The following is a 57671-nucleotide window of genomic DNA, read 5'->3' on the forward strand; positions in this document are numbered from 1 at the left end:
AATCCTGACGCATGGTAAAAAAACGGCCGTTTCCGAGAATTGTTCCCAACATATTTTTGCCTTCTTTTAACTGTGAAGTCACATCAAAAACATTGTATTTTACATTCTTCGTATAATCCGTAGGAACGGGCGCCAAAACCTGATTGCCGATTTTATTTCCGTTAATGTACAATTCATACATTCCTAAACCCATTAAATATACTTTCGCACTTTTAACTTGTTTTTTAAGATCAATTTCTTTTCGTAAATATCTTGCTGATAATCTCGAAAACTGCGAAATGCTATCTCCAGCCGAAGCTTTTTCATAACCAATCCAACGCGTAGATTTCCAATCCGCATAATTCAAAATTCCCATGCTGAAAAATGTCTTTTCTTCAGATTGAAATTCGCCTTTATTAGTCCAGATTTTTACTTTCCAAAATGCATTTTGTCTGTTTTCTAATATTTTCCCGTTGTAAATAATATTGACAGATTCGTTGCTTGCTACTTTTCCGCTGTCCCATAAATCAGCAGTATTTGCATTTAAATTCTCCTCTGTAGAAGCAACAATAATTTGGTAAGCTGTTTGTTTTACATCGCTTACATTTGCATTTATCTGCCAGCTCAATCGCGGTTGCAACACATCAATTCCTTCGGGATTGTTCAGCATTTCGCATTGCAGATTGTTTACACTGATTTTGTTTTGGGCTTTCGCCGAAAATGTAAACAATGTGATGATTAATGTAAGGTGTAAAAAAAACTTTTTCATGGTATTATTTTATTGTTTCTCGCAGATTTTGCAGATTTAGGAGATTTTTTAAATTGAAAAAAATAATCTGCTCAATCTGCAAAATCTGCGAGAGTAATTTTTTATTTCAACGTTAAGAATAGCTATTCAGAAATCACACGCTCCAATTTCTCAGAAAACGCAATTTCTTTTCCGTTTTTAAAGATTCTGAAACCTTTTCCTTTATGATATTTTTCTCCGGTTTTATCCCAAAGAATCGTAATAATATTACCGTGATACAAAACATTATCCAGACAAAACCAATCCCATTTTTCCTGTGGAATCAACGGATTTACTTCTATTTTTTCATCCGCTCTAGGGCGTAATCCAACCAAACCCGTAATCACTAAATCGTTAAAAGTCGAATGATTATAATAGCGACTTCTTTCGCGGTCGCCCATTAACCAATATCCTGTAGTTTCATCTAAATATTCACCAAGATAAGGTTTTCCTCTGTAATACTGCGACTGAACGTACAAATCCAACTGCTTGAAATAATCTGGTTTAGCCACATTATTTTGATTGTAATTGTTCAAAACATTTGCCATTGCGGTCAAAGTCTGCGAAGTTGCAAAAGGCCAAATCGCACCGTCCCATTCGCAAGTTCCGGTTCCGTGAGTTCTAAAACGGGGACTTCTTCTTTCTGCCGTTGTCAATCCAAAAGGTGCCGAAAATCCTTTTTCGTCTTTCACTTGTTCCCAGGCTTTTTCAAATCCTTTATTTTTTTCAGGTAAATTAAAATACCACGGAATAAATCCGATTGCTTCTCTAACCTGCGCTAAAGTATCTTTTTCTGTAAAAGTTTCAAAAAACTCATCTTTAGGATTCCATAATTTTGTTTCCACTAATTTTTGAAGCGTGTCCGCTTTAGCAGTAAAATAATTTTCTTTTGCAGTATCGCCTTTTAGTTTTGCTATTTTAGACAAAGCTTCGGCATTTCCAAACATATAACTGTTAATCGTTACGCGCGCATTTCTAAACTTTCTCGCACCGCTCAACGATTCTTCCATTCCGTCTTTTACATCAGACTGCCAGAATAAACCGTCTTTACGTTTTCTGTCGCCTTCCCAGGCTGCATATTCATTAATTAAATCCGGATACATATCCAATAAAAACTTGTCATCTTTATTTACTAAATATCTGTTGTATAATGCATCAGCTGTCCAAGAACTGAACGTACGTAATTTTTTCATTGGTTTACCATCATTTCCTCTAAACCACAAATGAACGTCCTGCTCAATATATTTCGGATCATGAACCCATCTAAATTCGTTGATATGATGTCCTAAAGCACAACTAATCATATTGTATTTATCTGCATACGAACGATCTACTAAAAACTCGGTAATCCCAAATCCCTGCGGCGTATTTATAATATGCTTTCGCGCGCTCCACCAACGGAAATAATAGATTTCTTCGAAATTCTGCTGTGGACATTCAAACAACGGAATATTCTTTTCCATCCAACTCCAAGCACTGTCATTCGGAATCGCAAATTTTAAATTCTCATCTTCCATCGTGTTGAAATAATCGACATAATGTTTGAAGTTATTTTCTTTTAAAACAACCGATTTTCCTTTGTTTGAAACATTTACACCCGATTTACAACTGCTGTTTAAACAAGCAATTATAATTGAAAGGGTTATTATTTTATGTTTGAGATTTTTTAACATTATTTATTTTATTTTTTTACACAATTTTGTCATTTCGACGAAGGAGAAATCTCCGCAAGTAACTCCGTAAAGTGAATCGCCAATCTTTGTCGAGCTTCTAACGGAGATTTCTCCTTCGTCGAAATGACAAATATGGCGTTTATTATCTTTTATTTCCCCGTAAAAGTATACGTCTGCCCTGCTTTCATATTCACATCGTAAACATTATAATTGGGAAGAACCACTTTCTTTAAATTAGCTTTATCCGAGATAATTGGTTTCTTCACTTCCACCTCATAAAACAACGGATTTGCATTTTTACCTTTTGCTTTTTTGATCGAAGAACCGCTCAAAGTATTCTCTACTTTTAATCGGCAGTTCCCACCTAATTTAGAGTAAATTTTTAAAGTCGAAACTTTGTTGTTTTTCCAAGTCATGTCGATTACGAAACCGCCTCTCGCAACCAAACCTTTTATACTTCCGTCTTTCCAAACACTTGGCAACGCTGGCAATAACTGAATTGCATCTTCCTGGCTCTGCATTAGCATTTCGGCAATTCCGGCAGTACAACCAAAGTTACCATCAATTTGAAACGGCTGATGTGCATCTAGAAAATTTGGATATGTTCCGCCTCCTTTTTTCTGTTCTGCGGTAACCAGATGCATTTGATCTTGCAATAATTTATAAGCATGATCTCCGTCTAATAATCTTGCCCACCAACAAACTTTCCAACCCATTGACCAGCCTGTAGATTCATCTCCACGATACTTTAAAGTATTTTTGGCTGCTTCAAATAATTCAGGAGTTTTGTCTGGCGTGATTTGATTACTTGGAAACAATCCATACAAATGCGAAATATGTCTGTGTTTGTCTTCCGGATTATCCCAATCTTCCTGCCATTCTTGTAATTGGCTGTATTTCCCCACTTTCATCGGAGCCATTTTTGCCAATGCTTCTTGTACTTTTTTAATAAACTCAGCATCTGGAGCAACCAATTTTGAAGCTTCAATAACATGTGTAAATAAATCAAAAACCAATTGGTTATCCATTGTAGTTCCCGATGCAATCGTTGCTTTTCCGGTATCGCCTGCATGTGTGTTTTCTGGAGAACTTGATGGAACCACAACCAAATATTTTGTATTTGGATCTATAATCATAAAGTCTAAAAAGAAACTTGCCGCTCCTTTCATAATCGGATAAATCTCTTCTAAATACTTTTTATCGCCTGTGTATAAATATCTTTCCCATAAATCCTGAGAAACCCAAGCGCCACCTGTTGGCCACATTCCAGACGCAGCAGAATCTACTGGAGCCGTTACGCGCCAAATATCGGTGTTATGGTGTAAGACCCACCCACTTGCATTGTACATCATTTTTGCGGTTTCTGCACCTGTAACGCTCAATTCTTTTGCCATTTGAATAAAAGGCTCGTGCATTTCAGTAAGATTGGTTACTTCTGCCGGCCAGTAATTCATCTCGGCATTGATGTTTGTCGTGTATTTACTGTCCCACGGCGGAGTCACCATATCATTCCAGATTCCTTGTAAGTTTGCTGGTTGTCCGCCCGGTTGTGAACTTGAAATCAACAAATAACGCCCAAATTGGAAATATAACGATGCTAATTGTGGGTCAAATTGTTTGGAAAAATCTCTGATCCTCTCGTTGGTTGGTTTCTTTGCATTTTCATTTGTTCCTAAATCAAAAGAAACTCTGTTGAAGAATTTTTGATAATAGGCTGTATGTGCTGTTTTGATTTCGTCGAAACTTTTTGGCAAAGCTTGTTCTAAATATGATTTGCTCTTTGCAATTTCGTCACCCGAAATATCCTGATAGTTTTTGAAATTAGTAGCAATTGAAATGAACAAAGTTACTTCATCGGCTTTTTCAATACTCAAAACGCCGTTACTGGCACTAATTTCTCCCCCTTTATTTTTAGCCGTAAGTCTGCCCTGAAATTTTACTTTTCCTTTTACATTTTCAAAATTAGTTCCAACTCCGGAAAGTATAATTTGGTTTCCCTCTGTCGAAGCGACCGTTTTATCAATCGGACTGTTCATGAAAACGTTACACGTAATTTGCCCCGGTTTACTCGCAGAAAGTTTCACTAAAATAACCTGATCTGAAAATGCAGTTATGATTTCGCGTGTAAATTCCACTCCGTTTACGGTGTACTTTACTTTCGCGGAAGCGTTACTAATATCTAAATCCCTATAATAATTCGAATATTTCTGATGTCCCGGAAAAGAAATGTAAACACTTCCAAAAGTCTGATACGGCATTCCGTCATTGGTCTGCGACATAATATCCTGTGTAGCCAACTCTTGGGCTTGATCAAATTTTCCGTCAAAAATTAACTGGCGAACAATTGGTAAAGCTTTTATTGATTTTGAATGCGCGTTACTGTTTGGAGAACCCGCCCAAATAGTTTCTTCATTCAATTGTAAACGCTCCACAGCCGGATCGCCGAAAACCATCGCACCCAAACGTCCATTGCCTAAAGGCAAGGCTTCGTTCCAGAGTGAGGCTGGTTTATCGTACCATAATTTCAGGTTGTTTTGCGCTGTTGCTGTAAGCGAAAAAATTCCCAGACAGATTGCCGTTATTTTAGTTCTTAACTTCATGTTGATATATTTTTTTTGCCACGAATTACACGAATGGCACTAATTTCTTTTTTAATTTTTATTTCAATTTCTCTAATTGTTTTGCCACTCCCGATAGCTATCGGGATAAAGGATTTTCACAGATTAAAAATCTGCTCGATCTGCTAAATCGGCTTGAAAAAATTTTACTCTCGCAGATTTAGCAGATTAGGGAGATAAAAAATCCATTTAATCTTTTTAATCTGTGGCAAAAAAATTAGTGCAATTCGTGTAATTCGTGGCTATTTTTTAGTTTCGTAAACCTTCAGATTTTTCTCGCCAAACATTTCATATAATTTGTTGATGTCTTTTACGGCGTTCGCAGGAAGTTTTTCGCCTTTGTCTCCAAAGACAAACAACTTTTCTTTTGGCTCGATTACACAAGTCGATTCGTCGATTTCACCTTTTTCGTTTTGCACTTTTTTCAAATCCAAACCTAAATATTTTGCCATAAATGGATACATCGCCATTCTTTTAGAAACGCCGTAATCATGTCCTTCTTTTGCAAAATGAGCATTTTCTACCAAATCTTTTTTGCCGTATAATTCATAAGTTCTTTGAATGAACGGAAATTCCAATTCCGGAACTGCTAATGTCCAGTCTTTTCCGTCTGAAACAATCAATTGTGGTTTTGGCGCCATCATGGCTGAGATTTCAGCATTGTTTGTTCCGTTTCCACAAAGGTGAATTCCGCGTCCGCTTTCACAAGGACAACCACCTGAGAAATGCGATGAAACCATTACAACCGGAGCCGTAACTTTTACTCTTTCATCAATCGCTCCCAAAAACATAGTGTGTGAACCTCCGCCAGAACCTCCAGTTACGCCAACTCTAGACATATCGGCATTTTTAACGGTCGATAGATAATCCAATAATCGGATTCCGCTTAAAATCTGCACTGTCGATGCAATACTGTTTCTGTGCGTTTCTTCCGGAAACTGAAGCAATGATTCTCCCCACGCAAACAAATCGTAACTTACTACAATCGCGCCCATTTTGGCTAAAATTGCACAACGTAATTGTTCGTCTTTTCTATATCTTCCGTCTCCAAAATGTCCGTCCGGAGTTAAAATTACAGCCGATTTTTTATTCAACGGATACGGTTTGTAAATCGATCCTGTCACGTAAACTCCCGGCAGAATTTCTAACCCAATATTTTCAATACTATAATCTTTATAAATTCTTTTAGGAGTTAAAAGTGGCTTAGATTTTGGCATTGGGGGAGCCTTGTCTAAACCAAATGAGGTTATCATACATGCTTTTAACTCCTTTTTACGTTTCTCCCATTCGTCTTTTGTTGAATACTGGCTTTCTAAATAGAACAGACGTTCTTTTCCTTTATCAACTGAAACTTTATGGTTTTCATATTTACGAATAATGTAGGTTCCGTCGGGTTGTTTAAAATACATCAATTCAAAGGGCGCTAGTATATTAGTCAGCGAAACAGCTAAATTTCCCGGTTCAATTCTCCAGTCAGCATAATCCAGTTCTTTTCCTTTTAATAAACCTCGGTCGTCGTTGATGGTAATATTAAAAATAGTTCCGATTTTTTGAATTGTTTCTGAAACTGGTTTTCTAAAATTTTCATCAGAAGTGATCTGCGCATTTGAAATGGTCAATGCGAAAATTGAAAGTAAGATTGTGTATTTTAAATTTTTCATTTTGATATTTTTTTGAATTGCCTCCTGCTTTAGCTGGAGGAACACAAATTGATTTTTTTTAATATTGGCTTTAGCCTAACTTATTTATTTGGCTAAAGCCCTCTGACGTTGTATATTTATAACCTTCAGTTAAAACTGGAGGCAATTGATTTTATTTGCTAATTGCTATGAACTAAGGACTATTGACTAAGAACTCATAACCTACACTCAATTGTATATTTTCCAGAACCAAATTCTAAAGTTGGTTTCTTTCCATCAAAACCTGTTTTCACTTTTTTATTATCAATTCTAATTTCAGAATTTTTAGCAACAGGAAGTTTTATTGTAGCTGATGTGTTTACAGGAATTTCAACTTTCAAAATAAATTTTCCGTCTTTCTTTTCCCAAGATGATACAATTTTTCCGTAAACCGATTGATAATCCGCTTCCGCGAAAGTCATATCGCCCACCATTTCCGGTTGAATGAAGAAATGTTTGAATCCCGGTTTTTCAGGATCGGCCATAATTCCAGCCAAACTTTGGTAAAACCATTCTTCAATTTGCCCCATCATAAAATGGTTGTATGAGTTCCCTTTTCTTGGATCCCATTGTTCGGTCAGAGTTGTTACGCCATATTTAATTTGAAAACCGTAACCCGGCGCATCGTAATGATTGTTCATTTTAAACATCGTTTCGTTTTCTCCATTTCGTGCCAAAGCCTGAAATAAATAGCGGTTTCCAACATCTCCCGTTGTCAGTCGATCGCCTTTTGCTTTTATATCTGCAATTAAATTTTGCATTACCGCTTCTTTATATTGCGGTTCTACAAGATCCATAAAAACCGGAACGGCATTACTAAACTGACTGCTTGTGCCGTATTGTTTAGTTTCTTCGTTGAAGAACTCTTTGTTGAAAGCTGTTTTAATATCAGCCGTTAAAGTTTCGTACTTTTCAATATCTTCTCTTTTATTCAACAATTTAGCCGATTTAGCGACCAAACTTGCTCCGTAATAAAAGTGAGAAGTTGCCGAAAGCGCAATCGGACTATTTTTTGAATATCCCGCCGGATGCGTTCCATAATCGTACCAATCGCCCAATCCGTGAGAAACGATGTGATTTTTAGATTTAGATTCTAAATAATCTACATAGTTTTTCATTACCGAATAATATTTTTCGATTAAAGAGGCATCACCATAATATTCATAATACATCCAAGGCAGAATTACGCCGGTTACACCCCATTCCGGAGAATCGGTAAAGTCGCCTCCAAAAACCACATATTCTGGAACAATTGTCGGAATCAATCCGTTTTCTCTTTGCGAATCTGAAATATTCTGCATCGTTGCCGGAATGAAATTTTCCAAATTATAATTGAACATTAAGCCCGGACCATTCAAATGAATTTCTTCCAGCCAGCCCAATTTTTCACGTTGCGGACAATCGGTAAAAACGCTTTGGAAATTACTTTTTATCGCGTTATTAATCAGTTCATGCGTTTTATTGAAAAGCTCGTTTGAAGATTTAAAACTTCCTGCTTCTCCCGCCGAATTATAAATGAAATTAGATTTTAAATCGACAAGTGTCGGCAGACTTTTATCCTTCGTTTCTTTATAATTGATGTTTTCAATCTGAACAAATTGAAATCCGTAATAGCTGAATTTCGGTGTCCATTCTTCAACGTCTTTCCCTTTTAAAGTATAATCGTAATAATATGGTTTTCCAGATTTTCCTTGTCCGACAGTTCCGTCTTCATTTAAACTTTCCCCAACCCAAACACGAACTGTTTGTCCTTTTTTTCCTTTTACTTTAATGGTTGGAAATCCCGAAAGATTCTGCCCCATATCAAAAACATAAAAATTCGGTTTCAGCTCTTTCGAAGTTTTCACTTCATATTGTCTCTGAATTGTAATTGGAGTTGCAGTCTGCGGTCGTAAAGTCCCTTTTGGCGCTTCCTGAATCACTACTTTTTTCCAGTTTGAATCTTTGAAATCTTTAGTGTTCCAGCCTTTTTGTTCTAAGTTGGCATTGTAATCTTCGCCACCAAAAATACTATTGTACGTAATCGGACTTTTACTGTATTTCCAGCTTTCATCTGACTTTATAATTTCTTCTGAACCGTCATTATACCTGATTTTCATTTTGAAGAATAAAGTCGGCGGACCAAAACTCACAAAGAATTTCGTATATCTTTCGGCAAGCGTGTTGTACATTCCGTTTCCTAATAAAACGCCAATTACATTTTCGCCCTTTTGAAGTTCTTTGGCAGTTAATTCGTAAGTATTGTAATTAACCGTTTTATCATAATCTGTCCACAAAGGCGCAAATTGATTGTTCCCTACTTTTTTTCCGTTGATAGTCAATTCGTAATGTCCTAAACCTGAAATGTAAACAACCGCTTCTTTGATTTCTTTTTTTACTTCGAAAGGTTTACGCAACATAATGCTTCTGCGTGAAAGAGAATCTGAAGCATTGATAATCCCATCTTTCTTTTCTCTTTTGTAAGTCGCACTATGAAAGTTTCTCCCTTCCGGCAAATGGCTGTCTGCTTTTGTAATGGCGCCAATCCAAACCGGATTTAATTCTGATTCTAAAGGTGCTGTTCTAAAAAAAGCTGTTCTGCTCCATTTTAAAATTTTGCCTTCCTGATTCCATACTTTTACTTTCCAGTAATATTTGGTTTCGTTTTTTAGTGGACTTCCGCTATAAGAATTTTGAAGGTTTTTTTCAGAATTTATTCTTCCGCTATTCCAGATATCTCCATAGTCGTTTTTTAGTTTTTCTTCCGAAGAAGCAACTAAAATCTGATAGCCAATTTGCGATGAATTGGATTCTTTTGAAATTAACTGCCAGCTAAATCTTGGTTGATTCTGAACGACCGTTAAAGGGTTTTCGGCCATTTCTGTCGTGAGATGTACAGGCAGAATTTGTCCATTCGAAATGAAAGTTGCTAAAAGGCAAAATAGGAATAATATGTTTTTAAAGTTCTTCATTATTATTTGTTTGTCTGCAAATTTTGTTTCACGCAGATTTTGCAGATTGAGCGGATTTATTGTTTTGCCACAGATTAAAATGATTATTTGGATTTCTTTATCTCCATAATCTGCTAAATCTGCGAGAGCATTTTTTTAACAGATTTGAATCAGTAAAAATCCTTTAATCCGTGGCTAAAATAATTCGAGAAATTAGTGCAATTCGTGGCAAAACTTTTTATAATTTTTTCGTAATTAAAGACTCTATATTAAATACCGCTTCAGGAATTAATTTTCCGGTTTGAGGCAGGTCGTCGTAATCGTCTGTGTCTGGCGCTGTGTCCGGATTTGGTGAATATCTTTGTTCTCCTGTTCTGAACATGATTCTTTCAAATCCGTCTGTTGGCGCATAGAATATCTTTGTTGATTCTTTTTCGTCGTTTACTTTTACCGTGTATGAACGGTTTTTGGCATCTAATTTAACTGTTATTTTATAAGCTTTGTTGGCTTCATATTTGCCAATTCCATTAGAACGTGCTCCGGTTTTTATTTTAATCTGACCGTCTGAATCAAAAGTTAATCTTACGGATGGCAAACCTTGTTTATTTTGAAATTCGATCTGCAATAAACCATGATTATTTTGTTCTGGTTTTACTGTAAAAACAGCTTCCATTTTTGAGGCAAACGGAATTACTCTTTCTGCTCTTGAATAATCAAAATAATCCTGATCTCTCAAAGTCAGCCATTTTTTGCCATCGGCTTTCTTTTCAATTTTTGTCGATGCCCAGGAAAGATCGTACGTATTCCAAAATTTCAATTCTTCTCCGTTTGGCAGATCATTAAAAACGTCATTTACATTTTCTGTCACCACCGAAGTTACTGGAACAGGAACCGAAGCCACCCAAATATCTTCTTTATTCATACTATAACCCACCCAGATTTTTCCGTCTGGCGGAGTTCCGTTTTTTTCTGTGATTCCGCGTACGTATTGTGGGCCGGCAGATTTGTAGTTTCCGCCGTAACGCATCGGACTTACTTCTCCGTGAACTAGTAATAAATCTTTGTAATTCAATCCGTCATCGCTGGTTGAAATTGCCAGAGGCCAACGGTATTCTGACGGATTGTACAATGTCGCATAACGATTATCAGACGTTTTTTGTCCCCAGATTTTGGCGTTACTGTTTACAAATCCCGGCGCGCGTAAAGGCATATAATCCCAGGATTTACCGCCATCTTTACTTATTGAAGTTAAGGCGTGTTTCCATAAACCAACCACATTCCCGTTTGGTAAATGATAATAACTAAACGCTTTATAAGGTTTCTGTAAAGGAATTAATTCGTCATCACGATCGGCTTCTTCAACCCATTGTTGTAAAACCAATGGTTCTGATAGAATTTCTTCGCAGGCTTTGATCAAACCTTTGTCTTTTGCTTTGGTATAAAATGGAAATGCCGATTTTGACTTGTCCCAGGTTTTATTGTATCTTATGAAATAGATTTCACCAAAACTTCCGTCTTTTTTGATTTCGCGAATTACACGTCCAATTCCTTTTCCGTCGTTTGGATCGTCTTTTTCATCCATTGCGATTCCGTAATAACCTAAAGCAAAAAGTCGTTTGTCTTTTGAAGCATAAAATCCCATTCTCTGGTGCATAATGGCATCCAGATTTTTAGAAACTCCTTCTACGCCTTCTTTTTTCCAGCCATCAGGAATGCGATAAATCGGGAAAATTACGGTTGGTTTTGTCCAGGTTTGGCCATCTTTGGAAGTCATTAATAAAGTCTGGCTCGGCGGAATATGTTCTCCTGACGGATCGCTTAAATAATGCAGGTAAAAGGTATTGTTCCAATACGCCATCATGGGTTGGTGATTGTACGTCCATCCAAAACCATCGGCTTTTTCGGGATGTTCACGGCTGGCACGCATGATTTGTGTGGCGTGAACTCCAACCGCCGGACTTAACTGTCCGTGGTGATAATCGATGTTTGAAAGTGTTTTACCAACATAACGCACGGTGTCGTTTTGGGCGTTTACAGTTGTGCAAGCCAAAAGGATTGTGGCTGTAACGGCGATGTTGGTTTTAATATTTTTGAAAGTATTCATTGCAATTTATTTCTTTTTATCTGCTCAATCTGCCAAATCTGCGGGAAAAATTTACTCTCGCAGATTTGGCAGATTTTACGGATTATTTTTTATCAATTAATCCTTTTAGAACTTCTTTTGAAATTGTTGTAATCGTTCCGTGTTTATGTCCTTCCGGAAGTTTTATTTTGGATGAGACATCTTCAAAATGAACAAAGTCTGAAGTGCTTAAAGCTTTATAGTTTTTGGATCCGTAATTGTCATAATACAAGAGCCAGTTTTTACCGACTTTTACCACCGTTGGGCCTTCTGATAAATATTCTGTCAAAGGTTCTGAACTTTTCTCAAACGGACCTAAAGGTGATTTTCCGAACGCTACTTTTATGTTTCGCATCGGTCTTGTATTGTCTTTCAAAACCAAAACATATTCCTTTTTGCTTTTCTTTACAATCACACAGTCAATGACGCTGAAACCGGGATCGTAATATAATTTGGTATCCGAGAACGTTTTGAAATCTTTTGTCGTTACGTAATACATTCTGTGGTTATTTTTCTCTTCTTCAACTCCTTTTTCAAATCGAAACGGAATGGTTGATGCCCAGATAATAATGTATTCGTTTTTCACATCATCATAAAAAATTTCCGGCGCCCAAACGTTTACTACTTCCGGTTCGTTTTTCATTACGGAAATATATTGCTGTTCAGACCAATGTATTAAGTCTTTTGAACTGGCATATCCAAAACCGTTTCCGCCTTTCCAGTCTGTTGTCCAAACTAAATGATACGTTCCGTCTGCTCCTTTTGTGATTGATGGGTCGCGCATGATTTTGCTTGCTCCGATTTCCGGTTTTAAGAATGATCCTTCCAATCCTTTCCAGTTGTAACCGTCTTCGCTGTAGGCTAAATATAAACCTTCTGTTGCGGGTTCTCTAAAAGACGTAAACAGATAAAGTTCTTTCTTTTTTTGAGAATAGCTTAACGTGCAAATTGCGATTAATATGATTATAAAAAATTTCTTCATTCTTTCTCTTTCCTGCAAGGTTTCCAAAACCTTGTAGGTATATTTTTTTACGTTGATGTTAAACTTAAACACCTACAAGGTTTTGGAAACCTTGCAGGAGTACAAAACAGCTGAAATCTTTGTCAAAGTTTTAAACTTTGACAAAGATTACTATCGTTGCTTTTACTCTACAATTGCTTTTTTATCTAAGTCTTTTCCTTTTTTAATTGGAGTCGAAACGTTATTAAAAACATTATTTTTTACAAATACATTTTTGGTTTCTTTTCCATCAGCTTCGATAAAAATATCGGTTGCATTAAAAGGGAAATTATTATTAATCATCAAATTAGAAACATTATTCAGTTTAATAACCGGAACTGCTTTTATTGGTGTTGATGAACCAACATTATCCAAAATCAGGTTTTTAGAATCTGAAATTTTAAAAGAAGAACCAACTGAAGCATTTACTTTTACATCGTGAAATTCAACATCTGTCGCGGTATTTACTTCAAAACCTTCTTTTCCGTCAATGTTTATATTTGAAAACGAAATGTTCTGAACCGGCATTTCTGCAATTCCTAAAATCGCTCCGGCTTTATTGACATTAGTTCCTGTGATATTACTCATGTGAATGTTTCTGAAAATTGGCGTTTTCTCCGTTACAGGTTCTTGTTTGGTATCTTTATCATAGAAAAGACTCAAAACAAAAGCTTCTTCTTTGATGTTTTTCATGACGATATTATCGACACGAATATCTTCTACAACTCCGCCTCTTCCACGCGCCGATTTGATTCTGATTCCGCGGTCAGTTCCGTCAAAAACACAATTTGAAATCGTGATTTTTTTGATTCCGCCTGACATTTCACTTCCAATAACAACTCCACCGTGACCGCTTAGCATCGTGCAGTTTGTGATCGTAACATTTTCTGTTGCAATTCCATATTTTCGTCCGTCGGCATCTCTTCCAGATTTAATTGTAATACAATCATCTCCAACACTAATATGACAATTTGAAATATGCACGTTTTTACAAGAAGAAGGATTTATTCCGTCTGTATTTGGTGAATGTGGATTAAAAATTGAAATTCCTGTTATAGTAACATTATCACAAAACTCCGGATTGATCGTCCAGAAAGGAGAATTTTGAAATGTAACGCCTTCAATCAAAATATTTTTGCAATTTAAAACCTGAAAGAAAGCAGGTCTGAAAAACTTTTTGTCCATCGTTCTTTTATAGTAAGGCTCGTAAACAATTCCGGGATTTTGCTCGCCCCACATTTTTTGGTATTTCGTTTCCGGAATCGGACCTTTTGCAGATTCGATTCTGTAGACTTCATTCCACCATGCTTTTCCTTGTCCGTCGATTACGCCTCTTCCTTTTATGGTGATATTTTCGGCATCTTTTGCATAGAATAATGGCGAAAAAGTTTTCATCATTAATCCTTCATAACGCATTTCTACGAAAGGTAAATAATCATCAAAATTCTCTGAAAATTTCAAAAGCGCACCCGAATCTAAATGAATTGTGATGTTACTTTTTAATTTTAAAGCTCCGGTTAAATATTCTCCGGCAGGGAAAAAGATTGTTCCTCCGCCATTTTTTGATGCTTTTTCAATTGCATTCTGAATGGCTTCGGTGCATTTAATTCCTTTGTTGTTTCCTCCTTCGTTTAGGATATTCAGCCAGCCGTCATTCGCGAAAGCGGTGTTTAGTCCTGTTATGAAGCAGAGTATGATTAGTATGTTTTTCATTGTTGTTGTTTTTGGTTTCACGCAGATTTTTTAGATTTTAGCTGATTTATGCGGATTATTATTTTTAAAATCTGTTAAATCTGCTTTGATTTTTTTTAAATCTGAGTGAAAATTTACTCTCGCAGATCTGGCAGATTATGCGGGATTTTATTCTCATTTTTGTCCCCCTGAGCGAAGTCGAAGGGCGCATGCTATATCAAAAATTGTGTCCAATCTTTGCGGTGCTTCGACTTCGCTCAGCATGACAAAAATGGGTTACGTATTAAATAGATTTCAAAATCAAAACCCAGTCATTACCATCTTCTTTTTTTCCTGACGGTTGAAATTCTTTAGTTCCTTTATTATCAAATGTTCCGATTTTTGTTTTTTGCCCATTTCTTGGATTATACCAAGTTGCTGTAACTTTATCTCCTGAAATTTTACCCATGTTCACTTCGATTTTTTTTCCATTGTATGTGTACATCAGAGCATATTTTTCTCCTTTAATTGCCGGAATATAATCGTATTTTTCTCCTTGATTTGCTATTAAAGACACATCCGGAGCTCCTTCCAAAAATGGAAATTCCAACATCAGTTTTTTAATGTAAACCATTTGTCCAGCACCTGGCGCATTGATGGCTGATGTCCATAATTCTTTGTTTCCGTAAGCGGGTTTGTCACCTTTTCTGAACATCTGCATTACGGCGTTGTGTCCGTAAGTGTAACCTGCTCCACCAGAAAGTACTGACCAATAACCGTAACGTCTTACGTCGCTTGCTTTCCATTTTGGTTGTAAAGTATCGTGAAGTCCGTGTGGAATTCCTTCGTAAGAAGGTTCTCCGTCAAGTGTAGGTTTTATTGGTTTTAATTCGAAATCTCTTAGAACGAATTTATAATTGTCTTCTTTGAAATTCGTTTTGCTTGAATCCTGATCGTATCTTCTGTGACCTGATTGGAACATATTAAAATCCAGCCATTTTGCATTGTGAAAATTCTCTGAAGAATCGGTTCTTCCGAAAGGGTGAAAAGTCACTAACTGATCCGGATTGTTTGTTTTTAAAGTATTTCCGATTTCGTTCCACACATCCTGAAATTCGTTTCCGTGTGTGTCTCCACCGTTTAACCAGATTACGTTGGTTCTGTTTTTATATCTGTCAGCCAAAAACTTAGCGTATTTTCCTGCTTGTTCTTTGCTTACTTTATCTCCTTTTGAAACGTTTGTTCCCCAAACCGGAACCATCGCAAGGTAGATTTCGTTCTTTTGAGCAACATCCAGAACGTAATCTACGTGATCCCAATAATCGTATTCTGCCGGATTATTGAAGTTGTTTCCTGCGGTAATTAATGGTTTCGAAACATCTTCGTTTATTAAAGCTGAATCGCCATAAACGTTTACGGCATTTATATTATGCAAAACCATCACCTGAACGACATTGAAGCCTTTGTCTTTTCTGTCTTTAAAATATTTATCAACGCCTGCTCTGTCCAGTTTCCCGAATGTTAACCAGCCTGTGTCTCCTAACCAGAAAAATGGTTTTTCGTTTTCGGTTACAAAGTAGTGTTGGTTTTTGGAAACTTTTAATTGTGGTAAATTTTTTGTTTTTGCAGATTGCGAAAATCCGCTTTGTGCTGTAAACAAAAAGCTTATACAAAGGGCGTATAAATATTTAATTTTCAGATTCATTTTTGGTTTATTTTGGAATTATTTTTTTTGGTTTGCCACGAATTGCACTAATTTCTCGAATTTTTCTTTGCTTTGTCTTTATTGTTTCACACAGATTTTACAGATTTTAGCTGATTTGCGCAGATTGTATTTTAAAAATCTTTTGAATCTGCTTTGATCTTTTTAAATCTGCGTGAAATTTTTTTACTCTCGCAGATCTGGCAGATTAAGCTGATTTTAAATGATTCGTGTAAATCCGTTTAATCTGTGAAATCTGTGGCTAATTCTTCTTCACTACAAAAAGCACTTTTTCTTTTATTTCGGCTTGTGGAATTGTGATTTGTTTTCCTCCACTGATGTTTGCTTTCTTGGTGATGCTTCCTGTTGCAACATTTATGGCGTATACTTCAAAAGTTCCTTTTTGATTGGAAAGGTCTATTGAAATATCCTGATCATTTTTCGCATAAAACAAATAACTTTTTCCTTTGTTTTCTAATGTCCAAAGATTGTCGGTGTATTTGTTTCCTTCTGCTGGTTTCATTTCTCTTAAAGCGGCATAAAACTCTGGTAATTCAATTTTTGGAAGGTTTGGCAACGACGCTCCGGCCATTAAAACCGACCATCCAAATCTTGAAGATCCATCTGTAGAATATAAAACTACTTTTTCCGGATATTTCTGGCGGTATTCGCTAATTGCACGATACACCTGATTATCGGTTTCTTTTCCGGTTTTTAGCTTTCTAGCGTGTTGTCTTGGCGCTAAATTTAAACCTCCTTGCGGTGCGTATGCTGAACCGTCTTCTTTGTAATACCAATATCTGATATCGATTACATCAACTGTTTTGTTTCTTTTTGTATCATTCAAAATAGCATCCTGAACATCTTTGGTTGCACTTAAACCGATTAAACCTTTTTTGCCGGTTTCGTCTTTCCATTTTTGAACTTCATCCAGCCAAAATTCCATAAAATGTAACGGACCCGTATATTCGGCACTTGTCAATTGAATTACGTTGCTGTTTTCCTGAAAGTTTTCTAATGACTTACGAATGAATCCCTGATGTAATTTTCTTCTCTGCGTATTCGTAATATCATAAAACTGTTCCGCCATAAAAATACGTTTGTCTCCTGCATACGGCGGTGGTTCCGGAAAACCTGTGCTGTTAATATTGTTTGCCGAACGCCACGGAGAACTTGCCCAGTGCGCTCCTGCTTCAATAATATTATGCTGAAAATACTGTTGATTGATGAGTAATTGTCCTTTGGTTTCTGCCAAATTTGCAAAAAGCGACAAACGATCCCAATACCAATCATTGAATTTCGTCAAATCATATTTGCTTAATTGATCCCAAGCTAAATCCTGACCACTTCTTGCAAATGGTTGTTCATAAAATGGAGGCCAGACATCAGCGTCAAAACGACGAACGCGTTCGTGATCATCCATTCTTCTCTCGTACCATAAACCATAATTATGCTCTAAAGCAACCATATTATTAGTACTCAAATAATCCGTCACTTCATTGATATTGTCTGTAAAACCAGTTCCGGTTCTGCCAGGAACAAATCTGGTAACATCCGGCAATGACTTCGATATATCACTATCTCGAAGACTTCCTCGCCACCATGGCACACTTAATCTGTTTCCGGCGATTACTTTGCCTTCATAAGTAAGCCAGCCATTTTGTGTAACTACTTTAGACGTGCCGGAAATAGTATTTTTCGCCGAATTTATTTTTAAATCATTTACATTTTTTAGACCCGAAGAAATTGTATTAATTGGATTTGCTTTCGAGGCTTCTGCAATCCATTCTATTAAATTTTCTTTTGGACCGACTGAATTTTTAGTTAATTCCTGTGCTACTTCAACAGTAGGACTTGAAGAAGGTTCAGAACCTAAATCATAAATATGAGGATCAACAGGAAGTTTTTCAAGTCGATTTTCTAATTGTGCATAAAACAAACTTCTTGGAGAAATGTGATTGTTTACATCTTTCCAATGACCATCGCCAGCCATAATACCGCCCCAAACTCCAAAAGCCCAATTTTGCGCAGTTGGCGGACTATAACATTCTATTTTCGATCCTGAAGTTTCCCAAATCACACTATTGGCCGCTGTCCATCCTGCACCTCTGCCATTTTGTTCTCTGTTGTTATAACTTAAAGCATGCCCGTCTACATAAAATATATCGAATAATATTCCCGTAGCCCAACTGCCTATAGCTCCATTATTATTAAAAGGCAAATAGGATTCGCATTGTACAAAAACATTTGGACCTGTTGTTCCAAATCCGCCAACAGAAAAATCATGATAACCATATTCTGAGTAACAACGCTGAAACAAGGTTTGTTGGCCTTCCGTATAAAAAGTATGACGTCTAAAACCTCCAATTTCAGAAACGGGCTCGGTTGCTATACAGTCTTCGACCGTAATTTGTTGCGCTGATTTTAGTAAAGCAACTGCACCTCCAGAAAAATGCTTAAAATTCACTTGTTTTACCCATGCATTTTTTACGTTTTCTATACTAATTCCTAACCATCTGTGTTCTTCGTCTTTTGGTTTTGACTCGTCATATTTCGATTTTAAAAGAATGTTTTCGATTCCGATATGTTCAATTCGTCCCGGCCATGAATATAACATTATTTTCGTTGCCCCATAAACACCATCCAAAGTCATCGTTAACGGAGCATTTAATGTTACTTCGTTTCCATTGATATTGGTAACTACTCTATTCCAGCTAATATCCCAGTCATTTTTTTTCCAACCAACCCAACCGGTTTCTGCTCCAAAATCATCCATTTTTAATTCCTTAATCCAATTATCGGTTAAAGATTTACTGATGATGATTTCGTCTGAAACTTTTAATTTTGAAGCGTTTTTAAGTTGGATTTTTTGTGTTCCCAGCGGAGAAAAAGCGGTTGCTAATTCGTAGGTTTCGTTGTATTTTCTATCGTCAATTCCTAAAACTCTGATTAACGCTTCTCTTTCTAATCCAGTTCCTAAAAGTACGGTTCCGTTTTCGGTATTGCCGCTTCCGCGAAGGACAACTCCCGATTTTCTGATGTATAAAGTTCCTTTTATTTTGAATGTTCCCTTGTCTAAAAGTACTGCTCCTCTAAAACCTGTTTTGTCTGGTTTTAGATTACTTACATAATCAATTGCTGTTTGTATTTTTTGTGTTGCGTCTTCTTCTTGTTTTGGGACAAAAATTTTATTTTCCACATTTGGAATTGCTTTTTCTGAAGCCATGTATCCGGCAAAAGAAAAGTCTGGTATTTTATTTCCTTGATTGTCTGCGGTGTAGGTTAATTTTCCTTCTTTAGTTTTTACAATGTCTGGGAAAGTTTGAGAGATTCCTTTGTTTGTAAAAAACAGAGAAAAACACATTAAAAACAATGCGCTTTTAGAAGAAATTATATTTTTTTGTTGCGTGAAATTCACTTTGATGATATTTAAGATTCTAAATTTAAACCATATAAGTTATAAAAGCTCATATAATTTTACTCTTAATCAGAATACAATTATATTTTCCACAATCTTGTCATTTCGACGAAAGGAGAAATCGCACTAGATTTTCCTGTATTGTGGTTACGGGTGTGATTTCTCCTTCGTCGAAATGACAAACTGTATCCTTGTATTGTCTTATGAATATAGACCTGACAGGTTTTAAAAATCTGTCAGGTCTATTTAATTTTGAAATTATTGCAGCAATCTTTTCAATTGTGCCAATGTATCAGTATTATTTTCCAATTTCGTCCAATCTACTTTTTGGTTTGGATCGATATTGTTGAAATATTTCTCAATATTGGTGTAACCGTCTCCGTTTGAATCTTTGCTTGCATCAGATGCATCGTTTGGATTTAAACCGTATTTTTTTTCGTAAGTATCTGGAATTCCATCATTATCAGAATCTTTGTATGCTTTTCCTTTGTAATCCGGATAACCTCCAACTTGTTCTATACTTGTGATAATTCCTTTTTTGTATGAGTCTGCAGGAAGTCTTCTTTTGATGAATTCTTTTCCGATTGCATTTTCTAAACCATCTTTAACTTCAATTTTTCCAGTGCGGACTTGTTTGATAACTCTTTCGTCAACTGCGTCTCTTTTTGGGATTGTAGCTCCAACATTTGTTAAAACGTATTCGTATGCTTCTTCTGCTTTCATAATTTTAAATGAAGGCATTGTGAATGGTTTTGGCTGTTTAATAGCTTCTAAAAATTCTTTTGTTGCTTCTGGAGTTTGGTCTTCCAATTGTACTCCGCCATTCCAGTTATCTGCAGTAACTTCTGGAGAACCTACGATAAAGTTTCCTGAAACATAAGCTCTTCCGTATTGTTTTGGCTGAATATATCCTGACTCTGGTTTTACAATTCTATGTGCAATTGGTTCGCCTGCCGGTGTTATTGGTCCTGGTTTGAAATAATTATTGATGATGTTTAGCATCGAACGATAATCTCCTCCGTCTAAGGTACGGTTCCACCAATTGAATACTACATTGTTTACAAAATTGAAATCGCCGTACATTCCGATAGAAGCATTTCTGGAAATGTTATCTGCCCATAGATTTCTCATGAAAGTACTATTTAATCCGCCAATCGTACTTCCGAACGCATGATTGTAAGTATCTAAACCTTCTGATGAAATGGTGTTTTGAATAGTGATATTACAAGCTGGTAATTTTTCTAATTTTGATTTATCGTTGGCTGCAAACTGGTGCCTGTATAAAGAAATATTTTCGTCTAATCCCCAGCTTACAGAGCAGTGATCTACGATAATGTTTCCCATCGGGTTTCCGCCAAGAGCGTCGTCTCTTCTGGTAACTTCGGTTGCACCACGTCTGAAACGCATGTGTCTGATAATAACGTCGTGTGTGTCAATTTCTAAAGTTTCACCTGCAATACAAATTCCGTCGCCCGGAGCAGTTTGTCCTGCAATGGTTACGTACGGCGCACGCATGCTGATTCTTTTTTGTAATCTGATGATTCCCGAAACGTTGAAAACAATAGTTCTCGCTCCAACAGCTTCGCAGGCTTCTCTAAATGTTCCTTTTCCGCTGTCTTCAAGACTGGTAACTACAAATATTTTTCCTCCTCTTCCGCCTTGTGTGTAAGCGCCTCCGCCTTCAGCACCTGGGAACGCCGGAATATCTGCCTGCACAAAATCTTTTGGGTAAGATGCCCAAGGCAAATAAGGTTTTCCTTGCTTTGCTTCGGCTTTAATTGTCGCTTCATTGGCAACCCAAATTTCGTGTAGTCTTGCTTCTTCACTTGCTAAAACTGCGTCAGCTTTTTCTTGTACTGGTTTTGGGATTACGGGATATTGTGCATAAGCCGAAGAAATCAACGAACAAAATGAGAACGTTATTAATGTTCGTTTCAGGGTCTTTTTTTGGAAATTGTTTTTCATGAGAGTTAGTCTGAAATTAATAAGTTAGAGTACTTTGACACAATAATTTATAAAAGGTTTAATTAAAAAATGTTAAAAACACACTTATTTAAAAATTATATACTATTCTTTCTTATTATTCTTCTCTCTTTCTTCCAAACGTTTATGCCAGTCGGCACTTTCTTTGTTTAAATCGTAACCTTGTTTTGATAAATAGTTGTTGATTCTTCCTTTGTATTTTCCAAACCATCTGTGTTTTTCTTTGGATGATCCGCCGTCCATTGCGTGTTCTCTTGCTTCAACCAAAGCGGTATAAATGTATTCTTTTTGTTCTGCTGTTAAATTAGGAAGCATATCATTATAACCTGCAACCGTAATTGGCAATACACCATAAGTCATGCCGTCTTTAACTTCAGTAATTTTTTCTTCTGATAATTCTTTGCTTAATTTTTTAAGATAAGATTTATGCAATTTGGCAATTGATTCGTCTGCTTTTGATTTCAGCTTGTCAACTTTTTCGTTTTGCTTTTCTTTTGCTAAAGCGGTGTCTTCTTTTATTTTTTTGATTTCAGCATCTCTTCCGTCTTGGATTTGGCTTAAATCTCTAAATTGCTGTGCTACGATATCTGTAACTTTCTTTTCTTTATCAGTGTTATTCAACGCAAGTTTTGCTGTAATTTTTGACGCTCTTTCGTTGGTTACTTTAATGTATTCTGGATCTAAATGCTGCTGTGCTATACTGCTTGCGAAAACAAACAGCAACGTTAGAATACTTATATTTTTTATTGATTTCATTTGAATAAAATTTATGAATTACAATATTTTTATCTGCCTGATCTGCTAAATCTGCGGGAAAATTTACTCTCGCAGATTTAGCAGATTTAGGAGATTTTTTTTAATTACTCTTGTAAAGACTTTGTTAAAGTCTCGTGATTGTTAGCAAGATCTTTCCAGTCTGTTTTAGAATTTGGATCTGTACCGTTGATATATTCTTCGATGTTGTAATAACCGTCTCCGTCTGTATCTAATTTTGCATCAGAAGCGTCTTTTGGGTTAAGACCGTGTTTCTTTTCCCATTTGTCTGGCATACCGTCATTGTCTGTATCAGTGTATGGTTTTCCTTTGTATTCAGGATATCCTCCAACTTGAGAAATATCTGTGATGATTCCTTGTTTGTATGAATCCATTGGTAAACGTCTGTGTTCGAACTGATAGAATTCTTTTTTCTCTAATCCTTTTGCATATTCTGGAACTCCAGTTTTTACCGTTCTTACGATTCTTTCGTCAACTTTATCTCTAATTGGCAAAGTTGCTCCAACATTTTTCAATACAAATTCATACGCTTCTTCTGCAGGCATAAATTTGTTGAACCATGGCATTGGGAAAGGTTTGTCTGCTTTCATTTTATCGAAATAGACTTTTGCTTCATCATAAGCCATTAATTCACCTTTTTTATTTTCAAGCTGAATACCACCATCCCAATTGTCTTTAGTAACTTTTTCGTTTTTGTTCACAACGTTTCCGTTTACGTAAGCTCTACCAAAAACCATATAAGGCAATTTACTTCTTCCAGATTCTGGTTTTAAGATTCTGTAGCTAATTGGCTGAGTTAAATCTGTAACTGGTCCCGGTTTGTAAAAGTTATTGATGATGTTGTAGTTTGCAGTGTAATCTCCACCGTCTGTTGATCTGTTGTACCAGTTGAAAACGACATTATTTACAAAGTTGAAAATTCCGTTCCAACCTATAGAAGGGTTTCTTCCTGCATTATTTGCCCACATATTTCTCATGAAAGAGCAATTTTCTCCACCTAAAGTACTTCCGAAAGCGTGATTGTAAGTATCTAAAGCTTCTCCAAATAAACTGTTTTGAATCGTAATATTTACGGTACCCACTTTTACATCTGGATATCCTGCACCCGGGCTGTATATGTGTCTGTAGATTGACATATTTTCGTCTAATCCCCAAGTTGCAGAAACGTGGTCGATCATGATGTTTCCAACAGGGTTTCCTCCAATTGCATCGTCTCTTCTTCCAACAAAAGTTTCTCCTCTGCGGAAACGCATGTGCCTGATAACTACGTCATGTGTGTCAACCCAAACCGATTCTCCTGCTACGCAGATTCCGTCTCCGGGAGCAGTTTGTCCTGCGATAGTGATGTAAGGTGCGCGAATAATTAATGGACTTTTGATTCTGATAATTCCAGATACATTAAAAACTACGATTCTTGCTCCACCTTTTTCACAAGCTTCACGTAAAGTTCCTGGTCCTCTGTCTTCCAGACTTGTTACAGTGTAGACATTTCCCCCACGACCTCCAAAAGTATACATTCCTCCTCCTTCAGCTCCTGGAAAAGCAGGAATATCTGCTTGTGGTAAATCGTTTGGTCTTGATGCCCATGGAATATAAGGCTTTCCGTGTTTGGCTTCTTCTTCAATAACAACTAATGCTTTTTCCCAAGCTTCGTCAGAAAGTTTGTTTGCTTCGTCTTTTATTGCTTTTTCCTGTGCCTGTACTTCAGGACTTAGTTTTGGATATTGAGCAAAACACTCTAAACTTCCCAAAAATAGAAGAGTAACGCTTAATAATGTGAAATTTTTCATACTAATTTTGAATTATGGTAATCTTTTTAAACAAATCACCTGTATCTTTTGAAGAATACAGGTGAGTGTTTTATTTTTTGATAGTAAAATCTATTCTTGATAATTGAAGGTTCCGTTAGCTCCAAAATTATCATTCCAACCTATAGTTTGTTGTAACCAAGGGTTTTGAGTTAATGCTGTTGTATTAAGCCCATTGATGTAATAGTTTGGGTTAAATTTAATATTAACAGCCGCTCCATTGAAGTTATCCATAGGCGTAATTAATGCTGTACGAATAAAGTTTGCGTTATAAAAAGTAGCTAAAGCTGCTAATTGAGTATCAAAATTAGCTGCATCTGGATCTGCTACGACAGCTGCACGGGCTGCTGCAGTAATAGGATCTGTTGTTGAAGATGCAGTTGCAGTTTTATACTGTAAAAAGTTTCCTGTACGTTTAGTTCCGTTGATAGGAGTTAATCCTAATTTACTTACTGTACCGCCTGTTACACCTGGAAGTGCTGCATTATCATAAAGCATCCATCTTTGAGTATCCCAAAAACGTTTTCCTTCGTAAGCTAATTCAACTCTACGCTCGTATAATACTGCTTCTATAGCAGCATATTTATCTGCTAAAACACCAATTCCGTAATTATTTGCAGCAGGAATACCAACACGATTTCTGATTTTTCCTAAATAAGCAATAGTGTTACTTGTTTGTCCTAATGCTGCATAAGCTTCAGCAATATTTAATAACAATTCTGCATAACGGTATTCCATAATATCAGTTCCTGAGTACTGGAAGTTAGTATCTTTACTAGCTGCTGTATTACTCATTTTTCTAACGAATGCCGGACTAGATACTGCAGTATTTGAATCTGCAAAACCTGCTTTGTTAGCAGCGTCAACCCAACGATAAGCCCAAACAGCTGCAGCTGGAGTTTCTTTGAATCCCCATTTTACTCCAGAAAAAGCAAATGTTCTGTAGAATCTTGGGTCTCTATTTACGAAGAATGTAAAATCGTTATATCCATTTGCTGTTGTAGGTCTTTTACCATCTTTCATTGGGAATAAATCGATCATTTCTTTAGGAGCTGGTGTACCTCCTCCAAGTCCGCCTAAGCTTAACAAACGAATTCCTTTTTCCCAAGAGTTGTTTACAAAATTACTTGTAATACCTGTACCACAAAGTTGTATTGTGATTGCTTCTGAGCAAAAACCTTCTTTTACAAACATAGCTTCCCAGTCTTTAACAGAACTTCCGAATAATCCGTAACCATCAGCAGTTAATTGTGTTTCTGCTTCTAAACCTGCTTTCAAAGCTGCTTCCCAACGTTCGTTAGAAGCATCCCAGCTTTTATTAAATAAAGGACTTGCGTAGGTTAATAATACACGAGATTTTTGTGCCATAGCCGCTCCTTTTGTAAAACGTCCGTAGTTTGCATCGTTCCATTTTCCAGGCAATAAGCTAGCTGCCATGTCTAAATCTTTTACGATTTGTGCTACGACTTCAGAAACTTTTGCTCTTGGAAGCTGAATATCTGGATTGTCTGCAGCTGCTTGTTGAACTGTAGTAACAAGAGGAACTCCGCCATAGGTACGCATTAAATCAAAATATTGTACGGCACGCATATAATACATTTGCCCTTTTGCCTGATCACGAAATGTTTTATCTAAATTGGCACCTTTTACATCAATGTCTTCCAATAAATTAGTACACTCTCTAATTCTATTGTAAGGAGAGTTATTAACACTCGTTGTTAATTTAGGACCGTAGTAAGAATTTGCTTCACTTGCATTCAAAAGCGTTTTGTTTGGATTTGTAAAATCCTGAACACCACCAAGTTCTTCAGTAAGTCTAGAGTTTGCATCGGTATATAAACCTACAACACTTGCTACTGGTGATTTATATGCATTGTAAAAATCATAGTATTGATTGTCTACGTATGCTTGTACACGTTCCTGAGTTTGATAGAACGTATCATCATAAGAACCATAATTTTTCTTATCCTTTAGAAAGTCATCACTACATGAAGTGCCTAAAACAAGCAGAAGTGATAAACCTATATATATCTTAAATTGTGTTTTCATAATTGTTTTTTAATTTAAATTAGAATGATACGTTAAAGTTAAGCGACCATGTTCTAAGTGTAGGATAACCTACAGAAGAGTTGTCATACATATTACGGTAATGGTTTGGATAAGGATTGTATAAATCCCAAAGATTATTACCTGTAACTCCTAATGTTATACCTGATATTTTTGTATCAGCAAAAACTTTTTTAGGGATATCATAACCAACACTTAAATTTCTAACAAAACAACGGAATGTATTTAGCTGCCAGAAATCTGAAGGACTTGACATATAAGCCCATTGTGCCACATTAGGATATTTTCCGTTAGGATTATCAGTAGCGCTGTACATATCAGTCCAGAAGCTTTCACGTGCCCACATGTTTGATGCAGATGATGTACCCTGATTTACTAAATCAACAAAAGTAGCTCCTCCCCATGATGTTGAAATTTGTGTTCTAAAATAAAATCCTTTAGCTTTTAAACCTAAGTTTGTAGTAAAACCATATGTTCTGCTACTATTTGCTAGTTTTACGTAATCTAAATCTTTTGCAATCTGACCATCTGCTGGTGCTAAAGTTCCGTCAGGTTGAAGTTGTCCTGCTACGTCTTGATAAGCCAATGAACCTTTTTGAATTCCAGAAGCCGTATTGATGTCAAAATATTTTGGTGCTCCGCCCACTGCTGCAGCACGTTCTGTTAGGTATGCCCAGTAATTAGCAATATCTGCGTCTGTACGTAAAATACCGTCTCCTGTAGAAGTTCCTTTCCATGTTGCGAATCCCCAAACAGCATTAAATCCTTGTGACTGCCCTTCTCTAATTGCATTGTTAGATGGTGCTAAATTACCTTGATCAGGATATTTTTTTACTTCGTTATTAGCATAACTAAAGTTGATACCTATATCATAGCTAAGACCTCCTCTAATTTTATCATTCCAATTTAAGCTAAACTCAGATCCCCATGCATCAACAGCAGCATAGTTTTGTTCTGCAAAACCTCCACCAACAGTAATTGGCACACCAGTCGCACTACTCATGTCAGTTAACATATTTGTAGTTCTGTCATAATAAAAGTCAGCTGTAAAATTTAATCTGTTTCTAAGAACATTTAAATCAATACCAACGTTGTTTTTTAATGTAGCATCCCAAGCAACATTTCTATTTGGATTTACTCTAGGAGTCAAACCTGCTCCATTTTGTCCTCCATTAGGGCCAAATCCAGCACCTTTATCCACAATCAAATCATAGTATTGAACCCATCTCCACGGTCCAAGATTATCTTTTCCGGTTTTACCAATTGAGTAACGAACTTTTAAGAAATCAACCCAAGGTAAAGCTTTTTCAAACCAGTCTTCTTTAGAGGCTACCCATCCTAATTGAAGTGATGGAAAATAACCCCAATAGTTTTCTGGTGCAAATTTCGTAGAAGCATCACTACGGAAAAGGAATTGCGCTAAATATTTTGATTTATAGCTGTAATTAAAACGTCCGAAGTATGAAAGCGTTCCACCTTCTACCTTAGTAGCAATACTGTTAGAAGGGCTTAATGTTCCTGCTGTAGCATAGTTTCCTAAATAATCTTTACCAGTTTGTTCGTAAGCCAAACGAGTACTTGTGTTATAGTATTCTGATGCTTCACCACCAACCATAGCACCAATTTGGTGATCTCCGAAGGTTCTCTCATAGTTTATAAAAAAATCTCCTTGAGAATTTTTACTATCACTATTATTATAGTAAACTCTTGAGTTTCTAACGTTTGTTTCTATAACATAATCCCCAGCTGGGTTTGTAGCCGCATTATAAACAGTAGGATTAGCAGCGCTCGCAAGGTGATTGTCCTGTGTTTCGTAATTTCTTATTCTTGCTAAATCGTATGGCAATTGAATTTGTTCTGTATAATTTGAACTTTGTGTTCTTGCATAACTTCCTTTTACAGATAATCCTCTAATTGCTGCAATTTTATAGTTCAACGAAGCATTAACTGTGTAAGAGTTATCATCACTTATCTGGTGAGAACCATTGTTTAAGTTAGCAAAATAGTTCCATCCTGCGATTGTAGTATTTGCATTTGCACTTCCTAAGTTTTTGTTTGAGTTAGGAAATGGTGACATATAATATTGTTTACCATCAACAACTGTTTCCCAAGGAACAAATTTTGGCATGTGCAATAAGAAACCATAATCAGCCTGCTCACCACCAGCAGCAGATGCGTAACTACCATCACTAATGTTTGCCGATGCTTTAGTAAAAGTTTTATCGATTGTACCAGCAGTTCCAGAAACAGATGCAGATAATTCTAAATTCTTAGCAATTTTTGCATTAATTCCAGTTCGGAAATTCCATTTGTCATATTTCTGATATCCTAAATTAGCATCTTGAGTAAAATAAGTTGCACCTGCAAAATAAGTAACATCTTCGTTACCACCAGTTACATTAAAAGAGTGTTTTTGTTGTATAGCTGGTTTCCAAGCTTCTTTTAACCAATCATAATCCAAACTTTTCATTTGTTCTAATTCAGCTGCAGAATACAACTTAATAGGATCTATAATAGGATTTTGAGAAGTGAAATATCTATTACTAAAAACTCCAAATTCGTTAGCATTTAATGTTTTACTGTGACTTACAGCATCATTTACTGAAAACTGGCTGTTATAAGAAAACTTTGGTTTACCCACTTTTCCTCTTTTAGTTTTTACAACAATAGCTCCTTGTGATGCACGAGAACCATAAATCGCTGCAGAAGCATCTTTTAGAACAGTGATACTTTCAATTTCTGAAGGATCTAATCTGTTGAATTGCTCTAATGTAGGCTTACCATTTGTTGGATCAACTTGAATCATATCATCAATAATCACTAATGGTATCGGCGAACTTCCATCTTTTGAAAAACCAAAATTTTGACGGATTTGAATAGAAGCGGCATCTCCAGGACGTCCTGAACCACCTGTTACTGCAAGACCTGGAACTAATCCTTTTAATGCATCAGACAAGTTAGTTACTGGTAAATCCATAAGATCATCTGGTTTTATTGTAGCAATAGCTCCAGTAAGTTCCTTTTTTCTTTGAGTACCATAACCAACCACTACGATGTTCTCTAATTGATTAGAATCATCATGCATACTTACATTTAAGATAGTACGGTCATTTAATGCGTATTCTGCTTTTTTCATTCCGATGAAAGAGAATACTAAAGTTCCATCACCTCTTAACTTAATTTTGTATTTTCCATTGTAATCTGTAGAAACAGAATTTTTCGAAGATTTTTCTGTTACGTTAACCCCAGGTAAAAGGTTACCAAGGTTGTCCGTAACAGTTCCCGTAACTGTTACTTGGTTTGAGCTTTGAGCATAACTCAGCACACTCATCAGTGTAAACAAAAGAAAACTACATCTCTTTATAAGTGCTTGTTTCATAAATGTTTTTTTTTTGGTTAGTTTATTAATTTTTAGTTAGTCATGAAAAATGTGATTCTCGTAAAATAAAAAGGTTTAAATAAATCTTAAAGTTTTTATTAAATGTCAAAAACACATTTATTTTTTTGTATACCAAAAATATAACGACAATACATGTTAACCGTCCTGCTCTATCCTGTTTTAATTGTATTATCTCAAAAAAATTCACTCAAAAAAACAATATTAATAAAAAAAAGAAAGAAAAAATAGACGTACTCGAAAAAACGAAGAGATTCTATGAATAAAACAAAATATAGAAACCGCTTTTTCAACAAAAAAAGTAAAAAATGCATCAAAAACATTTATTAGCTGTTTATTCTGCAAAATGAGAAAATGAACTCCTGATAGAGAAGTGGTTAGTTTCTGCTGAATAAACTCAAAAACAGGTCATAATTGAATAAAAAAGAAACACTTTCAAATATAAAAAACCTACAAATAGCAACCAGTACACCTATGCAATTTACCTTAATATTTTATTAAAAAAAAATCTTTTTAAAAGTAAATTCTGACCAAGATTTAGAAACTAAATCGATATAAATTAAAAAAGCTCTAATGAAAGAGCTTTTTTAATTTAAAACCTATTTTAAGCAACCGGTTCCAATTTTAATTATTAGGATTCCAGCCATTTAAAACTAAATCTCTGCTGTATTTTTTAATATCTTCTTTTTTTAACTGATGCGACCAGGACACTCTTTGAGATAAATCTTTAGCACTAGAACCTTTACTTTCAAATTCTGCATAATATGCCGTTTTATCTTTATCAGGAAATCGTGTATCTATCCAGGCATTCCAACCTTCGGGAATAATATGTGATCCGATATCTGTATTTATAAAAACGGTTTGTGCGTAAGGTCTCCACGGCCTTCCTAAAAAAACTTTATCAACAGTTTTATCTTTGGCTGTAAGTTTACAATCGACAAATACAAAACCGTAAGCCTGACCTTGAGGTGTTGATGCCGCAGTGATATAAGAATTAATTGAACTTTCGATTGTGCATTTATAAAAATAAGCTGTTGCGGCACCAAATATAAAATCGGTTGTACCGCTGATAAAACAGTTTTCGAAATAATTGCGAACGTTATCTTGCGATAAAAAAAGCGTGTCCTGGTTTCCGAGGATATTGCAGTTTTTTACAATAACTCTATCTCCCTTTATATGTAAAGCAACTGCCTGTCCTACTCTACCTGCTGTATTTTCGATCGTAAGATTTTCTAGTGTACAATCACTTCCCTGAATTAAAAACGAATAAGAAGTCGATGTTCCAAATGCGGTCTTACCTGCCTGATCTTTTTCACGCAGTGGCTTTCCTGAATAATCATCAAATGAAATTATGCTTTTATTTCTATCAGTTCCTTTTAAAGTGATCATTTTTTTTACCGATACAATCACTAATTTCTCTTTGTAAATACCTGGCTTTATTGTAATTACAACACGCTTTTCTCCATTATCTTTTACTGCATTTACCGCTTCCTGAATGGTTTTAAAATCACCTGAACCGTCTTGTGCGACAGTTAATGCAAGTTTATTATCAATAGTTTGTGCAGAAGCTAGTAAAGAGCTTATCGTTAAAAAGAATGTTATAATATATTTCATGTATTTAAAATTTTCAAATTAAAAAATCCGTTTACCCCAAGTTCAAAAAAACTAATGCGACATCCAAACGGTCATTTCTCCTTTTCCTTTATTTCCCCAAGCGAAATATGGAATCAGTTTTACTGATAACGGTTTATTTTCTGTAGCAGAAAGTGGTTTATACAAGGCGTAATTCCAAGAATTGTTCGATGAAACCTCTGTATTTGCATCAATACTAAGTAAGTTTCTATTGTTTAAAGTAAAAAAGCTGGTTGTAAATTTAGAATTTGCATTCAAAATAACATCATTAACACTTGTATTTGCTGGGAGCTGGTCGGATTCTAAACAATAAACAATTGGCCCTCTTTTTACAGCAACCTGATTTTTAACTTCTTCTACTAAAGGATTTGCCTGCATTAATTCTACCGGCATCGGAAGATTTAATTCTATAACATCACCTTTTTTCCATTTTTGATTTAATTTGTAATACGTTCCAGAAATAATTTTATCAGTAATTTTGGAATTATTTACAAAAACTTCTGCACCTGCACTCCAACCCGGAATTCTTAAGAAAAATGCCTGAAGATCTTTTGGTGCTTTTATAATTTTCAATGTAATTTTTCCATCCCATGGATAATTCGTCTGTTGTTCAACTTCAAGAATTTCTCCGTTTACTGTTTTTGTATTTAATGAATTACTTCCGTATAAATTTACAAACAAACCTTCTTTAGAAAGACTGTAAGCATAATTTCCAACTTCGGCAATTGTTCTGGTAACGTTTGGCGCACAGCAGTTTGACAACTTAATATATCCTTCACGTACATTACCCCACCTTTGTTCGAAAGGCAGATCCTTAGAAACATTTAACGGATTGTTGTAAAAGAATTTTTCTCCTTCTAAATCTTCTCCAGAAAGAACACTATTATACAAAGCCAATTCTACAATGTCAGCATATTTTGCTTCTCCAGTAATCTGAAGCATTCTCCAATTCCATAAAACATTTCCAATATTTGCACAGGTTTCTGTATGTGCAGTCGCGTTTGGCAATTGAAAAGGTCGGCCGTAAGCCTGATGAATTTTTTGAACTACTGTTGGATCATAAGAAGTTCCATCTGGTGAAACTCCATCGTACAAAGAACCACAACCACCTGTAATATACATTTTGCGATACGTAACATCATTCCAAATAGATTCCAGATTATCCAATAATTTCTTTTCTCCAGTTTCCGCATATAAATCTGCAACGCCTGCATAAAGATAATTAGCTCTTACCGCGTGTCCCATTGCAGTTGTCTGTTGTCTAAACGGAATTCTATCCTGATTATCGTCTGTTCCGTCGTTTGTCGTTCCTTTAATATCGATTAGATTATTTGCTAATTCCAAATATTTCGGATCTTTAACTGTTCTATACATTTCGACAATTCCCATATAATGAGAAGGACAGATTGCATTTCTCGCTAATTCTGGTGAAGCTTTTTTATAAAAATCATACAAATAATCGGCAACGCCTTTTGCAATATTTAGGAAATTTGTTTTTCCCGTAGCACGATAATGAATGCAGGCTGCAGTCATTAAATGTCCCATATTGTATTTCTCAAAACCCAGTTGTTTTTTTACTTCTTCCGGACCTAAAGTTCCCCATCTTTCATCGATTAAAACTGGTGTATGAATATAACCGTCTTTGCGCTGTACTTTCGCGAAAAGCGCAATTGCTTTATCCATTTCTGCATCCAGTTTTTTATCTTTTGTAACAGCATATACGGCTGCCATTCCTTCAAAAATCTTATAAAAATCACCATCATGAAAAGAAGGTCCATCAAATTTTCCTTTCATCAATCCTGCTGCAATTTCAAAATTTTTGTAAGCATGCGAAATAGAATCGTTATGATACAACTCCCACATATACGGTAATGTATTTTTGGTTTCTACATCAAATTGTTCTTTCCAAAAACCATTTGTCCATTTTACATCTTGTAGCCCAACGCTTTGTAATTTAGCATACGGACTTTCTGAATTGGCAACTAATCCTTTATTCTGAGCCATAAAAGCTGTCGAAAAAAGTATTGCTGATAATAGAATGATGTTCTTTTTCATTTTGAATATTTTAATTTTTATCTGCTTGATCTGCTAAATTTGCGAGAGTATGTTTTCCCGCAGATTTTGCAGATCAAGCAGATATTCGCAGATTTAATTTTAAAAAAAAATCTATTTTAAATCAGCCGAAATTTGTCTAAATCTGCGTGAAACATTTTATATTATTATTTTACGAAGAAGTTAATTGTTCTGCTCATGGTATCTCCATCTGCATCTTTTACTGTTAATACGAAAGAAGCAAATCCTGCTTCGATAGCCGTAAACTGAACTTCTTTTCCTTTTAAAATTACACTGCCATTTTTAAGATCAGAGAACGTATAAACCGGACTTGCCTCAAAGCCTTTGAAATAATCAGAAGCATTTAAAACTGCTTTTTCACCAGATTTAATAAAGAAATGAGGCTGTGCCAACCATTCTAAATAATTATCTAATTGCGTATAACCGTCTTTATCAGTATCTGAATTAGCATCTGAGAAATCTCCTGCTTTAGAATTTTCGTTTAAACTAAAAGCTTTTTCCCACCAATTTGGTAAACCGTCATGATCTGTATCCCAATCTGCTGCGCGAGTTTCAGACGCAAAATTTGGCCATCCACCAGCATCAGCTTCATTATCAATTAATCCGCCCAGACCACTTTTGCTTCCTTTATAAGTAAAAGTCCCTTTTAGTGTTTCGTCAACAATTCGGTTATCGTGTTTATCAAAAAACGGCTGATTGGCACCAACATCCGAAAGTACATTTTTAAAAGCTCCTTTTGCCGATTGCGTATTTACATACGATTCGAAAAATGGTTTGTCAACAAAAGTCTCATAATCAACTTTTTCATTATGCGTGATTGTCGATTTTCTTCCTTTATCCTGAGATTTCTCATCAAAATATCCTGGCATCACATTTCCATCAAAGAAATAGCGCTGCATTCCTTTTCCAACACCTTCATGTTGTGCATTCAAAGCCACAAAAATCTTAGTCGAAACGCCTGGTTTGTAAAAATTGTTTACAAAGTTTACTTCATTAGCACCTCCGTCTGTAGCACGTGCACCCCAGTTATAAACCACATTATTAGTAATATCTACTCTTCCTGTATAGAATCCGTCACCGCTTAAACCACCGCCAATACTCCAGTTACGACCTTCGTTATGGGCTAATAAATTGTGATGGAAACTTCCGATATCACCGCCAATTGTTGCTGCGTAACCGTGCATTTTTCCAACTTCGTATTTATCATGTCCTGCAACGTTTAAAGCCTCAGAAATTAAAGTTCTTTGCAATGTAATATGATGTGCACCACGTGAACTGAAAGATTCATCGATAGTCCAGCTGATCGAACAGTGGTCAATAATACTATAATTAGCACCTGTAAGTCCCATTCCGTCATACGTTTTTCCGCCACCAATACGAACTTTCAAAAATCGAATAACACCATCGTCTCCCGTAAGCCCAATTGGCGCACGCGTGATAGTGATTCCTTCTCCCGGAGCAGTTTGTCCCGCAATCGTGATGTAAGGCTGGTTTACGACTAATCTAGAATCCAGTTTAATATCCCCAGAAACATTAAAAACAATAGTTCTTGGCCCTATTTGCTGATTTACTGCATCACGCAAACTTCCTGGTCCATCGTCATTAAGGTTTGTAACTTCAATAACTTTTCCTCCTCTTCCTCCTACGGCAAAACGTCCGTATCCTTCAGCATCAGAAAAAGCCAATTGCGCAGGTTTAAAAGACCATACATTTCCTAAAGTTATATTTCCTTTACTGTCAATTTCGTCAACACGCCAGTAATATGTAGATAAACTGTATAAGTTTCCAATTGGAAAAGAAGTTTCAGTCAATTTTCCTTTGAATTCTTTTGAAGATTGATTTGCATTTGCAACAGCATTTTCATTTTCTCCAAAATACAATTGATGCGTCACAGCATTTTTAGAAGCGTCCCATTTTAAGATAATATTTTTATCTGCAACGTGTTCGTCTCTATTGGCAGGTATTGGTGTACGTGCCTGATTCATTAAATTTGGTGTATCGATTTCAAATCCATTGATCACGATTTGCTTTACAACATCTGGATTTGTAGTTGGATCAATTTCAAAACGAACAACTACATCTTTTCCTTTTACAGCTGTAAAATTGATGTAAGCCATCGAAGCGTCAATTTTTGCATTAGCTCTCTGACTTGCGTTTACGGTTTCTGCTAATTTTCCGTTTACGTAAATTTTAATTGGCGAAAAAGTCTTTCCAGTAATAACATCAAAAGCATTGTGAAAAGTTAGCAAAGTGTGTTTTCCTGCTTTTAACCCGCTGATTTTCATTTCTAAGTTTTCGGCAGTTATCAAGCCGTCACTTCCTAATCTGTTATAATACGGAGCATTCATCCCGACTTTATACCATTTTGATGTGAAATTTCCTTTTAATTGAAATGCGACATTATTAAAAGTTTTCGAAGCTTCTTTTTGATCATTAACAACCCATGATTCGTAACTTGGATCGTGAACTTCTTCTAATTTTCTTTGAAAAAAGTCAAAATCGACTTTTACAATTTGTTTATCTGTATTCTGCGCCTGCCCATTTATTGCCATAAGCAAGGCAAATGAGCCAACTAATTTTTTTATCATTTTCTTTTAATTTTTTTATTTTAATTTTCTTTTTTCTTCTATTGATTTTCCTAACAGATTTACAATGTCTTTTGTACGTTCTTCAGGAATAACTTTTATATTTTTTATAGTTCCGTTTGTCAGTTCAGCTTCTATAATTGTATTTTGTGAAGCATGTAATTTAAAATGAACATTCCAATCTTTTGGCCATGCCGGAAAAAGATAGATTTTTCCATCGGCTTCCTGCAATAACATTTCCTGCATACCAATCATTCCTGATCCGCCCCAATTATGATCCGGAACCCAGTCAAATCCCGGTCCCCAAAATGCTGGGAATCTTCTTTCTGAATTTGCCATTTTCAGGAGATTGTATTTTTTTGCTTCTTCTGTTAAACCTAATCTTGCCGAAAAAATATTATCTTGTTTCCACCCAATATGACTTCTGAATTTTATTGCATCCGTATCATAATCCCAAGTGTTTAAAGCCGTTTCTAAATCTGGTTTTCCAACGCCGTAAATTCCCCACGGATAAACGGGATACAATTGCGGAACTTCCGAATTATTCACACGTTCCCAAGATTTTGCCGGAACTAAAACTTTATGATTTTCAATTGTTCCAAAATTCAAAGGAGGAATTCTGGTTTGAAATGCTTTTACATATTCAATCTCTTCTTTTGACAGTTCTTTTTGGGAAAGGTTTAACAGCCCATCTGAAATTATTTTTAAAGCTGAAATTGTACTATTAGAATTATTCGCCATTTTGTAAGTCTCTGCCCCAGACCCCGGAAAAAGAATCAAATGCCCGTTTCCGTCCAGAGCCTTTCTTCCTCTTTTTTTGGCTAAATATTGATAATGTTCATCAAAAAAACGAAGACAACTGATAATGAATTGATTGTATTTCTGAATATCTTCTTTTGCAAATTCTTTTTGCTGTAACATCATTTGACAAAACTCCAAAACCGTATCCCATTCGTATTCCAGCCACGCATTATATTCCATTCCAGGGTCATAGTTTGTAGGACGCTTCCATTCATATTCGGCGGGATTTGGAAGTCCGAAATTTTCTAATTGTTCCGTAAAAGATGCTCCGTTATGATTCCAATAAACCTGACTTCTTAATTCAGCATTTTTTTGAAGACTTAGATAATAATCTAACTGAGATTTCATCATATCAAAATCACCGCCTTTTACCATCGGGAAATAAACCAATCGCTGGTTTTGCGCCGTCATTGTTCCACCGCCCCAATTCCTGAAATCGGGAGTGAAATTCAAATCTTTATTCGTGTAAACGGGATCAACCGTAAAAAGTCCGCCGTTGAATTTTGTTGGATATTTTCCATACGCATTGCATCCTAACATGTATCGGAACAACTGATAATTCTGTCCAATTTGATAAACCGAATCTTTCTCAATCGATTGATTTTTTTGTGTAAAAATAAAACTGCGTTTCCAGAAACTATTCCACCATTTTATTGTGTTTTTTTCAGCTTGTTTCGCTGTGTTTTTATTTTCAGCAATCAAAGTTTTCAATCCGTTATTCCAAGTAGAAAAATCAGATTCATTAGTATTTAAATAAATTTCTAATGAATGTTTTTTTGAAGGTTTTATACTTGTCATATTAAAACCCTTAAAATCCGTATCCTGATATTTTCCTAAATAAGTTCCGTCTGGTTTTAGATTATCACCATTCATAAATCCACCGAAAGTAAGATTCGCAATCGGGTTCATCATTTCATTTTTAACCGATTCCATTTTTTGTTGTTTTACAGCAACATCAAAAACAGTCTGTTCACGGTTTCTGTGGTAAAATTTCACTCCGTTATTTTCAAAAGCAATTGAATCTTTAAAAATAATAAGATCACCCTGAGGCGCCCATTTATAAGAATTCGCATTATTTTCTTTTCCTTTTGAATGATGGTTCTGATAACGCCAGCTTTCATAAGAAGCCGTCATTTTCACCGGATTTTTACTTTCTAAATCAACATGGATAATTGGTTTAAAAACATCTACCCAAAGTTTGATTTTGGTATTATTTTGTTCAACTAAAATAAATCCGTCTTTCAGTTTTAATTCCTGATGAAAGCCATTTTTCCCTTCAAACGGATTCGGCGATAAAGAAATTTTCACACGACCTAATTTCAATAAAGTATTATGCTCATCAAAAGTCCCGCTTCGCGAAAAATAGAAATACAAATCTCCTTTTTCTACCCAGACATTCGCACCAATATCTCCGCCACCCAAAGGCATCGATTCTGATGAATTGTTGCTTTGTGTTGTCCAGATTTGGTTGTAATTATCAAGCACAGGAATTTGTGCTTTGATGCAAAGCGTGGTGAAGAGAAAAAATATTAGTATTAAATTTTTCATTTTTACGTTTCCTGCAAGGTTTCCAAAACCTTGCAGGTATTATTTTTTTGTTTTTCTCCCGCAGATTTAGGAGATTTTGCAGATAATATAATCTGCTCAATCAGCAAAATCTGCGAGAGATAAAATATTAATTATTATCACCAAGGAATTTTAAACATCTTCTAAACACCTACAAGGTTTTGGAAACCTTGCAGGAGCGCTCAATACTACCATTCATCTGTTCTAAAAGAAGAAACCGGCAAACCACCCGTACTAAATAATTCCGCTTTCGCGAAATCTTTCCATAAATAACGAACAGCGACTGGCTTCACAACTTTTTTAGAAGTTAAAACCACTGATTTTCTTCTTAATACGGTTTTAGCCGGATAAAAAACTTTGTCTTCCCCGGCAATTTCAAAACCTAAAACTGCCGCATCATAAGCCGTAATTCCGTTTGGAACATCATCAAAAGAAACCGTTACCGAACCGTCTTTTATCTCCATACTTTTATATTTCGGGCTTTCAAATTCGAAACCTTCAACTCCGTATATTTTTGCTAAAACCTGAAATGCCAGACGATTTCCGCCTTTTTCTTTGTCTGTTGGGTGAATGTTATTTTCTTCACCAACATCCATCAAAACAGCCATTCCCGAATTCGGAATTTCTGCAGAAGCTTTCAATTGCGCTTCTCTCAAATAAGCCGAATTGTATTTTTCCAGATAATCTTTTGGATGAAAAGAAGCATAATTAAACGGTGCAATTTGAGCGAAGTAAAACGGAAAATCGCCTTGTTTCCACAATGCTCTCCAACTGCTTACCATTTTCTTCATTAACTCTTTGTATTCAGAAGCTCTTTCGTAATTCGATTCGCCCTGATACCAGATACAGCCTTTGATTCCGTAACCAATTACAGGCGAAAGCATTCCATTAAACAAAGTCGTCGGAACGCGGTTTGGATCTTTCGCTAATTCTTCTTTTGTGGTCGGAATTTTAGCGCTCGCAAAATCTTTCAGCATTTCCTGATTCATCCATGCTTCCATGCTTGAACCTCCGTATGAAACATGAATCAAACCAACCGGAACATTTAAAACTTCCTGTAAAAGTGATCCAAAATACCAGGCCGTTGCGCTAAAATTAGCAGTTGATTTTGGTGAAGCGATTTCCCATTTTCCTTCAAAATCATCTTTTGGTTCTAAAACTGTCGCTCTTGGAATGGTTATAAAATGTATGTTTTTATTCGTAGATCTTACGATAATTTCATTTCCGTTTTTTACGGGTTGTCCCGGAAAACCTTTCAAAGGCATTTCCATATTCGATTGCCCTGAGCACAGCCAAACTTCGCCAATTAAAATGTTCTTAATGGTTACTTTTTCGTTTCCTTCAGCAACTTCAATTGTAAAAGGTCCGCCTGCGGTTGGAGTTTGCAATTCTGTTTTCCATTTACCCGAAGCATCTGCTTTTGCTTTGTAGATTTTAGAATTCCAAGAGGTTTTTATGGTAAGATTTGCGTTCTTTTCTGCCCAGCCCCAAATTGGTGCATTTGATTTTTGTTGCAACATCATATTGTCGGTAAACAATGCCGGAAGTTTGATTTTTGCATTGATTTGGAAGCTTACCAAAACCATTACAATTGCAATAATTGATTTTTTCATTTTTATTTTTTTTTTATTGCCGCTCCCGATAGCTATCGGGATAAAGGATTAAAAAGGATTAATCTTTTATATGTGAAAATCCTTAATCTGTATTTTTTTTGAATTGCCTCCTGCTTTAGCTGGAGGTTACAAATATTTATCTCAACAAGGCTTTAGCCAAAATGTTCTGTTTGGCTAAAGCCCAATTCTTATCTTTTCTAAACCTCCAGCTAAAGCAGGAGGCAATTCATATTCTTATGATTTACTACAAATTAAAATCCTTTTTAATCCTTTATTCCAATAGCTATCGGGAGTGGCAAAATTTATTTTTCTTTCACAATCGTAACCGGCCCCAACAATCCCGCCTTCAACAACGGATTTCCTTCCAAACGATATGGCGCAGTTGTCCAAGTTAATCTTTCTTCTTTTGGCAATTTTTCATCACCCATTAATCGGTTTGCCCAGGTGTTGGTTATTTTTATTATAATCGTGTTTTTTCCTTTTTGTAATGCATTCGAAATATCTGTTTTATAAGGAAATGTCCAAAGCGTTCCGCAGTCTTTTCCGTTGATTGAAATTTCGGCGATATTGGCGATTTCTCCTAAATCCAACCAGATTTTATTCGAATCTTTTCCTTTCCAGACAAATTCTTTTTTATAAATAACGGTTCCCGAATAATATTTAATTTGATCATTTTCTGAAGTACTCCAGTCAAAAAGTTTGTTTGTCTTTACAACTTCTTTCGGACCTTTAAATTCCGAATCAAATTGTAATTCCCAATTTTCATCTAAAACCTGAACTTTTTCAAATTCAGCAACTTTAGCTTTCGCTAAAACTTCTTTGGTTTTTTCTTTAAAAATCACAAAACCAGATTCATTTTCATTTAATGATAAAGAAACAATTGTACGCCCGTTTTCGATTTTCCAATTTTCTAAAATAGTCGTTTTATCGGTTACAGGATTATACCATTGCGGTAACTTTCCAGAAATTCTAAACGAAGTTTCGAAAGTTCTTTTTTGTTCTTTTTGATTTGAAATAAAATAAACATCCTCAGACTCAGATTTTCTGTGTGTCCACGCAATCGTTTCTGAATCGGCTCTGTTTAAATTCGGAAAATAAACGTCTTGTGCAATTCCGATTGAGGCAAAATTATTTTCTAAATAAGGAAGTTTTATAACGGTTCCTTTTCCGATTTTCCATGAAGATAAATTGGCGTTATTCCAGATTTCATCAATTACAATTTGCCATTTCTTTTGATCGGATTCTGATTGAATTCCGGGTTGTAGATTTGGTTTTTCATCAATGAAAACTGTTCCTCCAGCTTTTATCAATTCCAATATTTTTTCGGCGGAAGCCAGAGAAATCATTTTATTCGGTGCCATTTTATGACTTCCCGGAAACAATAAAGCGCCGTATGAAATTCCACTACCAAAAGTTATTTTTCCGTTCTCGATCTTTGCATTTCTGGTTAAGACATCAGCATTGAAAGAATCATATTGATAGCCGTTCATCGCATTTGTCCATTGCGATAAATCGGTTGAATTTTTAGAGGAAGTCACTTCTTTCGGCGCTCTTAAACTCGGTTGACCTTCATTTTCTAATCTGATTTTTTCGCTTTCTATTCTTTCTTTTCCAAAAATATTCGGAATAAAAGGCACTAAACGATCTGGAAGCATCGCACGAGACGGCAGATCTTCACCAATAAAAACAGCTAAATCAATAATAGGTTTTCCTTTTTGCAATTGAAACTGCACTCTCTGGCAATAATCAACCCATGCTTTTCCGGGTTTCCACCAGGTTTGGTCTCTTTGAAAATAACTTCCAACGCCGTCTAAAGTCATTCCCGGTTTTCTGTCTGTCCACGGATTATGAACAAAAACGTGGTAGAAAAATCGGTTAATTCCTAAGGCATAATTTCTATCGGCCAGCGTTTTAAGATTTCCCGGATGTTCGTCCCAATCCATCTTTAACTCGGTAAAAGCTTCCGCCTGAATAATATCTTTTCCGTAAATATGTCCGCCCGAAATCGCATCCAGCATATCATTTGGTTTGTCGTGCGTTGGGCTTTTCAGCCAAAATTCACCACTCGGGTAATCGACATATTTAAAATGCAAAAGTCCGTCGCTCATCATGGTTGGTGCCACATTTTCTGAACTGAATTTTACATTTGATTCTTTGGCAATATCTTTTAATGTCCCAAAGAAATTCTCCGCAACTAACTCAGAAATTGTTTTTCGAACATCGTATAATATTTTTTCTGAAGTCTGAATATCTTTCAACGGAATTCCAGCCATAACCGGAAGAAAATCCACAATATCGTAACCTCTTCGCTTTTTAAATTCATCTCGAAAAACAGGTGACCAGTTTTGACTTCCGCATTCCCAGCTGTCCATGTGGAGGATTTTAACGACTTTTGAAGCAAGTTCTGGCCCGGCAGTTCTCAGCATTTCTCCAAACCAATGATCCAGTTGAAAACGAATGGCTTGGGTATTAAATTTGTCTACTTCTAAACCTCTTCCCGCGCCTGCCGTAGCATTTTCGTGACCTGTCGAAGTATATCCAAAACGAATAATTCTCCAATTTCCTTTTGAAGATGATTTCCAATTTAAAACCCCATTTGCATCAACAAACTTCGAAATATTAATCATTTTTAAAGGATCGATGCAATCTGATTTTGCAATTTGCTGTTCGGTTGTCTGCGGACTTAATCTCCAGATTGCTCCCGATTTTCCCTGATAATTATCGATTAAAGCTTCGTTTGACAAAATGATTTTGGCCACTTTTAAACCCTGATTCCATTTGGCAGGATCTAAATCTTCTGCGCCGGGTTCTGTTCCAGCCGGATCATAAACAAATCTGAAATATTTTGCTTTTGTCGGAACTAAACTGTGGGTATAAAACGCGTCTGTATCCTGCCACCCTTGTCGTGGCGTCGTTAATCTTGCCAGGCTTTTGAAGTTTTTTCCATCGTCACTCACCTCAACGATTAAACGATGTGCCTGATAATTATTCCCTTTGGTTTCAATCTGAATGGATTTACATACAAACGGCTGATCAAATTCATACTGAACCCAGCCTTTTTCTTTTAATCTAAATTGATCTTCTTTGGCAGAATTAGTCAAAAATGAAGCATCAAAATCGGCTAAAGTTGATGTAACTTTTGGCTGTTTTTGATAAGACGTAACAATCGCTTCGTTCTGCGGAATCGCAAAAATGGCAATATCTTTATAATAGTCTTTGTAATGATTTGGAACTGGTAATGGAATATTTTTGAAGTTATTTCCGTTTACTGCAAGATCTGACCAAACCACTTTTTGCATCGAAATTTCTGGCGTAATCCAAGGTCCGCCTGCAACAGCAAAACCGTCTGCGGGATGAAACGCTATTTTTACGCCCAATCGGTCTGCTTCTGTCAATGCCCAATGCACCAAATTCCAGAATTCCTTGCTCAACTGCAAAACCGGCGGATTCATCAATGGCGGATTTGCCGGCCCTTTTATGGTCATTAAATAGGCACCTCCAATTCCGGCTTGTTTCATAGCTTCTAAATCGGCTGTGATGCCTTCTTTAGAATAAGCGCTTTGCATCCAATACCAATATAACCAAGGTTTTGAGGATTCTATAGTGGGCTGAAAAAATGCATTTTCTTTTTTATAGGTTTCCTGTGCGGAGACGAATCCCGCAAGGAGTAAGATAAAAAAGAGGTATTTTTTGTTGAGCATTTATAATTATTTTTTTTATTCTAATTTTTCACCGCAATCTTGTCATTGCGAGGAACGAAGCAATCTCATAACGAGAGCAACTTAGTGTGATTGCTTCGTTCCTCGCAATGACATCATTAATACTTAAACTTCTTCAAACTTTCCTCCAAACCATTTTTAGCAGAAGTAAAAGGAACCAAGTAAAAACTATACTGATAATCTTTTGCCGGAATCTGATATTGTTCTAACGGCTGAGCTACAATCGTCCAACTGTCGTTTCCTCCAACTCCCATTTGGATTAAATCAATATTTACTGTTAAAAATCCCGGATCTTTTAAATCAAATGTATGTTTGGCGCTTAAATTTTCCTGCGTATAAGGCCATGCACTCATGCTTAAAGGCTGATTATCATTAACAACCAATAAACCTTTGTTTTTCTGCGGAGTCGTAAATGACATCCATCTTACTTCTGTTCGGTTGGCGTTTTCCTGAGGTTTTACATAATGTTCTAAAAAATCATTTATTGGCAGAGAATATCTTCCAACAGTTAAACCTGAATTACGGTCGATATAGTTTTCTAATTCACCTTTTCCATACCATGAAATCTGATCGAATTTTCTTTGAACTCCCATTTGCATTCCGACTTTTGGAATGTTTGGTAGTTTGTTCGTTACTTTTAAATTGTAATCTACTTTTATAATTCCATCTGGATTAATATTGTAGACAACATTTACACTTGCACTGTCTTTAATCACTTCATAATTACTTGTGATTTTTATTTGAGAATTGCTTTTATCAATAGCGATATTGGTCAGTTTTGGTTTTGATACATACCATGGTTTCAAAAGTTTATTTGACTTCCAGCCACGTTTATCATTGTCTGTCAGTGGTCTCACAAAATTTGGAAGCAATGGCGCAAAAACTTGTTCTTCTCCATTAAAAACATACGAACTCAAAGCTCCGTTTGTTTTATTAATTGTGATTTCGAATGTTTTTCCTTTTACTTTAAAATCAGAATTAGAATCACTTACCTCAGCTTTATTTCCTTTTTCTTCGAATGAATTAATTTCTTTCTTTTGAAGTAAAAACTGATCTTCTGCAACGGCATACCCTTTTGGTGCCCAATCTTCATTTTGCGGAAGCTGAAATTCTATGTTTAAGAAATATTCTGCTTCTTTTTTCATTTTTGGCAAATAAGACTTTACATCTAAAGTTACCGATTTTCCTGCTTCTGCTTTTAATGGCTGAAGGATTTGCGTTTTGATAATTTTTCCGTTTTCTAAAATCTTTAAAACCGGAATATAATAGTCTAAAGATCTAACCGACTGACGATTTTCTATTTCAATTTTAAAATCATCTTTCATTGTTGAACTCACAGGCTGGAAAACCCATTTACACTCGTAAATCGAACCTTTTGGTTTTCCGTTTGAATCGACAACTCCTTTGGTATTGAAATTTCCGTCATGGTATTTTTCGCCAAAATCTCCGCCCTGAGCGAAAAATTCCTGTCCGGTTGCCGGATCTTTTTTCAATAATCCCTGATCTTTAAATTCCCAGATGCAACCTCCAATAACTCTTGGAAGCGTACGGAATTCATGCCACAATTCTTTTAAATTTCCAACTGAATTTCCCATCGCATGAGAATACTCCACAAAAATAATTGGTCGTGTATCTTTCTTTTGATCGACTAAAAATTTAGGTGTAAAAACGCCTGGATAAAAACGGCTTACCATATCTACATAAGGTTCGTCCTGCGGATTTTCGAATCGATAAGCATGATCGATTGTTTTTGGATATCTGGGATCAAGCGGATCAATATAACCGTCTAATTTTGGATTTCCCTGTGCTGGTTCGTAATGCACTGGGCGCGTTAAATCAAAATCATGAACCCAACCTGCCATCGCAGAATGGTTTGGACCTTTTCCTCCTTCATTTCCTAAACTCCACATTACAACAGACGGGTGGTTTTTATCGCGTTCTACCATTCTGGTCATGCGCTCCATATAAGCATTTGTCCATTTTGGGTCGTTGCTTAATTTTCCGCCAATTCCATGTGTTTCCTGATTGGCTTCGTCCATAACCATGATTCCGTATTTATCGCATAAATCATAAAAATAAGGATCGGCAGGATAATGGCTGGTTCTGATAAAATTGAAATTGTACTTTTTTATCGTAATAATATCTTCTAAAATATCTTGTTTGGTAACAGCTTTTCCGCGAACGGGATGATGATCGTGACGATTGATTCCGTACACATAAGTCTCTTTTCCGTTGATGAGCATTTTGCCGTTTTCTTTTGAAAATTCTATTGAACGGAAACCTACTTTACAGCTTTTTACTTCTGTAATTTGGTTGTTTGCATCTTTTAAAACCATAATCAAAGTGTACAGATTTGGTTCTTCCGTGCTCCATTTTTTTGGATTTTCGATCGTTTCCTGAAACATCCCGAAACGAACATTATCCAGACGCGGATAACTTTCGTTTAAAATAGCATCAACTGATTTTTTTAAAGTTTCTTTAAATAATGGTTTATTATTGGCATCGTACAACTGAACTTCAAAGTTCTGATTTTTAATAGTATCGCCTGTAAGATTCTCTAATTTTGGTCTAAGTTTAAAAACCGCATCTTTATATTGTTTGTCTAATTTGGTCTGCACAAAGAAATCCTGAATACGCACTTTTGGCTCAGCCATAATAAAAACATCGCGCTGGATTCCGCTCATGCGCCAGTGATCCTGATCTTCAAGATAAGAACCATCTCCCCAGCGAATTACCTGAACTGAAACTACATTTTCTCCCGCTTTTAAATACGGTGTAATATTAAATTCTGAAGGCAGGAAAGTATCTTCTCCATAGCCTAAAAATTCACCATTCAGCCAAACCTGAAAAACAGAACTTACGGAACCGAAATGAAGTGTAATATTTAAATTTTTCCAATCTTCCGGAACGGTAAAACTGCGTTGATATGATCCAACTGCATTGGTTGTTTTAGGAATAAAAGGCGGATTTACAGGACGAAACGGATAAACCGCGCTTTTGTAAGCCGGAATATCATAGCCTTTTAATTCTGAATTCGACGGAACTTCAATTTTGTCCCAGCCTGAAACTTTTGTTTTATAAAAATCCTTTGAAGCTTCTTCTAAATTTACGGCATATTTATAATCCCAATCGCCGTTTAAAAGTTTAAATCGGCTTTTGGTTCTGTCACCTTTAAGCGCATCTTCAATATTGGTATAAGAATATCCTGTAGCGCGAGAAGCATCTCTGTTAATACTTGTTACGGTTGGGTCTTCCCACGGCGCGTAAACATATTTTTTAGGTTTTTCTGGAATTCCTGCTTTTTCTCCTGTAACGGTTTGTGCCTGGAGAGCTCCAAAACTAAAAAAGGATAATAATAGTATTTTAAAATTGTTCATTATTTCTTTGCTTTTTTCTCAGGCGGAGCCACAAAATTCAACTTACTTTTTCCTAAATCTTTTGACGTTGCAATTGCAATTCCTCTTTGTTCTGCTTTATTAACAGCACAATAAAAATGATAGACAACACCATCATGTTTTACGACAAATGATTTATGTGCAAACAAATCATCGTATGGTTCTGATGATTTAACTAAATCGTCACCTTTCCAGTCGGTCCAGTTTACTAAATCATTGGAAACGGCAAAACGGTTAAAGGCACCTTGATTCCAGCCTGTCCAGAAAGCTCCAAAATAAAACATCACCCAAGTATCATTAATACGCTGAATATAAGCATCTCCAGAGATTCCTTTATGGTGATTGATTAAAGGTTTATTACCGTAACGCTCCCAATGTTTCATATCGTTCGATACTGCCATAGCAATACGCTCTGCACCTTTAGCAGGATTTAAACTATCGCCACGGGCATTATAATACATGATAAAATTGTGTCCCGTTAATTTATCTTTATCGCGAATTACACTGTTTTTATACATCGTACTATTATCCCACCATCTTGCGTCTTTGTCTTTTGGTGTCAAAACCGGATTTTCTAATCTTTGAAATTCGTGTGGTTTTATCGGCGCTTCTTTTGTATACGCCATTCCGATTGACAAAACGCCAGCTTCGTAACCTTTGCTGTCTCCACCAAAATAACTCATCCAGTATTTGTCTTCGTATTTTTCCCATTCGTAACTTCCGCCCCAAGTCATGTCTTGCAATGAAATATATCCCGCTTTTTGGTTGACATCCCAGTGTTTTTCATTTTCTGAAAATGACATTACTTTTCCTAAATATTTCCAATCTAGTAAATTATCACTTTCTGCTAACCAGGTTTCGTAACCTCTTCCGTCATAAATTAAATACGTCATGTACCATTTTCCGTCTTTTCTGAAAACGCTTGGACAATCCATTTTATAGGAGTTGTCTGTTGGCACCATTACCAATCCGTATTTATAAGGTGTTTTTACTTCGTTGTAAATTTCCTGCATTACGTTTTCTGTAATTTCACGCTTCTTGTATTTGGTCGCGCAACTTGTTAACAGGACTGCAATTACAGCAATAAATAAATACTTAATTTTCATATTCTTTGTGTATATTTTGTACGCGGATGACGCGGATTTACTTCGTAAAGACACAGATTATTACGGATTTTTATCTGCTAATCTGCGGAAAAATTTTTCATTATAATTTAAAAAAATCAGCGTAGATCAGCGTTTTTACGAAGTAAATCCGCGTCATCCGCGTTCTATTTTTTCAACTCAGCTAATCTAGCTTCCATTACATCTTTGTTTAGTTTTACTTTAACCATTCCTGTTGGATGAAATCTTTTTTTGAGATCTATGGCGTTATATACAATAGTGTAAACTTCATTCCCTTCCGGGATTAGGCATAGCGGTGTTCTCATAATATCCCACCATTTATCTACTTTGGTTTCTATTGGCAAATAATGTGCTTCATGCCAATTTACGCCATCTGCAGATAATGAATATCCGATCATATTGGGTAAATGATGTCCCCATCCGTCCGGGCCTCCATCGAAAATTGCGATATATAATCCATTCGGCAACTGACTCACTATTGGATTTTCAACAAAAAGCGGATGTATTGATTTTATCGGCTCCAAACCTTTATTCATTCGCAACCAAGGTCCTTCTAAACTTTTGGATTCGGCTAATGCTACAAACCAGCCTTTTCCTGATTTCTTTGGATAATCTGCCCAGGAATTAAATGGATATGCTCCACTGTAAAAACCAAAGAATTTATCGCCTACCTGATACGGGAAAAAAGAGGCAACACCTTGACGTCCTTCCCAAGGTTGAGAATCTAATCCAGGTTCCATAATGATTCCCATATCTTTATAAGGACCACCAATTCCGTTGATGCCTTCTACAGTCGATTCGCAACGCCAAATTCTTCCGAAAGAATGATTTGGTTCTATTTCTTTACTTACCGTGTACGCCAAATAATAGCCGTACCATTTGTTTGTTTTTTCATTGAAAACCGGCATATACGACCAAATCGCTGAACGACGATCGTTCATCGGATTATCATCTTCGGTTACGGCATAAACACCGCTTGCCTGATAAATGGTTGATTCTCTTTTCCAGTGAATTGCATCTTTACTTGTCCAGTGTCCGATTTTGGTTTTTACGCGATCGTAATAATAATCTACGCCTTTTTCTCCCGCTCTCTCGGTTGGAAACATATGATAGGTATCGCCGACTTTTACCACACGTCCGCCTTCAAAACCTCCCTGAATTCCTTCTGTTCCAGACATTCCTTCATCAATAATGGCCTTGTTTTCTCCGCCGATAATTTCGAAAAGTGGTTTTTCATCTGAAAATCCTTCTACTATAAAAGTTGGGTTCCATAATTTTCCGTCTGGGAATTGCGCATTTCTTGTTTCTAGTTTTTCAGAAGCTTTTACAACTCCTAAAAAAGCAAATAATCCTTTTCCAAAATTGATAGTTTGTATTCCTTTTGGATAAGAAACAGCATAGATATTTACTGGAGGAAGTCCGGTAACAGTTGCGCCATTTTCTAAAATCAATTTGGCTTTTTGAAGTTTATCTGCTTGAAGATATTCTGTATTTTTATCCTGAAAAACACCAATTAAAACCGTAACAGCTTCTTTAAATTTTAACTGTAATGGAGCATTATTTCCATTTTTATATTTATCTAACGGAAGTTCGATTCCTGTCAATCCTTGTAATTCAGGAGCGACACGAACAATGTTATGTTTGCTTCCCGAAAATACATGAGCGTATTGTGTAGTTTTGAATGTTTTATAGTTTGATTTTACAATTTCAAATGACGCTGATTTCCATGCTGTTTGAGCGTTTGTTTGTAAGCATAGGAGAAACAGCGCTAAGAAAGCGGTTTTTAATTTGAAACTGTATTTTGTGTTTTTTGAAAACATTGGTTTTTTATTTTTTTTATTGATTCCAGAATCAGCTTCCTGTCATTGCGAGGAACGAAGCAATCACATTTGCAAAATCAAACTTAATATCATTGTTAGTGAGATTGCTTCGTTCCTCGCAATGACATACTGGATGAATAATCTAAATAGCCTTATAACTCACGACATACTCCACATTCGGTTTTACAATCAACTGATATTTATTCTTTGCTAATTCCGTAATCGTTCCAGAGTTTGTTTTGGGTTTGCTTGCACTTTTGAAAATTAATTTTCCTTCTCCTTCGCCTGCTTTTACTTTAATTTCTTTGGTACTGCAATACACGGCAACTTCTCCGTTTGGTGTTGGAACTTTTCCTTCCATCCATTTTAAATCTCCCAAATTTGGTTTTATTTCATATTCTGAATATCCCGGAGCAGTTGGTTTTACACCTAAATAATATTTTCCTAATAAATAAATCGGACTTGCACCCCAAGCGTGGCAAAGGCTTTTCCCGTAAGGGCGTCCATACATTTCTAAATGTTCTTTTCCACTTTGTTTTGGGTCGTATTTTTCCCAAAATGATGTCGCGCCTTGATTTAACATTCCACCCCAATAATCACGGATTTCATTTAAAACAAATTTCTGTTCATCCATTGCGCATAACGCCTCCAACTCATAAAAACGCATGTAGGGCGTTGTGATTTGAAGAACATCTTTATTGAGCAATACCTTATTTTTTACACTTTGTTTTTGTTCTTCAGTAAAATAATTAAAGAATATACCGAACATATTCGCATATCGGGTTACGATATTTTGCATTTTACCGTCGATACGCTGATGCTTCATCACGTTTTCTTTTTTATCCCAAAACACATCGAACAATGAAGTTTTTAATTCAGAAGCTAATTTTTGATATTGTTTTTGATCTTCACTTTTACCTGCAATTTCAGCACTCACCGACATGGCTTCTAAACTTCTTGCCAAAAGCATCTGCTCAAAACTAACTTCGCCAGTTTTTGGTAGTCCGTCTGCCCAGTCAATAAAAACCCAGTCGCCTTCTAAAGGTTCTAGAAATCCGTTTTTGTTTCTTCTTTCTAAACAGAAATCCATAAGCGATTTCATTCTTGAATAATAAGTTTTGATGAATTTTGTATCGCCTGTGTGTAAATAGTAATCGTAAACACCTACAAACCAATACAAAGAATAATCCATGATGATATTGACGTGAGCCATTACAGGATCTTTTCCGCGAAGCGCTGACATCGTTCGTTCTACAGAAGGCGAATCAAAGAATAAATAATAATTCATTAAATAACTTTGATAAGCATCGCCAGACCAAACCCAGCGGTCGCGTTTGATGCCGTCAATAAAAAATTCACGGGAAGTTAAATGCATCGTATAAGCCGAAACATCCCAAATTTTATTTAATAATTCGTCTGAAGATTTGAATGCGCCACGATAATCTAATGGTAAATATTCATAAAGCATCGAAATCGAATCGTATTTTACGCCTGCATCTGCCTGCACCTGAACATAGCGGAATGCTTTTGATCCACTGTGTGTATAAGTTTCAGGTTGTTTTCCATCAAAAGATAAATGATCTAAGGTTTCGCATTTAGCTGAATCCAAAGCTTCTTCGCGAGATTCGCCGTAATAAAGCGCTACTTTTCCTTTGCCTTTTAAACCGTGAATTTTAATATAACCAAAAGTTTCTTTTCCAAAGTCTACTAATTCGCCTGCACCAACTTTTTCTGTTTTTTTTGCACTCAAAGGTTTGGTTGTCAGTTTAAATCCGGAAGGTTTATTTTCTGGCGAATCAAAATTCCACGAACCAACAGGAACCCAAGGTGTACCGGATTGTTGTGCTTTTCCGGCTTCGTCGATCCAAAGTTTATCTTCGTTGGTTACCTTCCAGGATGCATCAGATTTGACATAATTACCCGAAATATAAATGGCTGGTAATACTTCCTGATTGTATACTTTAAAAGAAATTTTATGTTTTCCGGCAGGAATTGTTATTGATTTTGGCTGTCCGTAAACCTGAACGCCATCTAAAAGTAATTGAAAAGGTCCTTCTGAATAGATTTTTACTTCGTCTGGTTTCGGAAGCTCTAATTCTGTTTGAAAAGTTACCAGAGCATACGGACTATAATATTGCCAAAGCGGTGGAAATACCGCTTCGCGTTCTGTACGTCTAACCTGCATTTTATTGCTTAACCAAATTTCGAAATCGCCTGGATACCAGATCCATGTCGCTTCTTTTGATTTTTCCTGCGCCGATACTAAATAACAGCTAAAGAGAGCAACAAAAAGAAGTAAAATCTTAAAAATGGGAAAGCGGTTTGGCATAGTAAGTTTATTTTGGAGCTAAAGATAAGTGTTATTTTTACATTTCACAACCTGTACTATCCTGTTATATCATAATACTTCAATGTTTTTTATAATTTTTTAAGGATAAAATTACGACTTATCACTTTTTTAGTACTAAAAAAAATGATGTATCGATTTTTGTCTATTTTAGATATTTGTGTTGTAACAAAAATGATCGTATTTGTTTTCAGATTCAATCATCATTTTTCATTCAAAAAATAGAAACAGATTTTATGCTGAAATTTTATCAGCCTCATTCTCATCTTCCAAAATATAATTAGAAGGTGTTTTTCCTAAATGCTTTTTAAACATAAAAATAAAAGCACTTGCAGTTTCGTAACCTAAATCGAGCGCAATTTCTTTTATAGATTGTTTTTCGCCTAATCTTTTTATGGCTTCAAGTAATTTTAAGCGCGTACGCCAATCGCTGAAATTCATTCCGAGTTCTTTTATAAATAAGCGTGATAAAGTTCTACTGCTCATAAAAGATAATTCGGCGTAATAATCTATGGTGTTTTTGCTGGCAACATCGTTTAGCAAAAGTTCCACTACTTTTTGTAATCTTTCGTTGTTTGTTGTTGGAAGAAAAGTGGCACTTGGCATAATTAAAGCCAATTCATCTAAAAATACATCGATAATTCTTCTTTGCGATGGCGAAATGTTTCCTTCAGTTCCAAAAGTGATAATCTTAAAAACCAATTGTTTTAGAAAAATTGGAATATCAAAAGAAAAACTATTTGAAGGCAATTCGCCCGTAAAAGACGGATCGATGAAAACGCTGTAATAATTAACGTCTTTCTGAAAAGTAACCTGATGTTCTACTCCGCTAGGAAGCCACAAACCTTGCAACGGATTCACAACCCAAATGTTATTGCCCACCACAACATTCATTACACCGCGCGTGGCATAGATAAGCTGCGCTCTTGGGTGCGAATGCGAAATACACATTTCGTTGTTTACCATTTCGGTATAACCCATAACAGGAATCTGTGGATTGATTACAAATCCATGTTCCTGTGCCATTCGATATGTCCGAATTTGATTATTCATTGTCCAAATGTAGTAATTTTGACATTCATATTTTTTTCAATTTTGTAAAAAATAATACAGCTGTTATTTTTAAAACTAAAATTAACTCAAAAACAAATCATGGAAACCGTTAAAGCAAATCCAGAATTAGTCAAAAAAACCACGTATTCGATACTTTTTATAATCAGTTTTTCTCATTTAATCAATGACCTTTTACAAGCTGTTGTTCCATCTATTTATCCTTTAATTAAAGAAAATTTTGGACTGACTTTCTCCCAAATCGGAATTATAACTTTTACGTATCAAATCGTTGCTTCTATCCTACAGCCATTTGTGGGAATGTATACCGACAAAAAATCAAAACCCTATTCTCTAATCATCGGAATGTGTTTTACAATGGTCGGATTATTTTTGGTTTCAATCGCTTCGAGTTTTATCTACTTATTATTATCGGTAAGTCTAATCGGAATTGGTTCTTCTATTTTTCACCCTGAATCTTCGAGAGTAGCTCATTTGGCTTCTGGCGGAAAAAGAGGATTAGCGCAGTCGATTTTTCAATTGGGAGGAAATGCCGGAAGTGCAATCGGACCATTATTGGCGGCATTTATTGTAATTCCGCACGGACAATCGTATGTGGCTTGGTTTTGTATTATTGCCCTGATCGGAATTTTTGCTTTGTACAAAATTGCTATTTGGTACACCGAACATTTATCTGAAAGAATGGCGAATAAATCAAACCAACAAATCGAAACGCATCATTTGTCTAAAAACAGAGTGATTTTTTCGCTGATTATTTTATTGGTTTTGATTTTCTCTAAATACTTCTACATGAGTAGTATTACAAGTTATTATACTTTCTTTTTGATTGATAAATTTCATGTAAGCATTCAGCAGTCGCAGGTTTATTTATTTTTATTCTCCGGCGCTGTGGCCGCGGGAACTTTAATCGGCGGACCAATTGGCGACCGTTACGGAAGAAAATATGTTATCTGGGTTTCGATTCTTGGTGTTGCGCCTTTTACGTTGATGTTGCCATACGTTTCTTTATTCTGGGTCGGAACTTTATCTGTAGTTATCGGATTGATTCTTTCTTCTGCGTTCTCTGCAATCTTGGTTTATGCAACGGAATTAATGCCCGGAAAAGTGGGTCTAGTAGCCGGTCTTTTCTTCGGATTTGCTTTCGGAATGGGCGGATTGGGTTCTGCTGTTTTAGGAAAAATCGCCGATGCAACGAGTATCGAATATGTATTTAAAATTTGTGCGTTTCTGCCGTTGATTGGGGTGATTACTGGTTTTTTGCCGAATATTGAAGGGCGTAAAAAGGCTTAATTTTTAATCTCGCAAAGTCGCGAAGTCACAAAGGTTTTTTTTTAAGCTTTGAAATAAACTTTGCGTCTTCGCCTCTTTGCGAGCAAACTTCTCTGCAAAATAAAAACACACACAGCTTCCAATGAACCTATGTGTGTTTTTGTTGATTTATAATTCCTTGAAATCAATTAATTCCCATTAAAAACCAAATACAAAACCAAAATCATCACTCCCAACAACCCAAACAACAACTTCACTTTTTTACTTGTTTTCGGAATATCAGTTTCATCAGAAAAATTAGTTTCAGGATTTTTATCGGTTAATGAAATACCAATTGCTGTAATGGTTAAGACCGCAAAAATGTAAAACGAAATCAATAAAAAGTGAGGCCAAACCGGATATTTATCGGCAGGGAAAATCCATAGATACAAAACCCCAACAAAAAGACTAAACCCAGAACCCCATGATAAGGTAAAGTTTACTGCTTTTTTGGTGGTGCGTTTCCAGAAAACACTCAGCAGGAAAACAACAGATAACGAAGGCGCCAGAAATCCTAAAACTGCCTGAAAGATGTTGAATAAATTCTGCCCTTTGATATTGTCAATCGCAATGGCAATCAAAATCGCAAATAGACAACCAACTGCAATTGTTAAACGACCAATTCTAATCTGGTCTTTAATTGTCGCCGTCGGGTTGATTTTCTTTACATAAATATCATTCGTAAAAACGGTGCTCAAAGCATTTAGCGAAGAACCAATTGTTCCCACCAAAACGGCAATCATAACACAGATTACTAAACCGTTCATTCCGCTTGGGAAAAGATTCGTAACCATCGTCATATAAGCCAAATCGGAGTTTTCGCCCAATTCAGGATATAAAACGTAACACAAAATTCCAGGCAAAATAAACAATGGCAAAGCCATCACTTTTAGCCATCCAATAAAGTTTACACCCAATTGTCCCTGTTCCAGATTTTTTGCTCCCAAAACACTCTGCACCATCGATTGATCGGTACAAAAGAAAGCAACGGCCGCAACGGGATAGCCTAACAAAATGGCTGTCCACGGATAATGTGCGTCGTTTGCAGGCTGTACTAAATTCCAGAAATTAGAAGGTGTTTTATCTATTAAAGCACCAATTCCGCCCACTTTTTGCAAACCTAAATACGACAAAGTCAAGGAAACGACAATCAATAAAATCATTTGAAAAACGTTGACTTTTGCAATGGCTTTTAATCCTCCGGCAAACGTAAATATTCCCGAAAAAATCACTAAAACAGTAACACTCTGCCACATCGGAATTCCTAAAATCTGACGCACCAAAACACCTCCGCTGAATAATCCTAAAGAAAGCCAGCTTACTAAGATTTTTACCAAAGCATACCAAGCCAGAATATTCTGCGTGCTGTCGCCGTAGCGTTTTCCCATATATTCGGGCATCGTGCTGACTTTACTCGCAATGTAACGCGGTGCAAAAACCATCGCCAAAAGCAGTAAAAACACAAAAGCGTACCACTCAAAATTTCCCGCAACAATTCCAGTTGCGTAACCAATACTCGCAAAAGCCAATAACGACGAAGGGCCAACATTGGTTCCCCACATATTAAACCCGATATTGTACCAGTTTAGCGAATTTCCGGCTAGAAAAAGTGTTTCGTTTTTCTTGCTCTGCTTTACACTCACAATATATCCAATGACCAATAAAGTCACTAAATAAATCCCAACAATTACAAAATCGAGCGTGGTTAATTTATCGTAGATGCTGTTCATAGTCCGTATTCGTTAAGAATATCGGCAATTTTAACCGGCATTCCAGTTTGTAAAGTTTTATCCATTGCCTGTAATAAAGCCACAGTTCCGATTCCTTCTTCCATGTTTGGATAAGCTTCAAAATCCTGTTCAATACTGTCTGCAAAATATTCTAAATAATTCTGATATTCCCCAGCGTGATGGCTTTGTCCTTCAAAACGGAAATAATATTTTAATGTACTGTCGCCCCAGGTAATTACTTTTTCTTCGCCCGTTTTATCGGTAACCGCATAACGCAATTCGTGATAATCGGCCTGACTTGCTCCTTCTGTTGCTCTCAAAATCGTACTCATTCCGCTGTCGCGTTGTGCAGGTTGCGTTGGCGAAGTATAGACACCGCTCACACGCGCAATTCTACCGTCGGTTGCTTTGAAGATAAAGTGCATCGTATCTTCATTTTTTAATCCGGCAGATTTTCCGTTACTACTTATCATTCCGTACCCCATAACTTCTTCAATATTTGGAAGATACCATCTAATAAAATCTACGGGATGACTTAAACCTCCGTACAACCATTTAAAAGATTGCAACAAAGACCATTCTTTCTTCAAAAACCATCTGTGATCGGCGTGATATTGGGCTTCAATTGTAATTAAATCGCCAATTAAACCTGCTTCGTAATCGGCTCTTTGTCTTTTGGCTGGTTCGAAAAAACGTGAACTCTGACCAATGAAAACTTTTTTGCCTGTTGATTTACTTAGTTCTAATAATTCCTTAGCATCCGAAAGATCATCGATAAATGGTTTTGTACAAACAACATGTTTCCCATGCAATAAAGCTTGTTTTACGTGTTGTGCATGAAGATGATCGGGCGTATAAATCGCAATGATATCTATTGATTCGTCTTTTAATAAATCATCGTAATTGGTGGTGTACGAATGAAAATCAAATTCTTTTGCTCTTTGTTTGCACAACTCTTCGTTTCGGTCGCACACTTTTACAAGTTCTACTTTTGAACTTTCTATAGCTGCCGACATTGTGCTTCGTCCTTCTCCAAGTCCTAGAATGGCTATTTTTAACATGAGGTGAGTGGTTATTTTAGATTGTTGATTTTAGATTTTTCTCTCGCAGATTATGCAGATGGAGGAGATTTTTCTATACTCTTTGTTCTATTTTCTTTGTTCTACTTTTTCTCTTCTACATTCACTTTGTTTAAGAAAATCCAGGTTTCGTCTGGTTTTGTGCCTTCGATTCCGGTTTGGTATTTTTTCATTAAAGTGTTCCAGTCGTCTACACGCGG

30 protein-coding genes (2 of these 30 only partly in view) are annotated in these 57671 nt (G+C 36.1%); 1 reads left to right on the forward strand and 29 read right to left on the reverse strand.

Features of this window, described 5'->3' with window-relative positions; translation table 11 throughout:
* The 26 genes from EV144_RS15770 to EV144_RS15895 form a co-directional block, all read right to left on the reverse strand.
* A protein-coding gene (locus EV144_RS15770) for a glycoside hydrolase family 78 protein (RefSeq protein WP_134150130.1) crosses the window boundary here: on the reverse strand, positions 1-748 show its 5' end (the start). 2006 nt of this gene lie to the left of the window's left edge; the window shows 748 of its 2754 coding nt (coding positions 1-748); the start codon lies at positions 746-748; the stop codon falls past the left edge of the window.
* A 122-nt stretch (positions 749-870) separates the two neighbouring features.
* On the reverse strand, positions 871-2439 hold the full coding sequence (locus EV144_RS15775; protein WP_134150131.1) for an MGH1-like glycoside hydrolase domain-containing protein: 1569 nt from the start codon (positions 2437-2439) through the stop codon (positions 871-873).
* A 149-nt stretch (positions 2440-2588) separates the two neighbouring features.
* Positions 2589-5039, reverse strand: coding sequence for a glycosyl hydrolase family 95 catalytic domain-containing protein (locus EV144_RS15780; RefSeq protein ID WP_134150132.1), 2451 nt, complete (start codon positions 5037-5039; stop codon positions 2589-2591).
* A 260-nt stretch (positions 5040-5299) separates the two neighbouring features.
* The gene (locus tag EV144_RS15785) at positions 5300-6718 is read right to left on the reverse strand and encodes an acetylxylan esterase (RefSeq protein WP_134150133.1); all 1419 of its coding nucleotides are present in this window, start codon (positions 6716-6718) and stop codon (positions 5300-5302) included.
* Positions 6719-6912: 194 nt separating this feature from the next.
* Positions 6913-9687: a glycoside hydrolase family 78 protein gene (locus EV144_RS15790; RefSeq protein ID WP_134150134.1), complete on the reverse strand. Its 2775-nt coding sequence runs from the start codon at positions 9685-9687 to the stop codon at positions 6913-6915.
* 217 nt (positions 9688-9904) lie between these two features.
* Entirely contained in the window at positions 9905-11770 is a 1866-nt protein-coding gene (locus EV144_RS15795) for a six-hairpin glycosidase (RefSeq protein ID WP_134150135.1), read from the reverse strand.
* Between the two features lie 82 nt (positions 11771-11852).
* Positions 11853-12842: a glycoside hydrolase family 43 protein gene (locus EV144_RS15800; RefSeq protein WP_243854685.1), complete on the reverse strand. Its 990-nt coding sequence runs from the start codon at positions 12840-12842 to the stop codon at positions 11853-11855.
* Positions 12843-12932: 90 nt separating this feature from the next.
* Complete coding sequence (locus EV144_RS15805; RefSeq protein WP_134150136.1) at positions 12933-14501, reverse strand: glycoside hydrolase family 28 protein; 1569 nt, start codon at positions 14499-14501, stop codon at positions 12933-12935.
* Between the two features lie 262 nt (positions 14502-14763).
* Positions 14764-16164, reverse strand: a complete 1401-nt coding sequence (locus EV144_RS15810; protein ID WP_134150137.1) for a glycoside hydrolase family 140 protein — start codon at positions 16162-16164, stop codon at positions 14764-14766.
* Between the two features lie 259 nt (positions 16165-16423).
* Positions 16424-19525, reverse strand: coding sequence for a DUF6298 domain-containing protein (locus tag EV144_RS15815; RefSeq protein ID WP_134150138.1), 3102 nt, complete (start codon positions 19523-19525; stop codon positions 16424-16426).
* Positions 19526-19837: 312 nt separating this feature from the next.
* A complete protein-coding gene (locus tag EV144_RS15820) occupies positions 19838-21544 on the reverse strand; it encodes a polysaccharide lyase (RefSeq protein ID WP_134150139.1) in 1707 nt (568 codons plus the stop codon).
* A gap of 102 nt (positions 21545-21646) precedes the next feature.
* Complete coding sequence (locus EV144_RS15825) at positions 21647-22318, reverse strand: DUF3826 domain-containing protein (protein ID WP_134150140.1); 672 nt, start codon at positions 22316-22318, stop codon at positions 21647-21649.
* A 104-nt stretch (positions 22319-22422) separates the two neighbouring features.
* Positions 22423-24126 carry a polysaccharide lyase gene (locus EV144_RS15830; RefSeq protein ID WP_134150141.1) on the reverse strand — a complete coding sequence of 568 codons (1704 nt, stop codon included), beginning with the start codon at positions 24124-24126 and terminating at the stop codon, positions 22423-22425.
* 90 nt (positions 24127-24216) lie between these two features.
* Positions 24217-26193 carry a RagB/SusD family nutrient uptake outer membrane protein gene (locus EV144_RS15835; protein ID WP_134150142.1) on the reverse strand — a complete coding sequence of 659 codons (1977 nt, stop codon included), beginning with the start codon at positions 26191-26193 and terminating at the stop codon, positions 24217-24219.
* A 19-nt stretch (positions 26194-26212) separates the two neighbouring features.
* A complete protein-coding gene (locus tag EV144_RS15840) occupies positions 26213-29590 on the reverse strand; it encodes a SusC/RagA family TonB-linked outer membrane protein (RefSeq protein ID WP_134150143.1) in 3378 nt (1125 codons plus the stop codon).
* A gap of 642 nt (positions 29591-30232) precedes the next feature.
* On the reverse strand, positions 30233-31222 hold the full coding sequence (locus EV144_RS15845) for a pectinesterase family protein (protein ID WP_134150144.1): 990 nt from the start codon (positions 31220-31222) through the stop codon (positions 30233-30235).
* Between the two features lie 51 nt (positions 31223-31273).
* On the reverse strand, positions 31274-33295 hold the full coding sequence (locus tag EV144_RS15850; protein WP_134150145.1) for a glycoside hydrolase family 127 protein: 2022 nt from the start codon (positions 33293-33295) through the stop codon (positions 31274-31276).
* Positions 33296-33459: 164 nt separating this feature from the next.
* Entirely contained in the window at positions 33460-35901 is a 2442-nt protein-coding gene (locus EV144_RS15855) for a T9SS C-terminal target domain-containing protein (RefSeq protein ID WP_134150146.1), read from the reverse strand.
* A gap of 15 nt (positions 35902-35916) precedes the next feature.
* Positions 35917-38247: a DUF5703 domain-containing protein gene (locus EV144_RS15860; RefSeq protein ID WP_134150147.1), complete on the reverse strand. Its 2331-nt coding sequence runs from the start codon at positions 38245-38247 to the stop codon at positions 35917-35919.
* Between the two features lie 206 nt (positions 38248-38453).
* Positions 38454-39878, reverse strand: coding sequence for a sialate O-acetylesterase (locus tag EV144_RS15865; protein ID WP_134150148.1), 1425 nt, complete (start codon positions 39876-39878; stop codon positions 38454-38456).
* Between the two features lie 302 nt (positions 39879-40180).
* Positions 40181-43579: a glycosyl hydrolase gene (locus tag EV144_RS15870; RefSeq protein ID WP_134150149.1), complete on the reverse strand. Its 3399-nt coding sequence runs from the start codon at positions 43577-43579 to the stop codon at positions 40181-40183.
* Between the two features lie 116 nt (positions 43580-43695).
* Complete coding sequence (locus EV144_RS15875; RefSeq protein ID WP_134150150.1) at positions 43696-46974, reverse strand: glycoside hydrolase family 2 TIM barrel-domain containing protein; 3279 nt, start codon at positions 46972-46974, stop codon at positions 43696-43698.
* Positions 46974-48098, reverse strand: coding sequence for a glycosylase (locus tag EV144_RS15880; protein ID WP_134150151.1), 1125 nt, complete (start codon positions 48096-48098; stop codon positions 46974-46976). The genes EV144_RS15875 and EV144_RS15880 overlap by 1 nt, the downstream gene beginning before the upstream one ends.
* A 164-nt stretch (positions 48099-48262) precedes the next feature.
* Positions 48263-49936: a hypothetical protein gene (locus EV144_RS15885; protein ID WP_134150152.1), complete on the reverse strand. Its 1674-nt coding sequence runs from the start codon at positions 49934-49936 to the stop codon at positions 48263-48265.
* A gap of 142 nt (positions 49937-50078) precedes the next feature.
* Positions 50079-52265 carry a family 78 glycoside hydrolase catalytic domain gene (locus EV144_RS15890; RefSeq protein ID WP_134150153.1) on the reverse strand — a complete coding sequence of 729 codons (2187 nt, stop codon included), beginning with the start codon at positions 52263-52265 and terminating at the stop codon, positions 50079-50081.
* A gap of 252 nt (positions 52266-52517) precedes the next feature.
* Positions 52518-53336: an AraC family transcriptional regulator gene (locus tag EV144_RS15895; RefSeq protein WP_134150154.1), complete on the reverse strand. Its 819-nt coding sequence runs from the start codon at positions 53334-53336 to the stop codon at positions 52518-52520.
* A gap of 99 nt (positions 53337-53435) precedes the next feature.
* Between EV144_RS15895 and EV144_RS15900 the strand changes: the two genes are divergently transcribed.
* A complete protein-coding gene (locus EV144_RS15900; RefSeq protein ID WP_134150155.1) occupies positions 53436-54644 on the forward strand; it encodes an MFS transporter in 1209 nt (402 codons plus the stop codon).
* 167 nt (positions 54645-54811) lie between these two features.
* On the opposite strand, the gene EV144_RS15905 is transcribed toward EV144_RS15900, so the two are convergent.
* The 3 genes from EV144_RS15905 to EV144_RS15915 form a co-directional block, all read right to left on the reverse strand.
* Positions 54812-56392, reverse strand: coding sequence for a sodium:solute symporter (locus EV144_RS15905; RefSeq protein WP_134150156.1), 1581 nt, complete (start codon positions 56390-56392; stop codon positions 54812-54814).
* Positions 56389-57453 (reverse strand): Gfo/Idh/MocA family protein, encoded by a 1065-nt coding sequence (locus EV144_RS15910; RefSeq protein WP_134150157.1) that lies wholly within the window; start codon positions 57451-57453, stop codon positions 56389-56391. The genes EV144_RS15905 and EV144_RS15910 overlap by 4 nt, the downstream gene beginning before the upstream one ends.
* Before the next feature lie 101 nt (positions 57454-57554).
* Positions 57555-57671, reverse strand: partial view of a right-handed parallel beta-helix repeat-containing protein gene (locus tag EV144_RS15915; RefSeq protein ID WP_134150158.1) — the end only. Its footprint extends 2403 nt past the window's final position; the window shows 117 of its 2520 coding nt (coding positions 2404-2520); the start codon falls outside the window, past its right edge — the gene reads right to left on this strand; it ends in the stop codon at positions 57555-57557.

It is taken from the genome of Flavobacterium sp. 270 (assembly GCF_004368785.1).
GTDB lineage: Bacteria > Bacteroidota > Bacteroidia > Flavobacteriales > Flavobacteriaceae > Flavobacterium.

Bases quoted from the DNA above. Each gene is read 5' to 3' on its own strand.
- EV144_RS15875 (WP_134150150.1), bottom strand. From the start codon at position 46,974: ATGAACAATTTTAAAATACTATTATTATCCTTTTTTAGTTTTGGAGCT.
- EV144_RS15890 (WP_134150153.1), bottom strand. From the start codon at position 52,265: ATGCCAAACCGCTTTCCCATTTTTAAGATTTTACTTCTTTTTGTTGCT.
- EV144_RS15870 (WP_134150149.1), bottom strand. From the start codon at position 43,579: ATGCTCAACAAAAAATACCTCTTTTTTATCTTACTCCTTGCGGGATTC.
- EV144_RS15790 (WP_134150134.1), bottom strand. From the start codon at position 9,687: ATGAAGAACTTTAAAAACATATTATTCCTATTTTGCCTTTTAGCAACT.
- EV144_RS15775 (WP_134150131.1), bottom strand. From the start codon at position 2,439: ATGTTAAAAAATCTCAAACATAAAATAATAACCCTTTCAATTATAATT.
- EV144_RS15780 (WP_134150132.1), bottom strand. From the start codon at position 5,039: ATGAAGTTAAGAACTAAAATAACGGCAATCTGTCTGGGAATTTTTTCG.
- EV144_RS15805 (WP_134150136.1), bottom strand. From the start codon at position 14,501: ATGAAAAACATACTAATCATACTCTGCTTCATAACAGGACTAAACACC.
- EV144_RS15860 (WP_134150147.1), bottom strand. From the start codon at position 38,247: ATGAAAAATTTAATACTAATATTTTTTCTCTTCACCACGCTTTGCATC.
- EV144_RS15815 (WP_134150138.1), bottom strand. From the start codon at position 19,525: ATGTGTTTTTCTCTGTTTTTTACAAACAAAGGAATCTCTCAAACTTTC.
- EV144_RS15825 (WP_134150140.1), bottom strand. From the start codon at position 22,318: ATGAAATCAATAAAAAATATAAGTATTCTAACGTTGCTGTTTGTTTTC.
- EV144_RS15810 (WP_134150137.1), bottom strand. From the start codon at position 16,164: ATGAATCTGAAAATTAAATATTTATACGCCCTTTGTATAAGCTTTTTG.
- EV144_RS15785 (WP_134150133.1), bottom strand. From the start codon at position 6,718: ATGAAAAATTTAAAATACACAATCTTACTTTCAATTTTCGCATTGACC.
- EV144_RS15845 (WP_134150144.1), bottom strand. From the start codon at position 31,222: ATGAAATATATTATAACATTCTTTTTAACGATAAGCTCTTTACTAGCT.
- EV144_RS15905 (WP_134150156.1), bottom strand. From the start codon at position 56,392: ATGAACAGCATCTACGATAAATTAACCACGCTCGATTTTGTAATTGTT.
- EV144_RS15910 (WP_134150157.1), bottom strand. From the start codon at position 57,453: ATGTTAAAAATAGCCATTCTAGGACTTGGAGAAGGACGAAGCACAATG.
- EV144_RS15900 (WP_134150155.1), top strand. From the start codon at position 53,436: ATGGAAACCGTTAAAGCAAATCCAGAATTAGTCAAAAAAACCACGTAT.
- EV144_RS15820 (WP_134150139.1), bottom strand. From the start codon at position 21,544: ATGAAAAACAATTTCCAAAAAAAGACCCTGAAACGAACATTAATAACG.
- EV144_RS15795 (WP_134150135.1), bottom strand. From the start codon at position 11,770: ATGAATACTTTCAAAAATATTAAAACCAACATCGCCGTTACAGCCACA.
- EV144_RS15895 (WP_134150154.1), bottom strand. From the start codon at position 53,336: ATGAATAATCAAATTCGGACATATCGAATGGCACAGGAACATGGATTT.
- EV144_RS15880 (WP_134150151.1), bottom strand. From the start codon at position 48,098: ATGAAAATTAAGTATTTATTTATTGCTGTAATTGCAGTCCTGTTAACA.
- EV144_RS15865 (WP_134150148.1), bottom strand. From the start codon at position 39,878: ATGAAAAAATCAATTATTGCAATTGTAATGGTTTTGGTAAGCTTCCAA.
- EV144_RS15885 (WP_134150152.1), bottom strand. From the start codon at position 49,936: ATGTTTTCAAAAAACACAAAATACAGTTTCAAATTAAAAACCGCTTTC.
- EV144_RS15830 (WP_134150141.1), bottom strand. From the start codon at position 24,126: ATGAAAAATTTCACATTATTAAGCGTTACTCTTCTATTTTTGGGAAGT.
- EV144_RS15840 (WP_134150143.1), bottom strand. From the start codon at position 29,590: ATGAAACAAGCACTTATAAAGAGATGTAGTTTTCTTTTGTTTACACTG.
- EV144_RS15850 (WP_134150145.1), bottom strand. From the start codon at position 33,295: ATGAAAAAGAACATCATTCTATTATCAGCAATACTTTTTTCGACAGCT.
- EV144_RS15835 (WP_134150142.1), bottom strand. From the start codon at position 26,193: ATGAAAACACAATTTAAGATATATATAGGTTTATCACTTCTGCTTGTT.
- EV144_RS15855 (WP_134150146.1), bottom strand. From the start codon at position 35,901: ATGATAAAAAAATTAGTTGGCTCATTTGCCTTGCTTATGGCAATAAAT.